Source organism: Halonotius sp. F2-221B (genome assembly GCF_046719765.1).
Classification (GTDB): domain Archaea; phylum Halobacteriota; class Halobacteria; order Halobacteriales; family Haloferacaceae; genus Halonotius.
The window spans coordinates 1-53,627 of record NZ_JABEBY010000015.1 but is presented as its reverse complement, the minus strand read 5'-3'; the positions used below and the strand labels follow the sequence as shown (position 1 = coordinate 53,627).

Annotated in this window: 64 protein-coding genes, 1 tRNA gene and 1 other RNA gene (1 of these 66 running past the window's edge); 31 read left to right on the top strand and 35 right to left on the bottom strand. The window is 62.3% G+C overall.

Features of this window, described 5'->3' with window-relative positions:
• A protein-coding gene (gene folP / locus HKK80_RS11745) for a dihydropteroate synthase (RefSeq protein WP_411799787.1) crosses the window boundary here: on the bottom strand, window positions 1–139 show its 5' end (the start). The gene continues 2,387 nt to the left of window position 1, outside the view; the window shows 139 of its 2,526 coding nt (coding positions 1–139); its start codon is at window positions 137–139; its stop codon lies beyond the left edge, outside the window.
• 147 nt (window positions 140–286) lie between these two features.
• Between folP and HKK80_RS11740 the strand changes: the two genes are divergently transcribed.
• Together HKK80_RS11740 and HKK80_RS11735 are read left to right on the top strand one after the other, a co-directional pair.
• A complete protein-coding gene (locus HKK80_RS11740; RefSeq protein ID WP_411799786.1) occupies window positions 287–658 on the top strand; it encodes an Hsp20/alpha crystallin family protein in 372 nt (123 codons plus the stop codon).
• Window positions 659–721: 63 nt separating this feature from the next.
• Window positions 722–1,591 carry an AAA family ATPase gene (locus HKK80_RS11735; protein WP_411799785.1) on the top strand — a complete coding sequence of 290 codons (870 nt, stop codon included), beginning with the start codon at window positions 722–724 and terminating at the stop codon, window positions 1,589–1,591.
• A 101-nt stretch (window positions 1,592–1,692) separates the two neighbouring features.
• Here HKK80_RS11735 and HKK80_RS11730 read toward each other — a convergent pair whose 3' ends face one another.
• The 6 genes from HKK80_RS11730 to HKK80_RS11705 all read right to left on the bottom strand — a co-directional run bounded on the left by HKK80_RS11730 (window position 1,693) and on the right by HKK80_RS11705 (window position 7,476).
• Window positions 1,693–4,398 (bottom strand): hypothetical protein, encoded by a 2,706-nt coding sequence (locus HKK80_RS11730; RefSeq protein ID WP_411799784.1) that lies wholly within the window; start codon window positions 4,396–4,398, stop codon window positions 1,693–1,695.
• A gap of 318 nt (window positions 4,399–4,716) precedes the next feature.
• Window positions 4,717–4,890 carry a hypothetical protein gene (locus HKK80_RS11725; protein WP_411799783.1) on the bottom strand — a complete coding sequence of 58 codons (174 nt, stop codon included), beginning with the start codon at window positions 4,888–4,890 and terminating at the stop codon, window positions 4,717–4,719.
• A 51-nt stretch (window positions 4,891–4,941) separates the two neighbouring features.
• Window positions 4,942–5,436 (bottom strand): dihydrofolate reductase, encoded by a 495-nt coding sequence (locus HKK80_RS11720; RefSeq protein WP_411799782.1) that lies wholly within the window; start codon window positions 5,434–5,436, stop codon window positions 4,942–4,944.
• Between the two features lie 44 nt (window positions 5,437–5,480).
• Complete coding sequence (locus tag HKK80_RS11715) at window positions 5,481–5,756, bottom strand: ArsR family transcriptional regulator (RefSeq protein ID WP_411799781.1); 276 nt, start codon at window positions 5,754–5,756, stop codon at window positions 5,481–5,483.
• A gap of 158 nt (window positions 5,757–5,914) precedes the next feature.
• Window positions 5,915–6,496: a 2Fe-2S iron-sulfur cluster-binding protein gene (locus tag HKK80_RS11710; protein ID WP_411799780.1), complete on the bottom strand. Its 582-nt coding sequence runs from the start codon at window positions 6,494–6,496 to the stop codon at window positions 5,915–5,917.
• A gap of 74 nt (window positions 6,497–6,570) precedes the next feature.
• On the bottom strand, window positions 6,571–7,476 hold the full coding sequence (locus HKK80_RS11705; protein WP_411799779.1) for a decarboxylating 6-phosphogluconate dehydrogenase: 906 nt from the start codon (window positions 7,474–7,476) through the stop codon (window positions 6,571–6,573).
• A 144-nt stretch (window positions 7,477–7,620) separates the two neighbouring features.
• Between HKK80_RS11705 and HKK80_RS11700 the strand changes: the two genes are divergently transcribed.
• From HKK80_RS11700 to bioB, 3 genes are all read left to right on the top strand, one after another.
• A complete protein-coding gene (locus tag HKK80_RS11700) occupies window positions 7,621–8,898 on the top strand; it encodes a DHH family phosphoesterase (protein ID WP_411799778.1) in 1,278 nt (425 codons plus the stop codon).
• A 97-nt stretch (window positions 8,899–8,995) separates the two neighbouring features.
• Window positions 8,996–9,382 (top strand): hypothetical protein, encoded by a 387-nt coding sequence (locus HKK80_RS11695; RefSeq protein WP_411799777.1) that lies wholly within the window; start codon window positions 8,996–8,998, stop codon window positions 9,380–9,382.
• 86 nt (window positions 9,383–9,468) lie between these two features.
• Entirely contained in the window at window positions 9,469–10,566 is a 1,098-nt protein-coding gene (gene bioB, locus HKK80_RS11690; protein ID WP_411799776.1) for a biotin synthase BioB, read from the top strand.
• 3 nt (window positions 10,567–10,569) lie between these two features.
• On the opposite strand, the gene HKK80_RS11685 is transcribed toward bioB, so the two are convergent.
• The 4 genes from HKK80_RS11685 to HKK80_RS11670 are packed head-to-tail and all read right to left on the bottom strand — an operon-like array spanning window position 10,570 to window position 12,937.
• Window positions 10,570–11,397, bottom strand: a complete 828-nt coding sequence (locus HKK80_RS11685) for an enoyl-CoA hydratase/isomerase family protein (protein WP_411799775.1) — start codon at window positions 11,395–11,397, stop codon at window positions 10,570–10,572.
• Between the two features lie 48 nt (window positions 11,398–11,445).
• Window positions 11,446–12,078, bottom strand: a complete 633-nt coding sequence (msrA, locus tag HKK80_RS11680) for a peptide-methionine (S)-S-oxide reductase MsrA (RefSeq protein ID WP_411799774.1) — start codon at window positions 12,076–12,078, stop codon at window positions 11,446–11,448.
• Window positions 12,079–12,489: a peptide-methionine (R)-S-oxide reductase MsrB gene (gene msrB / locus HKK80_RS11675; protein ID WP_411799773.1), complete on the bottom strand. Its 411-nt coding sequence runs from the start codon at window positions 12,487–12,489 to the stop codon at window positions 12,079–12,081. It abuts the gene before it with no gap.
• A 40-nt stretch (window positions 12,490–12,529) separates the two neighbouring features.
• Window positions 12,530–12,937 carry a hypothetical protein gene (locus HKK80_RS11670; RefSeq protein WP_411799772.1) on the bottom strand — a complete coding sequence of 136 codons (408 nt, stop codon included), beginning with the start codon at window positions 12,935–12,937 and terminating at the stop codon, window positions 12,530–12,532.
• A 130-nt stretch (window positions 12,938–13,067) separates the two neighbouring features.
• Between HKK80_RS11670 and HKK80_RS11665 the strand changes: the two genes are divergently transcribed.
• Both HKK80_RS11665 and HKK80_RS11660 read left to right on the top strand, forming a co-directional pair.
• Window positions 13,068–13,307, top strand: a complete 240-nt coding sequence (locus tag HKK80_RS11665; protein ID WP_411799771.1) for a hypothetical protein — start codon at window positions 13,068–13,070, stop codon at window positions 13,305–13,307.
• A gap of 403 nt (window positions 13,308–13,710) precedes the next feature.
• Window positions 13,711–14,328 (top strand): histidine phosphatase family protein, encoded by a 618-nt coding sequence (locus tag HKK80_RS11660; RefSeq protein ID WP_411799770.1) that lies wholly within the window; start codon window positions 13,711–13,713, stop codon window positions 14,326–14,328.
• A gap of 31 nt (window positions 14,329–14,359) precedes the next feature.
• Here the strand turns inward: HKK80_RS11660 and HKK80_RS11655 are convergent, their stop codons facing one another.
• Both HKK80_RS11655 and HKK80_RS11650 read right to left on the bottom strand, forming a co-directional pair.
• On the bottom strand, window positions 14,360–14,803 hold the full coding sequence (locus HKK80_RS11655) for a hypothetical protein (protein ID WP_411799769.1): 444 nt from the start codon (window positions 14,801–14,803) through the stop codon (window positions 14,360–14,362).
• An 11-nt stretch (window positions 14,804–14,814) separates the two neighbouring features.
• Window positions 14,815–14,964: a hypothetical protein gene (locus HKK80_RS11650; protein WP_411799768.1), complete on the bottom strand. Its 150-nt coding sequence runs from the start codon at window positions 14,962–14,964 to the stop codon at window positions 14,815–14,817.
• Between the two features lie 148 nt (window positions 14,965–15,112).
• Between HKK80_RS11650 and sdhC the strand changes: the two genes are divergently transcribed.
• From sdhC to HKK80_RS11620, 6 genes are all read left to right on the top strand, one after another.
• A complete protein-coding gene (sdhC, locus tag HKK80_RS11645) occupies window positions 15,113–15,505 on the top strand; it encodes a succinate dehydrogenase, cytochrome b556 subunit (RefSeq protein WP_142444015.1) in 393 nt (130 codons plus the stop codon).
• A 2-nt stretch (window positions 15,506–15,507) separates the two neighbouring features.
• The gene (locus HKK80_RS11640) at window positions 15,508–15,879 is read left to right on the top strand and encodes a succinate dehydrogenase (RefSeq protein WP_411799767.1); all 372 of its coding nucleotides are present in this window, start codon (window positions 15,508–15,510) and stop codon (window positions 15,877–15,879) included.
• A 1-nt stretch (window position 15,880) separates the two neighbouring features.
• The gene (locus HKK80_RS11635; protein WP_411799766.1) at window positions 15,881–16,771 is read left to right on the top strand and encodes a succinate dehydrogenase/fumarate reductase iron-sulfur subunit; all 891 of its coding nucleotides are present in this window, start codon (window positions 15,881–15,883) and stop codon (window positions 16,769–16,771) included.
• A 765-nt stretch (window positions 16,772–17,536) separates the two neighbouring features.
• Entirely contained in the window at window positions 17,537–19,378 is a 1,842-nt protein-coding gene (locus HKK80_RS11630; RefSeq protein ID WP_411799765.1) for an FAD-binding protein, read from the top strand.
• Between the two features lie 92 nt (window positions 19,379–19,470).
• Complete coding sequence (locus HKK80_RS11625; RefSeq protein WP_411799764.1) at window positions 19,471–20,319, top strand: translation initiation factor eIF-2B; 849 nt, start codon at window positions 19,471–19,473, stop codon at window positions 20,317–20,319.
• An 81-nt stretch (window positions 20,320–20,400) separates the two neighbouring features.
• Window positions 20,401–21,396: a PrsW family intramembrane metalloprotease gene (locus tag HKK80_RS11620; RefSeq protein WP_411799763.1), complete on the top strand. Its 996-nt coding sequence runs from the start codon at window positions 20,401–20,403 to the stop codon at window positions 21,394–21,396.
• 1 nt (window position 21,397) lies between these two features.
• Here HKK80_RS11620 and sepF read toward each other — a convergent pair whose 3' ends face one another.
• Window positions 21,398–21,748, bottom strand: coding sequence for a cell division protein SepF (gene sepF, locus HKK80_RS11615; RefSeq protein WP_411799762.1), 351 nt, complete (start codon window positions 21,746–21,748; stop codon window positions 21,398–21,400).
• Between the two features lie 110 nt (window positions 21,749–21,858).
• Here sepF and HKK80_RS11610 point away from each other — a divergent pair, with 110 nt between their 5' ends.
• On the top strand, window positions 21,859–22,581 hold the full coding sequence (locus tag HKK80_RS11610) for a DUF1028 domain-containing protein (protein ID WP_411799761.1): 723 nt from the start codon (window positions 21,859–21,861) through the stop codon (window positions 22,579–22,581).
• A gap of 33 nt (window positions 22,582–22,614) precedes the next feature.
• Here the strand turns inward: HKK80_RS11610 and HKK80_RS11605 are convergent, their stop codons facing one another.
• Together HKK80_RS11605 and HKK80_RS11600 are read right to left on the bottom strand one after the other, a co-directional pair.
• Window positions 22,615–23,094 carry an RNA-binding protein gene (locus tag HKK80_RS11605; protein WP_411799760.1) on the bottom strand — a complete coding sequence of 160 codons (480 nt, stop codon included), beginning with the start codon at window positions 23,092–23,094 and terminating at the stop codon, window positions 22,615–22,617.
• Between the two features lie 43 nt (window positions 23,095–23,137).
• Window positions 23,138–23,464 (bottom strand): nuclear transport factor 2 family protein, encoded by a 327-nt coding sequence (locus HKK80_RS11600; protein ID WP_411799759.1) that lies wholly within the window; start codon window positions 23,462–23,464, stop codon window positions 23,138–23,140.
• 95 nt (window positions 23,465–23,559) lie between these two features.
• Between HKK80_RS11600 and HKK80_RS11595 the strand changes: the two genes are divergently transcribed.
• Together HKK80_RS11595 and HKK80_RS11590 are read left to right on the top strand one after the other, a co-directional pair.
• Window positions 23,560–24,060, top strand: coding sequence for a DUF367 family protein (locus HKK80_RS11595; RefSeq protein WP_411799758.1), 501 nt, complete (start codon window positions 23,560–23,562; stop codon window positions 24,058–24,060).
• Between the two features lie 230 nt (window positions 24,061–24,290).
• On the top strand, window positions 24,291–25,274 hold the full coding sequence (locus HKK80_RS11590; RefSeq protein WP_411799757.1) for a hypothetical protein: 984 nt from the start codon (window positions 24,291–24,293) through the stop codon (window positions 25,272–25,274).
• Here HKK80_RS11590 and HKK80_RS11585 read toward each other — a convergent pair whose 3' ends face one another.
• Window positions 25,275–25,637 carry a DUF5518 domain-containing protein gene (locus HKK80_RS11585; RefSeq protein WP_411799756.1) on the bottom strand — a complete coding sequence of 121 codons (363 nt, stop codon included), beginning with the start codon at window positions 25,635–25,637 and terminating at the stop codon, window positions 25,275–25,277.
• Between the two features lie 164 nt (window positions 25,638–25,801).
• Between HKK80_RS11585 and HKK80_RS11580 the strand changes: the two genes are divergently transcribed.
• From HKK80_RS11580 to HKK80_RS11570, 3 genes are all read left to right on the top strand, one after another.
• Window positions 25,802–28,174, top strand: a complete 2,373-nt coding sequence (locus tag HKK80_RS11580) for a heavy metal translocating P-type ATPase (RefSeq protein ID WP_411799755.1) — start codon at window positions 25,802–25,804, stop codon at window positions 28,172–28,174.
• A 146-nt stretch (window positions 28,175–28,320) separates the two neighbouring features.
• The gene (locus tag HKK80_RS11575; protein WP_411799754.1) at window positions 28,321–28,809 is read left to right on the top strand and encodes an FKBP-type peptidyl-prolyl cis-trans isomerase; all 489 of its coding nucleotides are present in this window, start codon (window positions 28,321–28,323) and stop codon (window positions 28,807–28,809) included.
• A gap of 69 nt (window positions 28,810–28,878) precedes the next feature.
• The gene (locus HKK80_RS11570) at window positions 28,879–30,102 is read left to right on the top strand and encodes a HEAT repeat domain-containing protein (protein ID WP_411799753.1); all 1,224 of its coding nucleotides are present in this window, start codon (window positions 28,879–28,881) and stop codon (window positions 30,100–30,102) included.
• Between the two features lie 43 nt (window positions 30,103–30,145).
• Here HKK80_RS11570 and HKK80_RS11565 read toward each other — a convergent pair whose 3' ends face one another.
• The 3 genes from HKK80_RS11565 to HKK80_RS11555 all read right to left on the bottom strand — a co-directional run bounded on the left by HKK80_RS11565 (window position 30,146) and on the right by HKK80_RS11555 (window position 31,572).
• Window positions 30,146–30,385, bottom strand: a complete 240-nt coding sequence (locus HKK80_RS11565) for a hypothetical protein (RefSeq protein ID WP_411799752.1) — start codon at window positions 30,383–30,385, stop codon at window positions 30,146–30,148.
• Window positions 30,386–30,633: 248 nt separating this feature from the next.
• Entirely contained in the window at window positions 30,634–31,149 is a 516-nt protein-coding gene (locus HKK80_RS11560) for a hypothetical protein (protein ID WP_411799751.1), read from the bottom strand.
• 351 nt (window positions 31,150–31,500) lie between these two features.
• A tRNA-Ala gene (locus tag HKK80_RS11555) sits at window positions 31,501–31,572 on the bottom strand.
• A 251-nt stretch (window positions 31,573–31,823) separates the two neighbouring features.
• Between HKK80_RS11555 and HKK80_RS11550 the strand changes: the two genes are divergently transcribed.
• From HKK80_RS11550 to HKK80_RS11535, 4 genes are read left to right on the top strand one after another with little or no spacing between them, the layout of a single operon-like run.
• Window positions 31,824–32,288, top strand: coding sequence for a 30S ribosomal protein S15 (locus HKK80_RS11550; RefSeq protein ID WP_411799750.1), 465 nt, complete (start codon window positions 31,824–31,826; stop codon window positions 32,286–32,288).
• 6 nt (window positions 32,289–32,294) lie between these two features.
• Window positions 32,295–33,536, top strand: a complete 1,242-nt coding sequence (locus HKK80_RS11545; RefSeq protein ID WP_411799749.1) for an exonuclease RecJ — start codon at window positions 32,295–32,297, stop codon at window positions 33,534–33,536.
• The gene (locus tag HKK80_RS11540; RefSeq protein ID WP_411799748.1) at window positions 33,529–33,912 is read left to right on the top strand and encodes a KEOPS complex subunit Pcc1; all 384 of its coding nucleotides are present in this window, start codon (window positions 33,529–33,531) and stop codon (window positions 33,910–33,912) included. The genes HKK80_RS11545 and HKK80_RS11540 overlap by 8 nt, the downstream gene beginning before the upstream one ends.
• Window positions 33,909–34,559, top strand: a complete 651-nt coding sequence (locus HKK80_RS11535; protein WP_411799747.1) for a 30S ribosomal protein S3ae — start codon at window positions 33,909–33,911, stop codon at window positions 34,557–34,559. Before HKK80_RS11540 ends, HKK80_RS11535 begins: the two co-directional genes overlap by 4 nt.
• 45 nt (window positions 34,560–34,604) lie before the next feature.
• Here HKK80_RS11535 and HKK80_RS11530 read toward each other — a convergent pair whose 3' ends face one another.
• Entirely contained in the window at window positions 34,605–35,030 is a 426-nt protein-coding gene (locus tag HKK80_RS11530; RefSeq protein ID WP_411799746.1) for a plastocyanin/azurin family copper-binding protein, read from the bottom strand.
• Between the two features lie 120 nt (window positions 35,031–35,150).
• On the opposite strand from HKK80_RS11530, the gene HKK80_RS11525 reads away from it, so the two are divergent.
• Window positions 35,151–35,873 carry a protein sorting system archaetidylserine synthase gene (locus HKK80_RS11525; protein WP_411799745.1) on the top strand — a complete coding sequence of 241 codons (723 nt, stop codon included), beginning with the start codon at window positions 35,151–35,153 and terminating at the stop codon, window positions 35,871–35,873.
• A 15-nt stretch (window positions 35,874–35,888) separates the two neighbouring features.
• Here HKK80_RS11525 and HKK80_RS11520 read toward each other — a convergent pair whose 3' ends face one another.
• From HKK80_RS11520 to HKK80_RS11510, 3 genes are all read right to left on the bottom strand, one after another.
• Entirely contained in the window at window positions 35,889–36,212 is a 324-nt protein-coding gene (locus tag HKK80_RS11520) for a hypothetical protein (protein ID WP_411799744.1), read from the bottom strand.
• A gap of 71 nt (window positions 36,213–36,283) precedes the next feature.
• Window positions 36,284–36,595, bottom strand: an RNA gene (gene ffs / locus HKK80_RS11515) — signal recognition particle sRNA.
• Between the two features lie 85 nt (window positions 36,596–36,680).
• Window positions 36,681–37,244, bottom strand: coding sequence for a class I SAM-dependent methyltransferase (locus HKK80_RS11510; RefSeq protein ID WP_411799743.1), 564 nt, complete (start codon window positions 37,242–37,244; stop codon window positions 36,681–36,683).
• 140 nt (window positions 37,245–37,384) lie between these two features.
• Here HKK80_RS11510 and HKK80_RS11505 point away from each other — a divergent pair, with 140 nt between their 5' ends.
• Entirely contained in the window at window positions 37,385–37,819 is a 435-nt protein-coding gene (locus HKK80_RS11505) for a universal stress protein (protein WP_411799742.1), read from the top strand.
• Between the two features lie 17 nt (window positions 37,820–37,836).
• Here the strand turns inward: HKK80_RS11505 and HKK80_RS11500 are convergent, their stop codons facing one another.
• The 3 genes from HKK80_RS11500 to gatD form a co-directional block, all read right to left on the bottom strand.
• Window positions 37,837–38,721 carry a universal stress protein gene (locus HKK80_RS11500; RefSeq protein WP_411799741.1) on the bottom strand — a complete coding sequence of 295 codons (885 nt, stop codon included), beginning with the start codon at window positions 38,719–38,721 and terminating at the stop codon, window positions 37,837–37,839.
• A 112-nt stretch (window positions 38,722–38,833) separates the two neighbouring features.
• Window positions 38,834–39,133 (bottom strand): hypothetical protein, encoded by a 300-nt coding sequence (locus HKK80_RS11495; RefSeq protein WP_411799740.1) that lies wholly within the window; start codon window positions 39,131–39,133, stop codon window positions 38,834–38,836.
• Window positions 39,124–40,410, bottom strand: coding sequence for a Glu-tRNA(Gln) amidotransferase subunit GatD (gatD, locus tag HKK80_RS11490; protein ID WP_411799739.1), 1,287 nt, complete (start codon window positions 40,408–40,410; stop codon window positions 39,124–39,126). Before gatD ends, HKK80_RS11495 begins: the two co-directional genes overlap by 10 nt.
• A 150-nt stretch (window positions 40,411–40,560) precedes the next feature.
• Here gatD and HKK80_RS11485 point away from each other — a divergent pair, with 150 nt between their 5' ends.
• From HKK80_RS11485 to HKK80_RS11475, 3 genes are all read left to right on the top strand, one after another.
• The gene (locus tag HKK80_RS11485) at window positions 40,561–40,821 is read left to right on the top strand and encodes an antitoxin VapB family protein (RefSeq protein WP_411799738.1); all 261 of its coding nucleotides are present in this window, start codon (window positions 40,561–40,563) and stop codon (window positions 40,819–40,821) included.
• Entirely contained in the window at window positions 40,818–41,204 is a 387-nt protein-coding gene (locus HKK80_RS11480) for a PIN domain-containing protein (RefSeq protein ID WP_411799737.1), read from the top strand. Before HKK80_RS11485 ends, HKK80_RS11480 begins: the two co-directional genes overlap by 4 nt.
• A gap of 88 nt (window positions 41,205–41,292) precedes the next feature.
• On the top strand, window positions 41,293–41,757 hold the full coding sequence (locus tag HKK80_RS11475; RefSeq protein ID WP_411799736.1) for a hypothetical protein: 465 nt from the start codon (window positions 41,293–41,295) through the stop codon (window positions 41,755–41,757).
• Here HKK80_RS11475 and HKK80_RS11470 read toward each other — a convergent pair.
• Genes HKK80_RS11470 through HKK80_RS11455 form a run of 4 tightly spaced genes read right to left on the bottom strand, consistent with a single transcriptional unit; the run spans window position 41,754 to window position 45,693 of the window.
• Window positions 41,754–42,407, bottom strand: a complete 654-nt coding sequence (locus HKK80_RS11470; RefSeq protein WP_411799820.1) for a DUF1405 domain-containing protein — start codon at window positions 42,405–42,407, stop codon at window positions 41,754–41,756. The genes HKK80_RS11475 and HKK80_RS11470 overlap by 4 nt on opposite strands.
• Before the next feature lie 48 nt (window positions 42,408–42,455).
• Window positions 42,456–43,691 (bottom strand): MFS transporter, encoded by a 1,236-nt coding sequence (locus HKK80_RS11465; RefSeq protein ID WP_411799735.1) that lies wholly within the window; start codon window positions 43,689–43,691, stop codon window positions 42,456–42,458.
• 26 nt (window positions 43,692–43,717) lie between these two features.
• Window positions 43,718–44,953, bottom strand: a complete 1,236-nt coding sequence (locus HKK80_RS11460) for an ABC transporter permease (RefSeq protein WP_411799734.1) — start codon at window positions 44,951–44,953, stop codon at window positions 43,718–43,720.
• Window positions 44,953–45,693, bottom strand: a complete 741-nt coding sequence (locus HKK80_RS11455; RefSeq protein WP_411799733.1) for an ABC transporter ATP-binding protein — start codon at window positions 45,691–45,693, stop codon at window positions 44,953–44,955. The genes HKK80_RS11460 and HKK80_RS11455 overlap by 1 nt, the downstream gene beginning before the upstream one ends.
• Window positions 45,694–45,803: 110 nt before the next feature.
• Here HKK80_RS11455 and HKK80_RS11450 point away from each other — a divergent pair, with 110 nt between their 5' ends.
• From HKK80_RS11450 to HKK80_RS11440, 3 genes are all read left to right on the top strand, one after another.
• Complete coding sequence (locus HKK80_RS11450; protein ID WP_411799732.1) at window positions 45,804–46,880, top strand: LolA family protein; 1,077 nt, start codon at window positions 45,804–45,806, stop codon at window positions 46,878–46,880.
• A gap of 236 nt (window positions 46,881–47,116) precedes the next feature.
• The gene (locus HKK80_RS11445; protein ID WP_411799731.1) at window positions 47,117–48,826 is read left to right on the top strand and encodes a HEAT repeat domain-containing protein; all 1,710 of its coding nucleotides are present in this window, start codon (window positions 47,117–47,119) and stop codon (window positions 48,824–48,826) included.
• A gap of 47 nt (window positions 48,827–48,873) precedes the next feature.
• Entirely contained in the window at window positions 48,874–49,248 is a 375-nt protein-coding gene (locus HKK80_RS11440) for a hypothetical protein (protein WP_411799730.1), read from the top strand.
• A 152-nt stretch (window positions 49,249–49,400) separates the two neighbouring features.
• On the opposite strand, the gene HKK80_RS11435 is transcribed toward HKK80_RS11440, so the two are convergent.
• The 4 genes from HKK80_RS11435 to HKK80_RS11420 all read right to left on the bottom strand — a co-directional run.
• On the bottom strand, window positions 49,401–52,448 hold the full coding sequence (locus tag HKK80_RS11435) for a PAS domain S-box protein (RefSeq protein ID WP_411799729.1): 3,048 nt from the start codon (window positions 52,446–52,448) through the stop codon (window positions 49,401–49,403).
• Between the two features lie 170 nt (window positions 52,449–52,618).
• Window positions 52,619–52,846, bottom strand: a complete 228-nt coding sequence (locus HKK80_RS11430; RefSeq protein ID WP_411799728.1) for a hypothetical protein — start codon at window positions 52,844–52,846, stop codon at window positions 52,619–52,621.
• A gap of 25 nt (window positions 52,847–52,871) precedes the next feature.
• On the bottom strand, window positions 52,872–53,303 hold the full coding sequence (locus HKK80_RS11425; protein ID WP_411799727.1) for a TRAM domain-containing protein: 432 nt from the start codon (window positions 53,301–53,303) through the stop codon (window positions 52,872–52,874).
• Window positions 53,304–53,399: 96 nt separating this feature from the next.
• Window positions 53,400–53,627 (bottom strand): hypothetical protein (locus tag HKK80_RS11420; RefSeq protein ID WP_411799726.1); only part of this gene is annotated, 228 nt, incomplete at its 5' end.

Genomic DNA, 53,627 nt, shown 5'->3' with positions numbered 1-53,627 from the left:
AGCCGGCGACCTGCACGAACCGGATGTCGCTTCCAGGGTCGTCGAGCTCCGCCCGCAATGCGGCCGCAGATTCGATCCCCGGCCGCACCTGAAACCGGCGGAGGTCGAAGAGAAAATCCACCGCATCGTGATACTCCATACGGTTTGCACTCACCGCCGCCGCTTATGGGTAACGAAGGGGGGTCGGTCGAGTTCGTGGTGACCGATAGCACGTCACGGAATACCATGGATTTTAACATTTATTCCGAACCGCCAACAATCATCGACTGCACCGAGGTGAGACGCCATGGCACTGATCCGATCACCGACCAGTTCCTGGCGACAGGGCCTCGACCTCCCGAGTCAACTGTTCGAACGCAGTGGCAACGACTACGAACTGTACGAGGAGGACGGCGAGTTCGTCCTCAGCATCGAACTCCCCGGGTTCGATCCCGCGGAGATCACCGCCACGTGGGACAGCGGCGTGTTGAACATCGCCGCCGAACACGAGGACGAGAACCGCGGACAGCGACGAACCTACCACCGACGGTTCCGCTTCCCGAAGGATGTCGACGACGAGGCGATCACCGCCGAGTACAACAACGGCATCCTTGAGGTTCGGCTGCCGGTCGAGACGGATGCGGCCGTCTCCGGCACCGAGATCGAGGTGCAGGCGTAAGCGGCACCGTCGATCCGACAATTGACTCGGTAGTCCGTTTTTTCACCGCTGGAGGTGTCAGCCATGCAACTCAGTGTCAAACAACTCAAAAACCGCGACCCAGGCAGCGGCATGGCCGTCATCGACCGCGAGGCGGTTGGCGAACTTGGCGTTGCCAGCGGCGATTTCGTCGCGATCGAGGGCCGCGACGGCAGTCGCGCGGTCGCCCGCGTCTGGCCCAGCGACTCCGGCGACGCGGGTCGGGGGATTATCCGGATCGACGGCCAGCTCCGGGCTGCGGCCAACGTCAGCATCGACGAGCAGGTATCTGTCGAACCGACCGATGTGGCACCCGCCGAGCGCGTCCGCGTCGCCCTCCCCGACGCGGTGCGCGTTCGCGGCGACCTCAGCTCACATATCCGCGAGCAGCTGACCGATCACGCGGTCACAGCCGGCGACACCGTCGCCCTCCCACTGGGGTTCGGGCTACTCTCGGGACAGGGCAACCGCCGTGTCCCGCTGCGGATCGTTGACACCGATCCAGACGGAACGGTCGTCATCGGCACCGATACGGCCATCGCACTCGCCGACGCGAGCAGCGATGAGATCACCGTCGAAGGCGGAACGACCGACGACGAATCGACCGCCGCCCCCGCGGTCGCCTACGAGGATATCGGCGGCCTCGACGAGGAACTCGACATGGTGCGGGAGATGATCGAGTTGCCGATGCGGCACCCCGAGCTGTTTGGGACGCTTGGGATCGAGCCGCCGAAAGGCGTCCTCCTGCACGGCCCACCGGGCACCGGCAAGACCCTCATCGCGAAGGCGGTCGCCAACGAGATCGACGCTCACTTCCAGACGATCTCCGGCCCGGAAATAATGTCGAAATATTACCGGGCAGCAGCGAACCCATTTAGCGCGAGTCAGGCCGACTTGGCCAGCTTATTGTCCTGACAGATGTGACCGAACAGGAGCGAAACCGCCAACGCTTGAACGGATTACGCAGTGAACGGACTACCGCTCCATAGGCCGTTTATAAATATTCAGGAAGGATATTAAGATGAAAGAAGGTGGGTATAGATATCAAGAATATTGAGAGTTTCTACTTTGTTACCTGAAACTTCTCCATTTTCAAGGGCTGAGCTGTAAGCATCAAGAACATCAAGAGTGGTTAATTCTTCAAAGGTTGTAGCATCGTCTGTACTCTCGATAATTGCGTTAGCGGCCGATTTATCCACCTCGTCTGGAATTCCACTCATCTCTGATTCCTGCTCACTTTTGTCATCGGACTGCTGGGATAAAGTGGGGTAATCATCTGAACGGGTATCCCAAACATTATTGAAATCAAATGCAGTCATAGTGCTTTGAGCAGACATGCCAGTCATTTCTGAGGTCGACAGACCCACAGCGTTTCCTGCAGATGTTGATTGTCCAGTTGACTCAGTATCCCAATATGAATCAGTTACAGTGCTACTCTCAAAGTCATCACACTTTTGTTGACTTTGGAATGGGCAGTTTTCAAAGTTTTCACCTGTAATACCTCCTGTCTCAGATTGTCCATCTATTTTACCAGCAGCAAATACATTAGCTATACGACTATTATCGTAGTTTTCACCAGTGATTCCACCAGCTTTGCCCCCTTCAACAGCCCCTACAGTATATGATTGATTAATAACTGCGTCATTGAAGTTTCCGCCAACTAAGCCACCAGCTCTGGCAGAATTCTCAAATGTTATTTCTTCACCTGTTGCTGTTACTTTAGCCTTAGAATAGCTCTTTGTAACAATACCACCGACATTTTCACCGACAACGCCTCCAACTTCATCTGAGCCGGTCACCGATCCTGAGGAAAATGCCCCTTTGATAATACTGCTTCCAGCAACTGCTCCAGCAATACCAGCAACACTGTATCTGCCCGTTATTGATCCATTTGACGACACATCGCGCACAATACTTCCTTCTGCGTCAAGTGAACCCACAAGTGCACCGACACTATTATTCCCGTTAATTGTAGTGGATTCAACATTAACTGATTCGATAACTGCGCTCTCACCAACCCTTCCAAAGAGACCTATATTATCTGATGAGCTGCGGTTGATTGTAAGTCCAGAAATATTGTGCTGATTCCCATCAAACTCACCTGTAAAGCCAACCGAGTTATCCCCAACTGGTGCGAATCCTAACTCGCCGTTCCATTGTGCTGTCGTTGATGCATCAATATCATTCCCAAGCTTATAATGAGTATCTAGATCATCTTCCATTGCCTGCAACTCTGAAGCATTAGTAATAACATACGGATTAGCAGCAGTGCCACTTCCAGCAAGGTCAATAGTATCTACATCTACGAATCCATTAGCACCCTCTTTATCTTTCTTCGAGGACAACGTTGTAAGTGAAGAATCGGTATAGTATGGGGTAACAACGATATCTCCGATAACAGTACCGCCAGATCCACTGAAGTCGCCGCTTGGGCCGTCAGCCGCTCCCCAATAATTGTGAGAAGCGTTGACCGTTCGCTTTGCATCCCCTGCATCAAGCGTCCCTTCACTCCCACCAGTCAATATAGATTCATGAATTTGCCAACTCCCTTCAGAATCAATCACATCAATCGACTTATCTCCCATGGTGCTAAATTCTGAGTCATGAACAGTGCCGTTACCGGTTGCCTTTGAGGCATCTATTCCGTCACCATCAGTATCTTTCGCGGTGAAATTATTCACAACTAATTCTCCATCGGATTTTTGAGCGTTAATGCCATTCTCAGCTGTTTTTACACTCGTATCTCGAACTGTTGCTTTACCGGAAAACCCGTCATCAATTTCAACCGCATCATCGGACATATTCCGGAGAGCAACTGATTTTATTGTCCAATTCCCATTTGCTCCCGCGAGATTGATTCCCTTTTTTGCATTAATAACTGTTGTATTTTGTATGACTGCTCCGCCAGATGCTTTTCCGGCATTAATCCCATCCTCTCTATTTTCCAGCCCTGGATTCTCGATAATAGTGTCTTCTATTCTCCATTCACCAGTTGCTTCGTTGGCGTTAATACTTCCTTTGTTTAAATTAGATGACTTTATTGTCCAGTTGGCGGATGATCTAAAAAACCTGATTCCAGGACTTATGTTTGTAGTTTTCACCGATCTTATAAGTGGATTTCCACTGGTCTCACTAGCAATTATCCCTGCTCCGCTGTCGCCTGATAGTGCCTCTATTTGTGTATTAACAATGGTTGGGTTGCCAGCACTATCATACATATCGATACCGACATCGTTCGTCTTAATCGTTGTATTGGCTACACGCCAGTCTCCGGATGATCCATAGTTTAGAAGACCACGTTCGACATCTGTGATAGTCACATTACTAATTTGCAAATCATTGTCCGAAAACTCATTATCGATACCAAATTGCCAACCGGTGATATGAACTCCAACTATTTTCGGCTCCGCATCATTGGAAATCCTAATGGCTGTAGAGTCCGTTATATCTGATTTATTAGAAATATTGACACTATTATCTGTAAAAATTTTTATGTTTTTGTCGATGTTTAGAGACTCTTTATATGTCCCTGATTGGATTTTGATGTTATCAGAGTCACTTGCGTTGTCTATTGCATTTTGAATTGAACTATAATCACCAGTTTCATCAGTAGCAACAACAAGATCAGCTGACTGTGCTGCTACACTTCCAGTCAAAGCTGCTGATATCCCAATCAGAACAAACAGAACAGTAAGTATCCACGAATACTGACGGGTTTGCATATTACTTCTCACCATCGTCAAGTGAGGTCTTATCATTACACACGGTTCCATCACAAGCCGTAACACCGGTACGTTGGTGCCATCGTTTCCAACATAGCATACGTGACATTGTAACCGAATTATTAGGTTGTAAAAAAACTTTCTAATAATACTACATTGAAGTGTATATAGACCAATTTGACGGAGTACGCCCATTTTAATTTCTTTGAATCCGACAAATACGGTAAGATGCTCGTATTGCACGAGCAATCGGAGGCCTTCGAACGGGTTCGGGCATCGCTGACACTGTCGTCAGCACGAGCCGAGGCAGCCTAACCGTCAGCGCGCTGTGTTGCGGTTTTTATTCGACCCTATCGTCACCGAAGGAGAGCGTGAGCCCTCGCTTTCGTAGATGTTGATGAGTTCGGTGACGATCTCGTCGTAGGATTCGTTGTCGATGCGGAGCGCGTCAAGCCGTTCGATGGTCGCCTCGTAGAGTTCGACTGCCGGCATACCAGTGGAGAGTATGCTGTCAAGCGATTTGAGTGTAACGCCGGCCGCTGGCTACTCGCGTTCTGCGCCGGCACCGCGAACCCACTCCTCCAGCCGGAAGCGGTCGTACTCGGTTGTCGAATCAAGATGCCACTCTTCGTCGTCCCACTCGGGATAGAACGAATCACCTTCGTACGCGCCGGCGACCCGGCTCAACACCATCCGATCGATATATGGTTGAAACAGGTCGTAGATCACCGCGCCGCCGATCACGTAGGCGGTGTCGGCACCCAACGCCTCGGCGACAGCGACCGCGTCGTCGACACCGCCCGCGTGGTGAGCAGTCGACACATCAAACTCTTGGGTGCTTCGGCTGAGGACGATCTGGGCGGCGCCCGGCAGGTCGTCCAGCATCGACTCAAAGGTCACGCGACCCAGGATGACGGGATCGTCGGCGATCCGCTCGCGGTACTGCTGTTTGTCGGCCGGGATCGACGGCCACGGAAGCTCGCCGTCGTCGCCGATCACACGGTTGTCGGCGATGGCGGCGACTGACACCAGTTCCATAGCCAGCGTACGCGCGGTGGTGAGAAAACCGTTGGCGTGTCGGCTCAGCTCGGTTCGTTGATCGCAAGATCGGTCGTGGCGGCGGGCTCCTCGGTGGCCAGCGAGTAGAGCCGTTTGCGGGCATCCTGAATGTGGAGCCGCTCCTCGATGAGGTCGTCGTCGGCCAGCGTCGTCAACGCGTAGCGAACGGTGCGGGACGGAAGCAAGGATTCGGTTGCGAGATCTCCCTGCGTCAACGGCCCCTCGTATTCGAGCGTTTTGTACACTAACTTCGCGCTCGGCGGGAGTTCTTCGAGGGTCGATCGGGTGGCGTCGTCCATATGGAATAGCCGCTATGTCCGCAATTAAACACCACGGGGTTGTGCGTCGGTCGCGGTCGAGCGTATGTGTTGCTACCGCCGGTAAGCTGTGGCTGTCGGGCGTGAAATCAGCACCAAAACCGATCGTCGATCAGCATCCGCGCGGCGTCGCCCGGTCGCTACGGTGCTTCGCCGGTTTCAAGCGTGAAGTCCGCAATCGGGTAGGCCACACAGGTCAGCGTGTAGCCTTCCTCCATCTCTTCGTCAGTGAACGTCTCCTGCTCGTAGTGGATCACGTGATCCTCGGCGGGGCCGTCCTCGATGTGGCCCGCACAGGAGACACACTGGCCCTGTCGGCAGGCATACGGGAGATCGAACCCTTCGTCTTCGGCCGTATCAAGGATCGTCTCGTTGCTGGCGACCTCGATGGTTTCACCCTGTTTGGCGAGTTCGATCTCGTGGTATTCGACCTCGTCTTCGGGCATATCCGCCGGACTCTGTTCTTCGGGTTCTGCTTCTTCGAGCTCGCCGCCCTCGCCACCCTCGCCGCCGCCCTCGATGGCGACCGCGCCGCCACCGCCGCCGATCGATCGGTTCATCGGCTCGGGGAAGCTGGTCTCCGGCACCGCCGCTGCGCGCTTTTCAAGGATCTCCTGGGAGATATCCGGGTTGGACTCCCACTCGGTTCCGTTGGCAAAGTGCAGCACGACAAACATCCCCGTCAGGGCTGCAGCGATGCCGAACGCCACAAGATCAACCATATTGGGGCGTTAGGAATCGGGGGTTAATTACCTTACGAGGTTCCGCCTGCCTGGTTCGGTGTGCGATCCTGGGGCTACTTGTCGCGCGCGACGTGATGTCGCCCGAACCCGTACCGCAGCCGGTTGGCCAGCCGCCGGGAGAGCCGGCCCTCGTTGCGGCTGTCGAACCGCTCGGCGAGCGCCTGGTAGATCAGCGGCACCGGCACCTCCTGTTCGAGTGACTCCTTGACGGTCCACGTCCCCGTTGACCCGCCGGCGATGTGGTCGGCGACATCGCCAAGTGGATCGTCGGCGGTACCCTCCTCGCGGAAGGCCTCCTCACAGAGCTCCAACAGCCACGACCGGATGACTGCGCCGTTGTTCCACGTCCGGGCGATCGACTCCATATCGAGGTCGTAGCGGCCGTTGGCCAACAGTTCGAACCCCTCGCCGTAGGCCTGCATCAGCGCGTACTCGACACCGTTGTGTACCATCTTCACGTAGTGGCCCGCCCCCGACTCGCCCATGCGATCGTGGCCGTCCGGCCCGGTGGCGACGGCATCGAAGACGGGTGTCATCTCGTCGTAGGCCCATGCGGGGCCGCCGATCATGAGCGAAAATCCCAGCTCCGCGCCAGCGGGGCCGCCGGAGGTGCCACAGTCGAGGTAGGCTGCCGGGGTCGCTTCGGCGCGATCAACCGACGCCTGGAAGTTGGAGTTGCCGCCGTCGACGACGATATCCTCGTCGGTGAGGTGGGGATCGAGATCGTTGAGTGTCGCATCGACTGCCGTGCCGGCCGGCACCATCAGCCAGATCCGTTTGTTGTCGCCGAGCGTCTCAACGAAATCTTCGATCGAGTCGGCAGGCGTCGCCCCCGCGTCGGCCGCCGTTGCGACCGCGTCGTCGTCGAGATCGAAGGCAACCACGTCGTGGCCGCCGTCGAGTGTGCGATCAACAACGATCTGTCCCATCCGGCCAAGGCCGATCACACCGAGTTGCATGCGCGAGGGAAGGCGATGGGGGGTGGTAGTGGTTGTGATGTCGTCGCCACCACAGCGAGGTTGCGTTGGCATCGTCAACTCAGGGTGGGTGTGCTGGCATCCGCAACACGGGAGAGTTTTGGGCGTTGCCGACGACGGCGACCCATGGACGACGATCTCATCGACAGCAGCGAACTCCCCATCGACCGCCGGTCGCTCCTGCCAGGGACGGGCTTCTTTTATCCCGACTCACTCGACGAGGGCCGCAGCGAGGAGCGCGCCAAAGCCGCCCTTGAGGACGCGGAGGCGGTTGTCGTCACCGACTCCGACGCTGACGGGCTGGGCTGTGTCGCGCTGATCCGCGAGGCCTACGACGCAGCCTGCGATGTGGAGCCGTTTCTGGAGACGATCGAGAACAGATTGTCCGACGACAGCGACGATGGCGGCGTCATCGACAACGAGCCGGAGCTGCCGGAATCGACGGTCGGCCTCATCGCCGCCGGCCCACATTCGCTAACCAAATCGCTCGAATACGTCGCCGCCTACGGCGACAGCGGGATCGACGTCTTCGTCTGCGATATCTCGCCTGACGCCTACGAGTCGGTCGCCGATCCACTCGGGACAGTCGTCGAGCAGAGCGACCGCGTTTCGTGGTATGACCACCACCAGTGGCCGGCGGATGCGGCCGCCGGCGTCCGCGATGCGGGCGTCGATCTCGTCATCGGCGACTCCGACGAGGAGTGCAGCACGGACGTGACGCTGCGCTCGCTGGACTACGAGTTCGACGACCGGTTCACCGAGCTGGCGGACGTGACCCGCGATCACGATCTGTGGATCAACGACGATCCCCGAAGCAAGGATCTCGCCGACTACGCCTTCTGGACCGATCCCGCCGAGTACGCGGCTGTCGTCGGCGCCTACGGCGCGTCGCTGCCGGCGGTTGTCGAGGCCTACATCGCCGACCGCCGCGTCGAAAAGGAGCAGCTGATCGAGAAAGCCGTCGACCGTGCGGCCTACAAATCGATCGGCCCGTGGACGGTCGGCGTCACCTACGGCCGCTGCTCGCAAAATGAGGTCGCCGACGCGCTTCAGGCGGCAGGTGCTGATGCGGCGATCATCGTCAAACCCTCCGGCAGCGCGAGCATCCGCGGCGGCGAAAGCTTCGAGTCAGCCCACCTGGTCGCCCGCCAGGTCAATGGCGGCGGCCACCCGAAGGCCGCGGGCTGCAAACCCGACATCTACGACGATATGATGGATTACGCCTACCACTGGACGACCGAAGGTGAGGCCGCAAAACGGGTGATCCTCCAGGCGTTCCGCCGGGTCGCCGAGGAGCACGCTGCGGCGGACAGCGACGAGGAGACGACTGATAGCGATGGTGAGGCAGCCGACAGCGACAGCGAAACAGCCGACAGCGGCGTCGACGACGCGGCGACCGAGTAGCGATCAGATAGCGACCAACACGTGTCGATGAGACAGAAAAACGCCGGCAAGCGGCGGGCTTGTTAAGTGTCTTCCAGCCCTTTGATCTATTGCACTGATGGCATCTCAAATGCCCGATCCTGACGACTACGAGTGGGAGTTCGAAACGCGCGGTAGCGTAGGTATCTGGTTCATGAACGGGTGGCAGGGGTTCGCCGACGAGGATCTCGAAGCCGCCAGCAACCACTACCGCGAGCGTGGAACACAGGACGACATCGAGGCGACGATCGCTGTCTTCGGTGACGGCACCAATCTCGCCAAGGAAACCCAGGAGTACATGGGTGAGGAGTGGTCGGCCAACGGTGAGTACACCGGGGTTGACAAGGTCGGCTTTGTCTCCGACGGGATCGCCGCCATGGCGGTGAAATCCCACATGGATATTCCGGATGCTGAGGTCGAGAGCTTTGACCGTCTCGACACCGCCGTCGAGTGGGCACAGAGCTAACACCGACCCGACTGCGCCGCCGATCACGCGCGACCGGGCGGCTGCTCTCCCCGACACTTATTATCCCGTAAACGACACAGCCGAGTGTGGTTTACGAGACCGACAACCGGACGATCGCCGACGCCGTCGCCCGCGTTCTCGACGGCGACCAGATCGACCGCACGGACGCCATCGCGCTGTTAGCGCAGCCGGTCGAGGAGCTCGCGGCGGCGGCCGATACGGTACGGGCGACCCTCGGCGACGGCACCGTCGATGCCTGCAGCATCGTCAACGCCAAAGCCGGCAACTGCGCCGAGGACTGCGGCTTCTGTGCCCAGTCGGCGCACTTCGATACCGGCATCGAGACCCACGGCTTCCTCGATCCTGAGGAAATCCTGGCGGCCGCCAAACGCGCCGAAGCCGACGGCGCACAGCGGTTCGGCATCGTCGTCGCCGAGAAGGGTGTGAGCAAAGAAAAGCGACCTGAGGAGTGGGCGGACGTCCTTCGGGCGGTTCGGCTCGTCCGCGATGAGACGGCTGTCGAAATCGACGCCAGCCTCGGGTTACTCACCCAGGAAGAAGCCAACATTCTCGCCGACGAGGGGCTCAACCACTACAATCACAACATCGAGACCTCCCCACGGTATTTCGACAAAATTGTCTCGACACACTCCTTCGAGGATCGGCTGAAGACCTTGCGGCGCGCGAAGAACGCGGGGATGGATCTTTGTGCCGGCGTCATCCTCGGGATGGGCGAAACGCCGGCCGACCGTGTCGACGCCGCCCTCGAACTCCGGAAACTAGGCGTCTCGTCGCTGCCGGTCAACATCCTCAATCCGGTCGCGGGCACGCCGCTCGGCGACCGCGAGTCGGCGGCGATCTCGAAACCCGACCTCATCAAGACGATCGCCGTCTACCGGCTGCTCCATCCGACCGCCCGCGTTCGCTTGACGGGTGGCCGCGAGGTCAACCTCGCCGAGGACGAACAGCACTGGCCCTTCGAGGCCGGTGCGGACGGGCTGCTTACCGGCGATTATCTCACGACCGGTGGACAGGACGCCGCGACCGACATCGAGGTAATCGAGGATGCCGGCCTTGAGCCCAACACCGCGGTCAACGAGTTCGATCCCGAGCGCGTCAAACGAGCAGCGGGTTCCGACACCGACGCCGTGGGCGACGCGGTCGACTCGCGTGCCGACGACTGAACTTTACTCGCCGGTAAACTCCGGTTCCTCGTCGTTGCCGAACGCGTTGACGCCCTCGGTGAAATCCGCCGTATCGAGTAGCTGCCCGAAGGCGTGAGCCTCGATTTCGAGGCCGGCGTCGGTGTCGTTGCGGCCGGCTCGCATCGCGCGTTTCGTGTATTTTTGGGCGATCGGTGGGCCGGCCGCCAGCCCTTCGGCGAGCTCCATCGCCGCCGACTCGAACGCCTCGTCGTCGCCATCGACAACGCGGGCCAGAAACCCGTCGTCGGCCATCTCCGCTGCGCTGTAGTGGTCGCCGGTGAAGATGATCTCCTTGGCGCGACTCTCGCCGATCAGAGTCGGCAGTCGCTGGGTGCCGCCCCACCCCGGTAGCAGGCCGAGGTTGTGTTCGGGTTGGCCGAACGTCGAGTCGGCGGTGGCGATCCGGAGATCCGCCGCGGTCGCCAACTCCATGCCACCGCCGAGACAGACGCCGTCGATGGCGGCGATAACGGGCGTGTCGCAGGCCTCCAGTTTGCCGAATGTTTGCTGGCCGGTGCGGGCGAGCTCGACGCCGTCGGTGGCGGTCATCCCGTCGGCGGCCAACGCCGAGAGGTCGGCCCCGGCCGAGAACGCGCGGTCGCCCGCCCCGGAGAGAAGGAGACAGCGAACGTCGCTGTCGGCGTCGAGGGTGTCGATTGCGGTCGCCAACTCGTTGAGGAGTGCTGGCGTGATCGTGTTCAGCTCGTCCGGCCGGTCGAGGATAACCCGGGCGACGCCGTCGGTTCGCTCCGTTCGGAGCGTTTCGAACTCGGTGGTGGTCGTGTCGCTGTCGTCGCTGTTTGGTTCCATACTCGACTTACCGGCGGACGGCGATTCAACGTTCCGTCTCGGCGACGATCAGGTGCTGTGAACGCTCCGATTCGACCCGATGCCGAGGGCATCGGCGTCGCTCACCTCATGGCCGACAACATGGCCGTTGAGCGTTGCGGCCGCCGGCGACTCCCGGATCGCCTCATCGTCGTAGCCGGCGTCCTCAAAGGCACTCATGATCGACCGCTTGTTTCGGAGATTGTACTTCTGGTGGTAGTCCTCGGCCGGATAAAACCGCGGGCTCTGTTCGATCCGTGTTGCGATCCCATCGGCCGTGTAGCCGTTGGCGTCGAGATAGTCGGTCAGCGTCTCACGCTGGTCGGCGGTCGCAACGAACACGATGTTCTGGTACTGCGTTTTCCGTGTCTGTTCGTTCGGATCGTGGCTCCGAAAGACGAGATCGAGCAGCTCGGCGAACGATCGCGTTGCGGGATCGTAGTCGACCTGGAACGCTTCGGTGTGATCGCCGAGATCGTGGTATGTCGGGTCGGTTTTCGTGCCACCGGCGTAGCCGACGCGGGTGCGGACGACACCGTCAAGCGCGCCGAACTGCGCGTCTGGCCCCCAGAAACAGCCCAGCGCGAACGTCGCCGTCTCGGTCGCGTCGCTGTCGGGTGCGGCACGGTCGAAGGCCGTGATCTGCTCGGCTGTCGGTGCCATCTACTCCTCCGCGTCGAAATCGAGTGCGAGCCCGTTGATACAGTAGCGTTTCCCGGTCGGCTCCGGGCCGTCCTCGAAGACGTGGCCCAGGTGGCCCTCGCAGCTGCTACAGACGACTTCGGTGCGGGTGCGCCCGAGGCTGTGATCCGCGCGTGTTTCGACGGCATCACTGTCGGCTGGATCGTAGAAGCTTGGCCACCCGGTGCCGGACTCGAACTTTTCGTCGGTCGTAAACAGTTCCTGGCCACAACCGGCACACTGGAAGACGCCATCGTCGCTGATCTCCAACAGCGGTGATGAGCCGGGCGGTTCCGTGCCGGCCTCCCGGAGGATCTCGTACTCCTCGGCTGAGAGCTGTTGTCGCCACTCGTCGTCGGTGTCGGGGTGTTGGTGATCGGGCTGATTGCTCATACCCCATCAAGGTGTTACAGCGGTATAGTTCTCGCGGGGGTTAGACGGGCTCGTTTTCGGCTGTGGGCACGTCCGCCGGGGTAACCTCCTCGGCGTCGCGGTGGATCGACGCATACCGGTCGGTTGCCCATTCGACGGCCTCCCGCGTGTCGTTGACAACGATCCCATGGATACCGCGGTCGGCGTAGACGATCAGCCCCACGTGGTCGGGGTCGGTGCCGATCCAGAACCCGAACTCGGCGTCGACCGGCGCGCTGTAAACCGAAAACAGCTCCCGCTGGAGGCGGTCGGCGACGGTCTCCGGATCGATCGACGACAGCTGTGCGAAGACGGAGTCGGCGAGTGTCATCTCCAGGGTGGTGTCGTTGGTGGCTGCGGTTCGGAACACCCGATCCGTATACCCCGAGAGCGCGCGCGGCGACCCCCCGGATCCGGTCGGCGTCGGCAACCCGATCGAGAAACTCCGTCAGCACCGCGTCGGGCACCGACTCCTCGGTCGGATAGCTGTCAGCTCCCTCAAGCACCGCCGTCGGCAGCTCGTGATCGCCTGACAGCGGCGACAACACCTGGCCCGCGGCGTGGATCGACCGGATCGAGCCGACGCTGTCGGCGTACACCTCGGCGGTGGCCTCGCCGGCGACGGTCGGCTGCCAGACGCCGTTGTGATAGCTCACCAGATCCGCCCCTTCGAGCTCTCTGACGACCGTATCCAGCGTCGACCGCGGCATCGACAGCGTGTCGACGAGCTCGCGTTTCTCCTGGGGCTCCTCGACGATCGCCTGCAGGCAGTCCCACCGTCGGTTGACAGTGTAGAGTAGCTCGTGGGGGCTCTGATCCGACATCTGTTCGTTGCCTGCAACGATCTTGGTGGAGGGGAATATACTTTCGGTGGGGGTAGACGAGTTTGGGACACCTACAGACGCTTGGAACGAGGGACGGTAGATGGCATAATATGGGTGGCTTCCCAACCCGTGACTGTCCACCACTGACCCCTCGGCCCTCTCCACCTGTCCGTTCCACCGTGATCTGTCTCGCCCACGCCTCGGCCCTCCACTGACGGCTCCCAGTCGTCTCTCCGAGCGGGTTGTGTGGTGGAAGGAACCGCAATCGTTTCAACCGCTGGTGTGCTGTTTCTCGACTGTCGATACCGCCGGGTCGACAGCTGTCCAGTCGGACGGCGCGGCCACCACAGCTATAGGCCGCTGTCCCGAGACCCCAGTCATGACCGATACGGTATGGGTTGTTCGGCACGGGCAACGGCAGGATACGGTCGATCCGGACTGGGAGCTGACCGCCGCCCGCGTTCACGATCCGGGGCTGACCGAGCTTGGTCGCTGGCAGGCGTGGCGATGTGGCCGATTTTTCGCCGACACCGGCATCGATTTCGAGGCGATCTACTGTTCGCCGTTTCTCCGGGCCGTCCAGACGACCGCTGAGATCTGTGGGGAGATCGGTGGGACAGGCTGGCTGGAACCTGGCCTCGGCGAACACCGCAACAGTGAGTGGTTCGACAGCGAGCCAGACACGCTCTCGTTCGAAACGCTGGCGGACTACTTCGATCCGATCCGCGATGACCACGAACCCTTTGTTGTCCCCGAATTCCCCGAAACCCACGACGAGGCCGAAGCGCGCGCCGGCGAGACCGCCCGCCGAATCGCCGACGCCCACGAGGGTCGGGTGCTCATGATCGGCCACGGGCTCACCATCGGCGGCGTCGTCCGCGGTCTCGTCGGCTCGACCGAGGGTGTCGACGCGCCACTCTGTGGGCTCACCCGGATCGACCGCGTTGCTGACGGCTGGGAGCTCGGATTTTCGGGCAAGACTGACCATCTCGACTAACAGCAGCAGTTTGTACTCGGCGACACCGATCTCAGTCGAGCAGGTCACGCAGATCGGCCGCATCTACTGCATTCATCCTGTTGAGATACGCTTCCACGTCATGAACTGTTTCCAGCGATGTTGCCTCCTGTAGTTTTGCCTCAGCTGCTGGACTGTATGTGGCGAGATCAGTTTGATTATAGTCGTGATCGTCATCGATATAGAACAGGTAGATGAGATGGTACTCGGCGTCACCACGCGGTATTTCGTCGACAACTTTGGTGTAGAGTCTGATCTGGTCACCGACTGCGTAGATGTCAAGCAGTCCGATCCGCTCGTAGCGTAGCGAGCTTGGTTTTGCGTCGCTTTCGAGAATAGAACACAATCGCTTGATTATCTGTTCTTGCTCACTTTGCTCAAGCGAACGCAGATTCGACGCCGCTTCTCCCGCAAAAATGGCCCGAGTCTCCTCGTCGGTTAGTGGAATTTCGCTCACGGGAACCGCAGTTAGGACTCTAGAATCGATTCGAGATCAGCTTTGCTCGCGGTGTTCTCATCGGAAATATCCTCAATACCACGGAGCACACCCGCCGGGATGACGGGGTCATCTTCTTCTGATCCCGTTTCAGTGTCGTCATCGGCAGGTTGCAGACTCATTGCTCAGTTTTAGCCCAGCCAGCAGTATAAAACTTCGTTCACCAACAGATCGCCGGGTAGCGCTTCACCGGTGTAACTGATATGATCTGTGCTCCGAACAGTCGACGACGTAACTTCTATACCAGCGCGGGACGCACCCACACACGATATGAGTCAGTCGTACAATCGCGGCACAATCGAGAGCTTCGGCCGGTGGCGGGAGTTCTCCGCCGGGATGTGGGCATGGATCTTCCACAAGTTCACCGGCTGGGTGCTCGTGGGGTATCTCTTCACCCACATCGCCGTCCTCAGCACCGCCATGGAGGGCGCGGAGATGTACACAAATACGATCGTCACGCTCGAAGGGTTGTTGCTCGTTCGCATCCTTGAGGTCGGGCTGCTGGCGGTCGCCGTCTTCCACATCCTCAACGGCCTGCGGCTGCTGTTGGTCGATCTTGGGGTCGGACTCGAATCACAGGACAAGAGCTTCTATGCGTCGGTGATCCTGACGGGCGCGATCACGGTCGCTTCGGTGCCGACGTTCATCGCGGGGGCGTTCTAACGATGGCCGAACACTACTCCTCGTTCACTGAGGGCGGGCGACTCTGGCTCTGGCAGCGCATTACGGCAGCGTTTCTCGTCGTGGTGCTTGCCTTCCATTTCTTCCTGCTGCATTTCGTCTACCACGCCGACGAGGTGACGTTCGCGCTGAGCCAATCGCGGATGGAGACCTGGACGTACTACTCGCTGATGGTGTTGTTCCTGATCACGGCGACGTTCCACGGCGTCAACGGGGTTTACAACGCTCTCATCAACCAAGGGTTGACAGGGACGAAACGCCAAGTGGTCAAATGGACACTCGTCGTTGCCAGCGGGATCCTCCTCGTTCAGGGGATTCGCACCGCAAACGCCTGGGCAGGCATCGGGGTCTTCTAACATGAGCACACACCCACCACAACAGCAATCCGAGGAATCGGCCGCCGAACAGTCGACGGAGCCGGCCGAAACCGAGTCGGAGCACGACCACGACCACGCTGCTGGGCCGCGCCGAGATGTCGGCACCCAGACCACCGAGACCGAACACGAACCCGACGGTGCCGACGACACACGGGAGATCAGGGTCTTCCGCTACGATCCCGAGGTCGAGGAGAAACAGGAGCCGCGGTTCGACACGTTCCACGTCCCCTTCACGAAGGGGATGACCGTCCTCGATGCCGTGATCTACGCCCGCGATCAGTTCGATCCCTCACTCACCTTCCGGCACTCCTGTCGGCAGGCGGTCTGTGGCTCGGATGCTTTCTTCATCAACGGCCAGCAGCGACTCGGCTGCAAGACCCAGATCTCGGAGCTAGAGGAGCCGATCCGGATCGAACCCCTGCCGCATCAGGATGTTGTCAAGGATCTCGTCGTCGACATGGATCACTTCTACGAGGAGATGGAGGCGGTCGATCCCTACTTCGATCCCGACGAGACACCGGACGGCGAGCTTGAGGAACAGCGACAGTCACGCGAAAACCGCGAGAAGGTCAAGATGTCGACGCGGTGTATCTGGTGTGGGGCGTGTTTCTCCTCGTGTAACATCGCCGCCGGTGACAACGAGTATCTCGGCCCGGCCGCGCTCAACAAGGCCTACCGGTTTGCGATGGACGACCGCGAGGGCGACCAGAAGACGCAGGATCGCCTCGAAACGATCGAACAGGAACACGGCGTCTGGCGGTGTCAGACCCAGTTCTCCTGTACGAACGTCTGCCCGAAGGATATCCCGCTGACCGAGCACATCCAGGAGCTGAAACGCGAAGCCGTCAAGAAGAATCTGAAGTTCTGGTAGACACTGGCGACCGTTTTACACCATCTATGCGCACTGCTGGTGGTCTGTGAGCCGAACGACGGCGGCACCGCCGGGGATTGCCGGCTGAACCGCCGCCGAGTGGTACAATGAATCCTGTCGGCCGGCCGCTGCGAATGCAAGCGACCGCTTGTTCAACTGTCCGCGATGGGCTAAACGTTGTCGCAACCCGGTTCGTAAACTGGTTGCTGGTGGCACCTCATGGACATTGAGTAGTGACTGACCGGCGACCGATCATCTCACGGTGAGCGGCAGAACGCCTTACCATCGGACTGCTGCTTCGAAAGGCGGGACGGCGGTGGATGTGGGTCGACCCGCCAAGGGGAGTCGGTACAATGAACGGTCTCGGGCGTGGCCGTGGCGGGTGGCACACGACCAGTTGGTTAACGCGTCGAAAGCTACTAAAAGATTCTGCAACGTATTAGTCAAATAGTGTAATAGCAGCAATAGTTATCGCTTCTGTGTAAAATATTTATTCTTTCGCAGTGTATTCTACCATGATGTAGGTGGTCTCTTCGCTGCCCTTGGATGGCTCCGCCAGCGCGCTCAGCAGTCGGGGTTAGCGCGGCGGTGGCCCGTCGAATCCGAATGTTTTACTCCGTGCCTCCCGTTGGCATAGCTATGGTTGGGAGCACCATCGCTCGGCCGCCGACAGTCGGGGCTGGCTCGACGAGACGGCCGCAGCCGAGCCCGTGCTCCCGAGACTGCTGGTAACGCTCACGAGCACAAACCCAACACTACTCAACTATGTACGAACACGATGTCGTCGTCGTCGGCGCGGGCGGGGCCGGACTCCGGGCTGCAATCGCCGCCGACGAGGCCGGTGCGGATGTCGCTATCGTCTCGAAACTCCACCCGGTGCGGAGCCACACGGGCGCGGCCGAAGGCGGAATCAACGCCGCCCTCCGGGATGCCGACTCCTGGGAGGATCACGCCTACGACACGATGAAGGGCTCCGATTATCTGGGCGACGCCCCCGCGATCGAGACGCTCTGTCAGAACAGCCCCTACGAGGTCATTCAGCTCGAACACTGGGGGATGGCCTTCTCCCGTGAGGACGATGGCCGCGTCTCCCAGCGACCCTTCGGTGGGCTGTCGTTCCCCCGGACAACCTACGCCGGTGCCGAAACCGGCCACCACCTGCTGCATACGATGTACGAGCAGGTCGTCAAGCGGGGCATCGAGGTCTACGACGAGTGGCACGTTCTCGACCTCGCGGTCACCGACGAGGAACGCCCGGAGGATCGCCACTGCCACGGTGTCGTCGGCTACGACGTGGCGACCGGCGAAGTCTCGGGCTTCAAGGCCCGCGATGGCGTCATCCTTGCGACCGGCGGCCCGGGCCAAGCGTTCGACCACACGACCAACGCGGTTTCCTGTACCGGCGACGGCCAAGCGATGGCCTACCGCGCCGGCGTCCCGCTGGAGGACATGGAGTTCATCCAGTTCCACCCCACCACTCTCCCGTCGACTGGCGTCCTCATCTCCGAGGGCGTTCGTGGCGAAGGCGGAATACTGTATAACAACGAGGGCGAGCGGTTCATGTTCGAACACGGCTACGCCAACAACGACGGCGAACTCGCCTCCCGTGACGTGGTTTCCCGCGCTGAACTCACCGAGGTCAACGAGGGCCGCGGCATCGAAGACGAGTACGTCCACCTCGACATGCGCCATCTCGGCGAGGAGCGCATCCTCGACCGCCTCGAAAACATCCTCCATCTCGCGGAGGACTTCGAGGGCGCGGATGGCCTCGAAGAGCCGATGCCGGTCAAACCCGGCCAACATTACGCCATGGGCGGCATCGAGACCGACGAGAACGGCGAGACCTGCGTCGGCGGCCTCTACGCCGCCGGCGAATGTGCCTGCGCCTCCGTTCACGGCGCGAACCGCCTCGGCGGCAACGCCCTCCCCGAGCTCATCGTCTTCGGCAAGCGCGCGGGCTACCACGCTGCCGGCAAGGAGATGGAGCCCGCTGAAATCGAGACCGGCCAACGCGGTGAGTTCGAGCGCGCGACCGTCGACAGCCCAGTCAAGCTCGGCGAGCCCGGCTCACTCGGCGACGCCGTTGCCGACGGCGGAGCTGTCGCCGCAGGCGGTTCGGCTGACGCCGACTCCGTCCTTGACACTACCGTCGAACAGGCGCGCCAGCGAATCGATGAGCTGCTGAACAGCGACGGGATCCACCACTCGGAGGTGCGGGCCGACGTTCAAGAGACGATGACCGCGAAGGTCAACGTCTTCCGCGAGGAAGATGGGCTGAAAGAGGCACTCCGAGAGATCCGCCAGGCACGAGAGGAGTACGAGAACGTGGCTGTCTCCGATCCCTCCCAGACGTTCAACACCGATCTGTTGCAGACGATCGAGACCCGAAACCTGTTGGATCTTGCCGAGGCGATCACCGTCGGCGCGCTCGCCCGCGATGAGTTCCGCGGGGCTCACTGGCGGGCCGAACACCAGGAGCGCAAGGACGACGAGTGGCTGAAACACACGCTGCTGTCGTGGAACGATGGCTCCCCGGAGCTGTGGTACCGGCCGGTCATCCTTGAGGGCGAAGAGAAGACCTACGAGCCGAAAACCCGGAGCTACTGAGCGTCGACGCCGATCGCGCCGCTGTGTGGCATCGTCTCCGGTGGTCGACCCGCGCCCGCAACACATTTTGCCCGAGGGAAATACGTTGAGGTATGATTAATGAGACCGTCGAGGAGATTCAGGGGATGCACTCCCACAGCTCCTCGACAATCGCCATCAAGGCGACCGAAGCGCTGTCGGAGCTGCTCGACCGCGAGTACGCCTCCGTCGACGAGTTCGAACTCGACCTCCAGCGCAACGCCGGCGCGCTCCGGCGGGCCAACCCCTCGCATGCCTCCCTCCACAACGCGGTGCGGGCGGTCGAACGCTCGGTTGTCGATGTCACCGACACCGTCGCCGACGCCAAGGAGCTCACCCGCGAGACGATCGACCGCGTCGTCGACGACATCGAAACCGGCAAACGCCGGGCCGCCGAGCATGCCGCCGACACCTTCGAAGACGGTGAGACGTTCATGACACACGATTTCTCCTCGACCGCGCTGGCTGCGGTCGAAACCGCCGCCCAGGAGGGCCACTATCTCGATGCCTACGTGATGGAGGCCCGGCCCCGATATATCGGCCGTGGCACCGCGCGGATGCTGTCGGCGATCGATCGGGTTGAGCCACACCTGATCGTCGACAACGCGATGGGCCACTATCTCGCGGAGTGTGACCGCGTCATCATCGGGTTGGACTGCATTGTCGACGACACGCTGTACAACCGGGTTGGCACCTTCCCGCTGGCGGCGACAGCGAACCAACTGGATGTGCCGGTCGTCGCCGTCGGCTCCGGCGCGAAGGTGATCGAGGAGGGGTTCGTGTTTGAAAATCAGTACCGGGATCCCTCGGAGGTGATGCTTGAACCCGTCGAGGGGATCACCATCGAGAACCCGGCCTATGATGCGACACCGGTCGAACTCATCGATACGCTGATCACCGATACCGGGGTTCACGACATCTGACCTGCCGGCGTTCCACCACCGACTGCCAGCAAGCACTGTGCCAACCGAGGCATCCTTACGACCACACCACCCATACACCGTATGGACGACACAGAAGAGCCCGTGGCGGCCGCCGCCGAGGAGTCACGGGATCTCTATGAGATCGCCTCCTGGGAGGAGCGCACCTCGATCGACGGGGCGGCGGTCGCCCTCTACTGGCTGCTGACGCGGGCGGCAAAATGGATCGTCGTCCTCCTTGCGCTCGGCATCCTCGCCGGGATCGGTGGGCTGGCCGCGCTTAGCGATCCCGCCGTCGGCATGTTGACGCTGCTGTCGGTGGTGCCGGCCGCCGGGTTGACCCTCTATGTGTACCGATCGGACGTGACCGACGCCGAGCCGCTATCGTTGCTGGTGACGACGTTTCTGCTCTCGATTCTGTTTGCGACGTTTGCGGCCGTGTTCAACTCGACGGCCCGACGGTTCTTCGAGCCGCTTGGGGTGTTAGGGATGCCACTGTTTTTCTTCCTGATTGTTGGCCCCGGCGAGGAAACGGTCAAGCTGCTTGCGGTGCGGCTGTACGCCTACACCGACCGTCGGTTCGACGCCGTCATCGACGGGGCGGTGTACGGCGCGGTCGCCGGCCTCGGCTTTGCGACGATCGAAAACGCGCTGTACATCCTCCGGCAGCTCTCCGAAACCGGCGAGTTGGCCGAACTGACGATCGGATTGAGCGCGGTCGCCGCCGGCGGTGATATCACCGCGGTGCGCGCGCTCGCGGGGCCGGGCCACGTGATCTACTCCTCGATCGCGGGCTACTATCTCGGATTAGCAAAATTCAATCCCGCAAACAAGGGGCCGATCGTCGTCAAGGGGCTGCTGCTTGCGGCCGTGATTCACGCGACCTACAACTCGACGGTAAGCATCGGCTCCTACGTCGTTACCTCGATCACCGGCCTCCCGGGGCTCGGTGGGTTTCTGGTCTACGTCATCATCTTCGACAGCATCTTCGGGCTGTTCCTGCTGCGGAAGCTATGGCGATACCGGCGGCACTACCGGGAGACAAACGGCGCGGAGGCTGCCACGGCGGTCGAACAGTAACCTACAGCTTTTCGCGGTCGATCCCGATCCCGGTCGGCGTGACGATCAGCTGGTCGTCACCCTTCTGGACGATGTCGCCGTCAACCTCGCGGGTGACCTGTCGGAGCTCGTCGATGATGTGTTCGATCGTCCGGTCACTCGTGCTGTGGCGGGTGATATCCGCAAGCACGAGGTCGCCGTCGTAGATGGCGTCTTTGATATCGATCACGTCGTGTTTGTCGCTGATCTCGGCGATCCGAACGGACATCCCCGCGCTCTCGGCAGCCCCTGAGACATCGCTCATATCGAGTTCGACGTACTCCGACGCCGACTGCCCGTTGTCGCTACCGAGGATCTTACTCATGATACCCATAGGGTACCGGAGCCGGCGTTCAACAATAGTTCTTACGTCAGACAGGCCCCTGACAGCTCACGAAAATCCCCGATCTGTGGGGTTTTGTCGCTGTAGCCCGAGCCACCGGTATGACCGTTAGTCTCTGCGTGCGGGAGCCCTACCAAGTCGATGGCAACCGCCACCTCCGGTTTGGCGTCGCCGCCGCGGCCGCGGTGCCGGGGATCGGCGCGCTCGCGCCGGTCGTCTCCGCCGACGGTGCGGCCGCGGTGGGCGGCCACATCGACGACACCCTCGGCGACCGCCTGACTCGCTATCTTGCTGACGGCGTTGCGATCGACGACGCGGTCGAGGTGCTGCTCGGTGCTGCGGACGTGTCGGTGCGGCGCGGCCGACAGCTCCACGGTGTCGGCCGGTCGTCGAGTGTGACCGCCACCGGCCGCGACTGCGTGGCGGCCGCCGACCGCGATGGTGATCACTACACTGTCGCCGGCACGCACCTGCCGAGCGAGGCGGCTCTTGATGCGATCGCCGATCGATACACCGGGGCTGCCTTCGGCGACGACCCGCTGGCCGAGCGGTTGATCGACGCGCTGACGGCGGCAAGCGGGGTCGGCATCGACAGCCGCCGCGGTGGCGACGCTGACAGCGATGGGCCGCTCACGGTCGGTAGCGCGGCGGTTCGGGTTGTGACGACCGAAGCAACCGACGACCGCCGGTTCTACAACGATCTCCGGATCGACGCCAGCGAGTCGCCGATCGCCGATCTCGAAACGACGTACAACGCCGCGCTGTTGGGGTATGAACAAACAGTCGACGCCTACGCTGATCCGGATGGGTCTCCCTCTTCCTAACAGCAAGAACTGAACTCTGGTGGCTGCCCGGCGTTAGACCGAAAACTCATAGAGGTCGTCGCCGACGTGGTGGATCGAGCTGACGACCTTCCCGGACTCGCCGACCATGTCGTCGCTGTCGGTCTGTGCGCGGCCGATGGCGAGCACCTTGTCGTGTGTTTCCTCGGCGATAGCGACCAGATCGCCGTCGGTGATCCCGTCGTCGACCTCGACGATCCCCGGCCGCATCACGTCCGCGCCGTTGGAGACGAACTCGATCGCGCCGGCATCGACAGTTACGAGCCCGCGCTGTGGGGGGTATTCGTTGGCCCCCTCGACTGTGAGAAACGGCTCGTCGTCGACGTAGGCGACCAACTTCTCGCCGTCGACGAGAACGATATCGAACGCGGTGCCGTCGAGTTCGACGAGTTCGAAGGTGTCGCCTTCGATGTCGACCCCGAGGGAGTCCGCCAGCGACGCGGTGAGGTCGTCGATCGCATCACTGCGGAGGTGGTGTCTGGAGCGAACTTGCATGCGCGGCTGGAGGGGGTCGGGGCGAATAAATCGCCCGTTTCGGTTAGACGTAGGTTGTCAGGTGAGTAATCCGGCCGTCGGCACCGAATCTGAACACGTCGATGAACGCAAACAGTTCGTTGCCGTCTGCATCCAGCAGGTGTCCGCTGGCCGCCCGCCCACCCCTGGAGGCACAGACGGTCGTGAGCCTGTGGCTGGTGTCAGTTTTCGGTCGCTCCGAGCGCATGAACTGTAGGAACGACGCCCGGTCATCGAAGGTGCGGTCAGGCCGTCGCTGGACGAACTCGGGATGCAGCAGCGATTCCAGCCCGGCGTACTCACCGTCGTCGAGCCGCCGGTAGTAGGCTCGCACGCGACTGTCTCGATCCATACCCGCTATTGGCGCGGCCACCTCACAGGTGTACCGGTTCAGGCTCACCCCGAACGCGCCGCTTTTGATGATCGCTCACGAACCCACAGCCAGCCGTGGAGCTACACATCCGGTATGCGGGCGACGACGACCCCGAGAAGTGTACCGCCCGCAAGCTGGCAAAATTCGATCTGGCAACCCTCCACCGGAGCCACGAGGCCACCCCGTACGGCGTCGTGCTGAACCCCCACGCCGAGCAGGCGCTCTCGCCGGCTGACCGCCCGACAGCTGACGACGGCGCGCTTGTCGCCCTCGATTGCTCGTGGGAATCAGCCGGCGAGGCACGCTTCTCGCTGGCCGGCGAACATCGCGCCCTCCCCTACCTGGTCGCCGCCAACCCCGTCAACTTCGGCCGGCCGATGGAACTGACGACGGTCGAAGCACTCGCGGCTGCACTCCACATCTTCGGTGAACCCGAGCAAGCCGCGGACATCTTGGGCAAGTTCACGTGGGGTGAGACGTTTCTCGAACTTAACGCCGAACCACTCCAACGGTACGCCGACTGCGATGATTCCGGTGAGGTTGTTGCCATCCAGCAGGAATACCTCGACCGCTGAATCACGCCCTATACATATTGACCGTCGACCGGAACGAACAAGCTATCACTCGCAGTGGAAAGAAGCAGCCAATGGACAGGGTGGTCTCGGAGCGAACGCTGGCCGATCACCAGCGCGTATTCGACCGAATCTGGCGACAGTATCCCGACCGACAGAATCGAAGTTCCTCGTCGTGGTGGTGGTTCATACTCTTCCCCGGAGGTGCGGATGGATACGGGCCACAACAACTGATGTTTTCGATTGCCGCCCGTGCGGGCGACCGACTCCGGGTCAACGGGATCCCGATGTCCGGGTTCGATCTCGATCGCGATACCTCCGCTGGTGTCGACTCGTTTACTGCGATCTCGGTCGGCTGGTACGGCGACGACGAAACCGTCCACGAGGGACTGGTCAACCAGCCGGCGACGGCGACACTCTCCCGCGATGGCTCCATCGAGGCGTGGACAGCGACCGACGACGGGCGACGGGGCAGCGAGATCAGGGCTGCGACAGATCGCCCGCTCGGGCTGGACGCCACGTTCGTCGGTGACAACGGTCGGGCTGACTTCGAGGCGTGGGGCGATCTAACGAACAGTGTCGACTCGCCAGTCCAGGCGATTGATGACCGGTCGACCGATCTCGTTGCGTGGCGACGCATGGGGTTCGAGGGTGAGTTCGACCTCCCCACCGGAACCGAGCGGCTCTCGGGGCTGTGTTACTTCCAGCGCGTCTGTCTCAACGTGCCGCTGTTTCCGTGGAAATGGATCTGGGCATTCTTCCCCGATGGCACCGCGTTTTCGGCGTTCGTCCCCTTCGTCGGCCCGCAGCTGTTCCGCCGTGGCTATCGGTTTTTCGACTCACCGCGGCTCGAACGGGCGACCGTGCCGATCCGGCAGTCCGGCCTGTGGGATTCGGCGACCGGCGACCGGCTCGTCGAGTTCGATTCGGCCACCATCGAGCCGGTGTTCAGCGGTGGGGCGCATCCTGACTTCGCGGTCAGCGTCAGCGATGGTGCGGGGAATCGTGTGGCGTTTGACGCCGCCTGCTACGGCCATGCGCGAAACTACATTGATCGACCACTGCTCGGCGGGGCCGTCGACAGCCACTGGAGCTACAACGAGTATCTGTTTCGGACGACGAATCTCCGCGGACGGATCGACGGCGACCCGATCACGGCGGAAACGACCGGACAGGGGTTCGGAACCTTGGAGTACGCCTGTGGCCTCGGGCTGTGACTACGCGACGAGCGCGCCGATCGCACCGGCGATCGCGCTGTCGATTGCGAGCAACAGGGCGATGGCGACGCCAGCGACGAAGACGCCGCCGAACCCGAGCAGCCCCCCGAACGGGCCGCCGACAGCGATGCCGAGCACGCCAACGACGAGCGCGAAGACACCGGCGACGGCGACGCCGCCGATTGCCCCCGCAAGCAACCCGTGCCACGCGCCGCTGGCGATCCCGCCGCCGGCGACGTAGCCCGCGGCGAACCCGCCAATGAGGCCCGCACCGATGTGGCCGACGATCGGGACGCCCGTCGCCAGCGCGCCGGCGACGAACAACACGACGAAGCCGATACCGACCGCACGCCAGTGTGTCATAGCGACCGGAGACGGTCGGGCCGCAAAAGCCCGCGGTTCCGCCGTGCTGGTCTCGATTGCTTCAGTTGATTGCTAACGCTGTCACCCTGACAACCAATGTTTCTAGTAACAACCGGGCCATTTAGCAGTTGAGTTAATAACCGTCGAGCGTGTAGCCCCGCCTAATGAGCGATCACACGTCGGACGCCGCGCAGTCTGCTCCGCCGGATTCGGCGACCGCCGCCGATAGCGACCACGATACCCTTTCGCTGTCGGTGCCATCGATGGACTGTCCATCCTGTGCCGGCAAAGTCGAATCCAGCGTGAGCGACCTGGGTGGGATCACCGATATCGATCCCCGAACGGCCTCGGGGACGCTCGTCGTCGGCTACGATCCCGACCGGACGACGCCGGCGGCGATCCGCGGCCGCGTCGAGGCTGCTGGCTACGAGATCGAAGATAGCGACGAACCCTATGACCCGATGGCAATCTGGACGAGCAGCCGGTCGATCCGCACGGCGGTTGGGGGGGTGTTGTTGCTGGTCGGGATCGCCTTTGAGTGGGTCGTCCCGGCGGCGAATCCGACGCTGGCGACTGTGTTGGGTGCCGAGATCGGCCTCGACTGGATCGCCTACGTCGTCGCGGCCGCGGTGCCGGGGACGACGATCCTGCGGAACGGCTACTACTCCGCCCGCAATCTGAGTCTCGATATCGACCTGCTGATGACCGGCGGCATCCTCGGCGCGATCGCCGTGAACCTCCCGTTCGAGGCGGCGACGCTGGCCGTCCTGTTCAGCATCGCCGAACTGCTGGAGGCGTACTCGATGGATCGGGCTCGGGGCTCGCTGCGGGAGTTGCTGGCACTTTCACCCGAAACGGCGACTGTCCGGCGGGACGGCGAGGAGGAAGTCGTCGCCGCCGAGGCCGTCGAGATCGGCGACCGGGTGATCGTCCGTCCCGGCGAGAAGATCCCCGTCGATGGCGTGATCCGCGAGGGCACCAGCGCGATCGATGAGTCGCCGATCACCGGCGAGAGCGTCCCCGCCGACAAAGGGCCGGACGACGAGGTGTATGCAGGCAGTCTGACCGAGGCCGGCTACATCGAGATCGAGGCGACAGCGGCGGCCAGCGATTCGACGATCGCTCGTGTGATCGACCTCGTCGAAGCCGCCGAGGGCGAGGAAACTGACACCGAACAGTTCGTCGACCGCTTTGCGGCGGTGTACACGCCCATCGTCGTCGCCGCCGCGTTGTTGACGATGACTGTTCCGCCGTTGGTTGTGGGCGGCCCCTTCACCGAGTGGTTCGTTCGCGGGCTGACCTTGCTCGTGATCGCCTGTCCCTGTGCCTTTGTCATCTCGACGCCCGTCTCGGTCGTCTCCGGGCTGACGAGCGCGGCGCGCAACGGCGTTCTCATCAAGGGTGGCTCCCACCTCGAAGCGATGGGTGATGTCGAAGCGGTTGCTCTCGATAAGACGGGAACGCTGACGACCGGTGATCTCGGCGTCACCGACGTGCTCCCGCTCAATGGCAACACCGAAGCCGACGTGTTGGCCTGTGCCGCGGCGGTCGAAGGTCGCAGCGAACACCCGATCGCTGACGCCATCGTTGACCGCGCCGCGGACACAACCGACGGCACCGACGACCGGGCTGTCGAGGGGTTCGAGGCCCTGACCGGTGAGGGTGTCCGCGCCGAGATCGACGGCGTCACCCACTACGCCGGCAAGCCGGCACTGTTCGCGGATCTCGGCTTTGCTCTCGATCACGCGCATCTGGAAACCGACGGTGGCGTGACAGCCGAGGGGGTCGATGCTGCCGACGACAGCGACGAGACGACCGCGGCCATCGCTGCCGACGAGATCGCCGACTGCGAGCATGGCCAGTATCTCGATCTGCTCAGCGAGACGATCCCGCGGCTCCAACAGGCGGGCAAAACCGTCATCCTCGTCGGCACCGACGAGGAGTTAGAGGGGCTGATCGCCATCGCCGACACCGTTCGCCCGGAAGCTGCGTGGGCCGTCGATCGGCTCAGAGCCAACGGGATCGAGCGGATCGTCATGCTCACCGGCGACAACGAGCGCACCGCCCGAGCGATCGGCGAAACCGTCGGCGTCGACGCGGTACAGGCCAGCCTCATGCCCGAAGAGAAGGTTGAGGCGGTTCGCGAACTCCGGGAATCACACCCGGGTGGCGTGGCGATGGTTGGCGACGGGATCAACGATGCCCCCGCGTTGGCGACGGCGACCACCGGGGTCGCCATGGGTGCGGCCGGCACCGACACCGCACTGGAGACCGCCGACATCGCGCTGATGGCTGACGACCTGACGCGGCTGCCGTACCTACACACGCTCGCGGAGACGGCCGACGGGGTGATCCGCCAGAACATCTGGTCGAGTCTCGGCGTCAAGCTGCTGTTGGCGGTCGCCGCGCCGTTTGGCTACGTTTCGGTGCTTGGCGCGATCGTCATCGGCGATATGGGAATGAGTCTCGGGGTGACCGGCAACGCGATGCGGCTGGCCGGGTTACAGCCCGAAGAGCCCCCGACGACCGCCGACTAATCCCAGTCCCGTCGGCGTGAGACATCTCAGCACCAGTCTCCCGCCAGCTCATCGCCAGCCTGCCACCAACCCACAGACAGCCAGGCGCGTCCCATCCAAGTGGAACCAACCGCAAGTGCTATTCCGGTCGGTGATGTATCTGTTGTATGACAATCGAAGCCGGCGACGAGGTCGTCATCAAGTATGTCGGTCGTACCGACGAGGGAACTGTCTTTGATACCTCACGCGAGGCTGTCGCCGCCGAATCCGGGCTCGCTGAGGCCCAGCCCGACCGTGAGTTCACCCCGCTGACGGTCGCTGTCGGCGCCGGCGAGGTGATCACCGGCATCGAGGAGGCACTGCCAGGATTGGCCGAGGGCGACACCGAATCGATCGACGTCCCACCGGAGCGAGGGTACGGAGAGTGGTCGGAGGAGCATGTCCAGGAGTACGCAACCGACGAACTCACAGCCACCCTCGGCGGCCAACGCCCGGAGGTCGGTCAGTACGTCGAAACCGAACAGGGTGCGGCCGCGGAGATCACCGCTGTCGACGATGATATCTCAACGGTGGATTTCAATCCGCCGCTGGCCGGCGAGACACTCCACTTCGAGATCGAGGTGCTTACTGTCACCGAACAGTCAACAACTGAGTGACACCTTCTACGTCGCTAATCAGTTATTGTGCCACTATATTTTTGATTCTGCTCCGCGTAGCGTGTGGTAATGGTAGACGAACCCCCCTCAGAGCTGTTCGATCATCTGTACTCGCTTTCGAGCCGGGGGGCCTACGATGAACTCATCCGCTATCTCCGAACCCACGAGGAGGAGGATGTTCGGTACGGCGCGGCCGGTGTGCTCGCCGAATCGGTCGGGGGGTTCAACGAACAGATAACCCCCGCCAGACGCAAAGCACTCGTTGACGCCGTGCGCACCGATCCCAGCGACGCGGTGCGGGCGAACGTCGTCAAAACCCTTCTCGCTATCGATGAGTCGATCGCCGACAATATTATCACCCGACTGGAGATGGCACCCGAATCGACGCCGACGGAGACGCCGTACCCGCTAATCTTGACCAAATGGCACGAGCGACAGTGGCCCGAACTCCGCTATCTCGCTGTCGTCGGCTTTGAACGCGTTGGCAGCCCCACCACGACCGAAAAGCTCCGGACGACGATCCAACGGGAGACGGATCTGCGTGTGCTCCGCCGCGCAATCGAGGCCAGCGGGGCGGTCGGCGATGAGACGTTTGTCACGCCGATCAAGAGCTATCTGCGGATCGACGACGACACCAGGTATCAGTCCGCCGACGACGAACAGATCCGCCGCACCAAACAGGCCGCGGTCGAAGCGTTGGTCGCTATCGGCACCGATGGTGCCTACGAGGCGTTGCTCACGGCCTCGCGGGGGACGGATCCCGAACTCAAAGCCTGCGCGATCAGCGAGATCGGCCGGCTTGCGCCGGATGAGGCGGTCGATCTGATCGTCGACGAACTGGACGACGACGCCGACGAGGCGGTGCGTCAGGAGGCCGCCGAGGGGTTGATCACCACCTTCACCGAATCCGATTTCGAGGAGGGCCACACGGTTCGCCAGCAGGCCCTTGCTGAGATGGGCGAGGATGTCGACGCTGCCGTGTCGGATGCGTTTGCATCGATCGTCGATGACTCCCCACACAAACCGGAACAGCGCAACGCGGCCTGGCTGTTGGGCCAACTCGAAACCGCGACCGAGGACACCGTCGATAGCTTGCTGTCGGCGTTAACCCACGAGGATGACTATCTCAGAATCATCGCGGCAGCGGGGTTAACGACGCTTGATCCCGCGCTCGTCGATCAGAAGCTCACCGCCTTCCTTGACTCTGTTGAGGAAGACTCCGCGGCCCACGAGCTTGCCTCGATGATCCAGTCACGGCTGGATAACGGTTCGGAGAAGGCTATCTGGGGGTAAAACGCTCGTTTCAAACGCACTGTGCTCCTCCTCGCGGTGCAGCTCAGGGGGCGATCTCCTCGTCGGTCAGCATGTAGTAGGTCGTGCCGCTATCAAAGCCGAACGACTCCAACACACCCCAGTCGGCCATCGTGTCTATCGCGTCGGTGATCGTTGCTTCTGGCGGCGCGTCATCGCCGAACAGTTCCTCACAGACACGGCTCACCTCCTCGACTGAGAAGCCAGCCTGCTCGTTTGACACCTGGAGGACGCCCGCCCACACCCGGTCACGATCTGTGCCCACACGGTATAGCTACAAACTGTGATGATGAAAATACTATGGGTTCCTCTCAGTGATCAAATAGGTACTGCGACTGCCGGTGTTCACAGTGCCCGCCCTGCTTGCTCGGTTGAATTGCTCTCAGAGTGAGACGTTCGACCGATAACCCGCTGGCTCCCGCTGCGGTCGGTATCCACGCCGGAACGAACGATCGTGGATGTCGCTACCGGGATCAGTTCGACGGCTGTTTGTGGCTTGGTAGTTCGTACGGATTACTCAATCCGATCGGCCTTGTAATCGCTGAGGTATTGGCGAACCGTCGGCTCGGCTTTTTGCAGTTGGTCGGCTATCTGTTCGGTGTCCATCCGATGGAGGCCAAAGAGATAGGCAGCGATGGCTTTCTGGCCGTCAGTCGCCACCTCAAGCGGGACAGTTGTCGGATCGGTGCGATCTGACTCGGCCCACCAGAAGCCGGTTCGCTCGTTGAGCCGACCGATTATCATCGCCCGACGGCGGCGTTCGTCTCGGTGGTAGCTCCCGCGAACGTTATACCAGAGTTCGTGTGTCGGCTCTGGGCTGTCGTCGCCGTTTGGTGGCACGTAGTACAGCCCGCCAGTGAGCGGGGCGAACTTCTCGCCGGCGCAGTTGAACGAGACGATCATCCCGCCGTCCGCAAACTCCTCTTCGACCCTGGCTGTCCGGTACCCCCAGTCGGCAGCCTCGATCCCATCGGCTGTTGTCGGGAACGGGTCGGGGATGATACATGCTTTGTCTGCCGTCGAACCCATATGTGCTGTATCCACCGACACGATACTAAATGTCGGTGTTTCGCATATGTGCGGCAGTACAGCCGGGCAAGGACAGCGAGGTTCCGACGTGTCATCAACGGCAATGAGCGATCATTCGCCGCTGTCATCGCCCGACTGCTGGTGGGGTTCGTGTGGGACTCCTGTGAGCGACCAGCGTGATCGACTCGGCGGGACTCCCGCAAACAAACAGCCTGACAGACTCGGCGGGATTTGAACCAGACCCAGACGTGCTCGCTCACTCCGTTCGCTGCGCGCGACTGAGAGGGTTGCAAATCCACGCGCTCGCTACGCTCGCGCTCGACTCGTCCATTTCTTCACTTCGTTCAGAAATGGACTCGGCGGGATTTGAACCCGCGGCCTTCCCCGTGCCAGGGGGATGATCTACCGCTGATCTACGAGCCCGCAACGCAATCTGTCGTTCCCCGGTTTTGGTATTAAGGCCTTCGACTCGGGGTAATGAGCCTGTCGGCGAATAGAAAGCCATTAACGCCCACAGCAGCGACCAATCGCTGGGAACAGCACAGTCGTAACTCTGACTCGCCCGTTTGGGCTTGGGATTGCGACAGTGCGCCACCAGCCCGCGGCGACCAGTCTGTCGTCTCGGGGCTGTGTGGACACGTCGTTTCTGCGGCCTGTGCCGTTCCAACCTAACAATGGCACGAATGCATACCCGTCGCCGTGGCTCATCCGGATCGGATCGCCCGGCGGCAGACGAACCAGCCGAATGGAGCGATGTCGACGCCGACGCCATCGAGGATCGCGTCGTTGAACTCGCCGAACAGGGACATGACCCCAGCGTCATCGGGATGAAACTCCGCGATGAGGGCGTCAAAGGGACGCCGATCCCGAACGTCAAACTCGCCACCGGCAAGAAGGTCGGCGAGATCCTCGAGGAACACGACGCCGCGCCGGAACTCCCTGAAGACCTTCGGCGGCTCATGGAGCGCGCAATCACGCTCACTGAGCACCTCGATGAGAACGGCCAAGACCACCAGAACAAACGCGCACTCCAGAACACGGAGTCGAAGATCCGTCGCCTCGCCAACTACTACCGCGGCGACGAGATCGACGCGGACTTCAACTACAGCTACGAGCAAGCGACAGAACTCCTCGAATAAGCGATCATGTCGGACTCCCGGACTGACGCCGCAGCCGCAGCCGATCCCGACGCCGCCAGCACGGTGGCCTCGGCGGTAGCGGCCGCGCCGTTCGTCCGCCTCTTCGGCCACGCCGACGGCGACGCACTCGCCGCCTGTGGCCTGCTGGCGGTCGCACTCCGCGACCGGGAGATCCCGTTCCGCGTCCACGTCTCGGCGGATCCGTCCGGCGACATTATCGACGGCGAGGAGAGCGACGGCGAGCCTGACGACAGCCAAACCATCGTGGTCAGTCGCGGCCAGCGCGGCCCGGCTGAACTCGCGGTGCCAGCCCGCGATGACCGCCAGCCGGCGAGCGTTGCGGCCGCGGCGATCAGCCGCGAACTCGGTGTCGATCCCGACCCGGTGCTCGCCTTAGCGGGCGTCATCGCCGCCGGCGAGACACCCGGCGGAGCCGGAGGTGACGACCTCCTCGCGGCGGCTGAGTCGGCCGCCCTCGTTGAGCGTCGACCCGGTGTTGCGGTGCCGACCGCCGACCTTGCCACCGATCTCGCCCACTCGACGCGGCTCGACGCGCCCTTCTCGGGTGCTGTCGACGCCGCTGGCGAACTCCTCGCTGATCTTGGCATCCCGACCGATTCGGACACCGAGATCGACGCGGAAACACGGACACAGCTCGCCTCCGCTGTCGCCGTCGAGGCGGCAACCGCCGACCCGGCTGCCCCACAGGCTGCCGATTCGGTCGAGGCCGCACTCCGGCCGTATGCGACGCCGACCACACCCTTCGCCACGCTTGGCGGCTACGCTGACGTGCTGTCAGCACTCGCCCGCGAGGCACCGGGGGTAGCGGTATCACTCGCGTTCGGCGCGCCCGAAGCCGTCAGCGAGGCGGTTGAGACCTGGCGCGATCACGCCGCCGCGGCGCATGCCGCACTCGACGCGCCGACAACGGGTCGCTACGATGGCGTCTACGTCCTCCGTGTCGAGACGGATCGCCTGTCGGTGTTGCCGACGGTCGCCCGCCTCGCACGGGAGTTCCGCTCGCCGGAGCCCGTCGCACTCGTCGTCAGCGAGCCGATCGACGGCCGCCGCCGGGCCGCCCTCGCGGCAACCGGGCCACGTGGGCTCGACGACGCAACGGCGACTGTCGCCCGCGAGTTCGATGGCGACGCCGGCGGAACGCCGACGAACGCAACACTCGCTGTCGACGACAGCGTCGCCGACGGTGAGTTAATTGCCGCGGTCAGGGAGGCACTCGCCGATGACTGACGCCACTACCCACTGCGCGGTCGCCTGTAATGCGACCGTGACAACGTCGTACGCGACACCGACGCGCGCAGAGCGCGTCGCCCGCGCGGTCGTCCCCGACAACACCGCGTCGATGACGACGCGGGTCGAGGCGACGACCGTCACGACCGAGATCGACCGTGATACGACCGGGGGGCTGCAGTCGACCGTCGATGACTACGTTGTCAACCTTGGTGTCGCCGAGGCGGTACTCGATGCCGTCGACACGGCAGCCGACGCTGGTGACGACGCGACCGACACCGACGCTGGCGACGACGCCGACGCGGATTCCGACATCGCCCCGACCGAGGACAGCACAGCAGCCGAACCTACGACAGACAACACAACCCAATCATGAGCGAACGATCAGTTTCACAGCAACAGGACGGAAAACGATGGTACACCGTACAGGCCCCCGAGCAGTTCGACCGGGCCGAACTCGGTGAGACCATCGCCGAAGAGCCACAGCAGGTCGTCGGCCGCACCATCGAGACGACCCTCGGCGACATCACGGATGACGCCGGATCAGACAACACCAAACTCACGTTCAAGATCGACGACGTGGGCTCGGATACGGCCTACACCGAGTTCATCAAACACGAGCTGACGCGGGATTACCTGCGCAGCCTCGTCCGCCGCGGGGCCTCGAAAACCGAGGCCAACATCACGGTCGTCACGACCGACGACTACCGCGTGAAGATCCAGCCCGTCGCCTTCACGACGAAGAAGGCCGACAACAGCCAAGAGCACGCCATCCGGCGTGTCATGATCGACCTCGTCGAGGAGGCCGCCGCAGAGCGCACCTTCGAGGAGCTGGCCGACAGCGTTATCGAAGGCCGGCTCTCGTCGGCGATCTACGGCGAAGCCAAACAGATCTACCCGCTGCGGCGCGTCGAAGTGACAAAGCTCGAACTCGAAGCCCGCCCCGAAGAGCTGGCCGAAGAGGAAGCCACCGCCGTCGATGTCGACGAAGACGACATCGCCGAAGACGTGGCCGACGACTAAACCGGCGACCACATTTTCGCATTTTCACCGCACCCAGCGACGCGATTACTCTTCGACAACGACGGTACCAACCATGTTGCTGGTCTCATGGGGGATACAGACGTAGTTGTACTCGCCGGGGATCTCGAAGGTGTGGCTGAACGTTTCGCTGGTTTCGATGCGGCCGCCGCTGTCGTTGTGCCAGGCTTCTCGGGCTTCGTCGGTTGAGTTGTAGCCGCCGCTGGCGAAGAAGGCTGCTCCCTCCGGGAGGCTGCTCTCGTAGGCGGTGACGGTGTGGCCGCGGGCGCTCGTGTTTCGCCAGACAACGGTTGTTCCGGCGTCGACGGTGATCTCTTCGGGGGCGAAGGCTGTCGCTCGCATCCCGATGTCGTACTCGGGGCGATCGAAGGTGCTGAGACAGCCCGCGAGGCCGCCCACCCCGGCGGTACCGAGGGTGGCCAGTATCCGCCGTCGCGTCCGCAACTCGACCATACATCGGCTAGGGATGGGAGCCATATAGGCCGCGTGGTTCGACCGGCTGTCAGCCACTGCTGTTGAGGCCTCGGCCACGAAGATAACAACACATAACCTCCCACTGGCCAACGAGCAGATATGCAACCGCGGTTCGTCGGGCGACTCGGGGCTGCCGACGCGGTCACCGTCGCCAACGCCGCCCTCGGCTTTCTGGCGACCGCCGCCGCCCTCATCGATGTGACCCTGGCCGCCCGGCTCATCCTCGTCGGCGCGATCACCGACGCCCTCGATGGGATCGTCGCCCGGCGCCGGGGGAGTACGCCCGCTGGCGTCTATCTCGACTCCCTGGCCGATGTCGCCTCCTTCGGTGTCGCTCCCGCTGTTCTCGTTGTCGCCGTCGTCTTCGAGCAGTGGATGCCGAACGGCGAGCCCGCGGTCGTCGGTGTCGGCGTCTGCCTGCCCGCGCTGTTCGTAGCGATGGCGGTCACCCGATTGGGGATGTACACCGCCTACGACTACGACAGCGCGGAAACCCAGGGCGTCCAGACGACGCTGGCGGCGACGATCCTGGCGGCGGCTGTCCTGGCCGGCTTCACCGCGGTCTGGCAGCTCATCGGGCTTGTTGGCGTGCTCGCGGTGCTGATGGTGACACAGATCACCTATCCGGATCTCCACCCACAGGACGCGCTGATCATGGGGGTTGTCCAGGGGTTGGCGATCCTCACGTCGGGCTACTACGGTCGTGTTTTTGCCTTCGCGCTGCTGTTTTTGGCAGTGGCGTACCTCGTCTTTGCGCCGCGATTTTACTGGCGGGATCACCTCGACAGCGACTTTCTGCAGTCGTCGTTTGGCGAGGAGTAGTGCGGCTTCGACCCGCTACATCCCCATGTCGGCAGCGGCGTCCGGCACCGGGAGCGCGTTGGGGGTGACACCGAGTAGTTCCGCGGCGTGATCGAGTGCCATATCGAACCCGTAGTAGCGTTCGAGTTCGTCGCCGTCGGCTGTCTGTCGCACCCGCAACATCGCATATCCCTCGCTGTTTTGGGCGACGACCGCGGTTTGGCCCTCGCGGTCGAAGACGAGGCGGCGTTCGCCCGCTGTTTCGGTGTAGCTAGCATGGATGTCGCCGGCGGTGGCGGTCGTCTCGGCGTCGGTTTCGGGTGCGGTGTCGTCGCTGTCAGTCGTCGCGTTGTCGGCCATGCAAACCCAAGGTACTGCTGATAGTCGAAGCTGTCGGTGGGCTGGTCGGTGGATCGAAAACCGCGTATGAATGGCGGACAGGCCGACTTGCCGGCCGTTCCAAACACAGGGATTCTCGGTTGCCTCCTCCACCCCGCGATCCGGCGAGCGACGGGCGTCCGGCGATGGGCTGCTCGCTTCCGCGCCTGACCCACTGTCGCCGACAACCCGGCGTGGAACACCCCTGCGGGTGTACACACCGAGCCGCTGTCCCCGACGGACGAGGTTTCTACGTTGGCTCCCGAGGCCTGTGTCGGTTCAACCGACGCCCCGGCTGTTCGGCCCCCGCTAAAGACTGTCTCACGGGCGAGGAGCAGGGCCTACCTGCCCGGCCTAGTCCACTCCGGGATACAGCCGAGGGCGTTAAGTCCCTTTCGGCTCGCCGTCCAGCCATGTCGACGCCATCGGGGGGTTGCAACGCTGTCGCCGTCAGTCGCGTGTCGCCGCGATCAGCAGCGTTTCGCCGCGTTCCTCCGCGCGATCGACGCTGAAACCAACCTCGGTCAACGACTCTCGAAGATCGGCTGCACTGAGGCGTTCGCTTCGCGGCGGCCCGGCCTCACCCCGCCCCTCGGCTGACCAGTCAACGATCACGAACCGACCGCCGGCACTGAGCACCCGGCGTAGCTCCGCCAGCGTCGCCGCAAGCGGCAGCTCGTGGGCCGTCATCGTCGACAGCACCGCGTCAACCGAGCCATCATCGAGCGGGAGGCTATCGGTCGAACTCTCGACCAGCGAGACGTTTGCCGGCACCCCGTTTTTCCGGAAGTAGTCGTGCATTTCTGACTGGATATCGACCGCCGAAACCTGCCCAAAGAAGGGCGCAAGCGCGGTCGTATAGAAGCCGGTTCCGCTGCCGAGATCAACAAGGTGGTCGTCGGCCCCGCCGCCGGCCGCAAACGCGCCGAGCAGCTCCTCCCGCGAGCAGAACTGATAGCGGCTTTCGTCGTCTAACTTGGCCGCCTTCGCCGGATCAAACGTGTGAAATCCCATTGGTCGATTGTGGGCACCAAGCCCAATAGAGCCTCGGATTTGGCTTCTGGGGCGAGGATCTATGTGGACGGCGGCGAAAGCGACGCTATGCTCGGCTCCTTGCTGTCACCATCCAGATCTGTCCTGTCAGGTGGGTTCCGATGACCGATCGGTCGGGCCTGCTCACGCGGCCGGTCGTCCCGGTGTCGGACGCTGACGACGCTGTCGAGACCTACGACGCGCTTCGCCCCGAGATCGACCCGGACTGCTGTCAGCCGCTGGTGGTCAGCGTTGTTGCGGCCAGCGGTGCTGACGACACCCCCCAGCGTGCAGCGACCAACCGCGCTACCGACGCCGTCGATCGGTTTGCGTCGCTTGCGGCTGCTGATGGGATCGCTGTCGACACCGACGTGCTGACCGGCGACGACATCGCCGCATCGATTATCGACGCCGCCACCGCGGCCGGCGCCTCGGCGATCGCCTTTCACTCACGCGGTGGCAGCGATTGGCTGGATGTTGTCGCTGGCGGTGTGCGGACGGCCCTCATCGTCAAAAGTGACTGTCCGGTCGTGGTGCTGCCGGCCGATGAGCGGTAGTCTTTGCCCGTGTCGTGTTACTCCTCGGGGGCGTGATCCGCCGGCGGAACGACCAACACCGGTACCGGCGCGGTTCGGATCAGCGTCTCCGTGACGCTGCCGAGTAGATACCGGTCGAGCCCGGTTCGGCCGTGGGTGCCGACGACGATGCAGTCGCTGTCGGCGTCGGCGGCGTACGATCGAATCCCCTCGGCCACCGAGTTGTCGTCCTTGACGGCGGTATCGACAGCCCCAACGCCGGCATCGGTCGCACGATCGCGGGCCTCGTCGATGACCTGCTTGGCGGCCGCGGTCAGACTCTCCGTGAACTGGTCGGCCCGGAGATCCCCCCCAAACAGCCCGGTGTCGATAACCGACAACAGGTGAAGCCTGCTGCCGTCGGCGACCGCGAGGTCGATCCCAACATCGAGGGCGGCCGTCGCGGTATCGCTGCCGTCGGTCGGGACGAGCAGCCGCTCGAACGGCGTCGTCAGCGGCGTTGCGTCGGGCCGAAGTGTAAGCAACGGCACCGGCGTCTCACGGCTGACGCGTTCGGTCGTGCTTCCCAGCAGGTGCTCCTCGATGCCGGTTCGCCCCTGCGTCGGCATCACGATGAGATCGATGTCGGCGGTGGTTGCGTACGTGGTGATCGTCGCGGCGACACCACCCTGTATCACCGCTGTCTTCGTCGGGATGCCGCGTTCGGCCGCCTTCGAGGCGGTCTCGTCCACAAGCTGTTGGCCCGCCTGTTCGAGGGCGTCGACGACCTCGTCGCCGATCCGGGTGACGCTGTCGTGGGCGGTGTCGGCGACGTTCAGCACGTGGAGGGTCGCGTCGTGGGCCGCCGCGAGCGCGTAGACGCTGTCGCGGATCGCAGCAACACCGTCGCTGTCGTCGATCGGAAACAGGATGCGGTCGAACATACCCGTCGATTCGGGCGGCGACCTAATAACAACCCCTGCCGATGTCGTTGCTGACAGCCCTCCTGTCTCGGTGTGTTGCTCGGGGCGGTGTCATCGCCGGCACCGCACCCGTTCAGGTGTCGTTTTCGGCCGATGGCTCCGGGGTTGGTGATGTCTCCTGCATTCGTCCATAGAGATATCCGAAGTGGACGATCCCCGGGAGGACGAAGCCGCCGATCGCCCACCCGGCCGCCACGGGGATCGATCGCTGTCGCCGACGCGCATCCCGAAACAGCCACACCGAGACGGCGAGTGTCACCCCATAGATGACGACCATGATGGGGCGATCGATGATAGCGGCGACGAGCAGCGGCGAGCCGGCCGCGATCTGAAACGGTGCCCCGGCGGCCGCCAGCGACGCCGCTACTGCCACGGCTGTGATTCCTCGGTGAGCTCGCCCGCCAGCGACCGCCCCATCGCCTCGGTTGGGTTGCCGACGTTCGCTAAGGCCCACATCAGCTTCACCTTCGCGGTGCCAGGGAGCGTATCGCCGGCTTCGACGATGCCGGCAGCCAGCAGATCCCGGCCCGTGTCGTAGACACGGTCACAGACCCGGCCTTCCAAACACTGACTCGTCATCGCAACCACGGTTCCGTCGTCGACGAGTTCCTCGACCCGCGGGATCAGATCAGTGTGGATGTGCCCGAGGCCGGTGCCCTCGATGATCACGCCGTCGGCGTCGTCGAGGTAGTCCCACGCCGCGGGATCCATGCCGGGCGTGAATTTGACGAGTTCGACCGCGGGATTGAGATCGTCGTTGCGTGCGAGATCGGCCTCGCCGCGCGCGGCGTACTCGCGGTTGAACGCGAAAGCGTCGTCGGCAACCGCACCGTCGCCGCCGTTGTCTCTGGCGGTCGCATACTCGATCGTCGCCAGCGGCTTGTTGCCGACGGTCTCGAAGGCGTCTCGCCGGGAGGTGTGGTTTTTCCGGACGCGCGTGCCGCGATGGAGCGCGCAGCGGTCGTCGCTGGCCGACGCGTGCATACAGAGCAGCACCTCCGCGCAGTCGGCTTTCGCGGCTTCGACCGCTGACACCGCGTTCATCACGTTGTCCGAGGAGGGCCGGTCGGCCGATCGCTGGCTGCCGGTGAAGACGATCGGCACCGGCGTATCGAGCATGAACGACAGTGCAGCCGCCGAATACTGCATCGTGTCGGTGCCGTGCATGACGACGACGCCGTCGGCTCCTGCCTCGATTTCCTCGTACACTGCGGTGGCCAACTCCTGCCAGATCGAGGGATCCATATTCTCCGAGAGGATGTTGGCGACGACGCGGCCCCGGTAGTTGGCGCGCCCGGCGAGTTCAGGGACAGCCCGGAGTACGTCCTCGGCGGTGAACTGCGCGGTCACCGCGCCGGTGCGGTAGTCGACCGTCGAGGCGATCGTGCCGCCCGTTGAGATGAGCGAGATCGTCGGCCGGTCGTCGCCGAACTCGATCTCGGAGACTGCTCCATCGTCGGGCTCACCCTCGTCGTCGATGTCGTGAACGCCGGTTTCCAGCACGTCGACGCTGGCTGCCTCGCGGTCGATGCCGATGTTGTAGCCGCCGTCGAGCTTGAGGACGATGTGGTCGCTCGTCGAGGAGGGCAACACCACGCCTTCGTTGGTGGTACCGCCGCGCTCGACGCGGACGCGGTCGCCTGGATGCATACGCCCGCCTTGCCCGGGGGTCGACTTGAAACCACGCTTTCGCGGTTGTGATAGTGGGAATTCCACCGGAACCTTTCGACGCCACTTGTTTTGAAACAGGGTAACCGGGAACAACCTTGATGTGTACCCAAACCCATACACAAAACACGGATGGCCTCGAAAAACATCGGCATCAAAGAAGATGTCTACGAGCGGCTGAAAGCGCACAAACGCGGTGACGAAAGCTTCAGCGAGACGCTCGACCGACTCATCCACGAACGTGAGTCCGATTGGCGGACGAACGCCGGATTTCTCTCTCAGCAAGCGGCTGACGACCTCGAAGCAGCGGTTGAGCAGGGCTTTGAGGATCTCGATGCTGCGTTCGATGAAGATGGCAACCGAATCGACGAGCGGCTGTCAGAGGAATCGTGAAGCTCGTCGACGCGTCGTTTCTTATCGATTATGCCCGCGGTGACGACGCCGCAATCGAATATTTAGCCGCCCACGACAGCGAAGAGATCGGTGCACCGACCATCGTCCTCTCGGAGCTGTATCGCGGGTTGATGATCACCCAGGAGATGACACAAGCGGAGGCGATGTCGAAATACGAGTGGGTGCAGCCGGTGCCGTTCACGAACGAAACGGCTGCGGAAGCCGCCGAAATCTACGCCAGCCTCCGTGCCGACGGCGAACTGATCAACAAGAGTGACATCTACATCGCCGGAACTGCTCGCTCGCTCGGTGTGCCACTCGTCGTGGACGACACCCATTTTGCTGCTATCGAGGATCTGAAAATCGAGAGGTATCGAGAATAGTTCGTAGCTGTTGTGCGACAGACGGCAAGCCGCACAGTATCGTCGCTGTCGGCACAACAGCCAAACCGCTGGGTCGCCACGGTTGGGTATGCAGCAGTCCGACGAGCTAACCGAGACGGTCGACGGGGTCGACACTGAGATCCCATCGGGTGCCGATGATGACGGCGGCTCGGGCCGCCTCGGTGGCCGCTTCTCGGTGAAAGCCCTCCTGATCTCGCTGGTCGCTGTCGCCATCGGTGTCGCCGGCGGCGGCGCGATCCCGGTTATCGGCAGCATCGGCTCGCTCGCCGGTGTGTTCGCGGCGACGTTCATCCTCGGCATCCTCGCCGGCGACGCTCGCTATCTCGAAACCGGCCTCGCCGGCGGGATCGTTGTCGGTGTCAACTTCGCGTTGAGCCTGCTCACCTCTGCCGTGCTCCCCATTGGAATCGACTTCTTCCAGCAGTACGGCCTCGCCTTCGGCGGGCTCGGGGTCGTTCTTGGTGCGGGCCTCGCGCTCGTCGGCCACTACTTCGGCCGGGATCTACGCGACGGGCTGACACGAGAGATTTAGGCCGCCGATCCGCCGTCGAGTCGATCGAACTGCCAGGCCGCCAGCGCGACGACGACGAACGACAGCGCGACCGTCAGCGTCGGCACCACGACCGCGGGCTCGTAGCGCAACGGCGGGTGGTAGCCGAAGCCGTAGTCGACGATGTCGTTGACGAGCAGCAACACCAGCGAGAGCCCGAGTGCGCCGCGGGTCGTCCGGCCGTAGTGGAGGATGGCGAACGCCAGCGCGACAAACAGCAGGTGGGTGCCGATGATCCCCCAGTACGCGTAGAGCGCGTCGGCGTCGAACCCGATATACAGCCCAACGCGGCGGTTGAGCGCGATGACGACCCAGAGGCCGTATTTGATGAGCCAGACGTACGCGAGCGTGTGGAGATACGCCAGTGGCCGGTTCGTGGGGGTCGCCGCCAGCGGGCGGTCGAGCGTCGGCAGCAACGTCGCCAGCGACAGCGTCGCCAGCGCGATCGCGGTCGGCGAATCCGCATACAGCGGCCACAGCAGCGTCGACACCGCAGGCATCGTGTCGACGTAAAACCGCACCCCGACGAGAAAGGCGACCGCGCTGGTGACAAGCAGCATGACCAGACTCGGGCCGTGGGAGAGATACGACTCGGCGACCGCCCGCGGTACCGGTCGCCGGCGCGTCGGCATCGTCTCCCAATCGGCTCGCTGCGACATGGCTGGTCTCTGTGTAGCCAGCTACAGGTGTCTGTCGGTCGATCGAGAGGTGGCGATCACGACGACAACGCCGACGGCGGCGACAGCCGCGCCGACAGCGAAGACGCCGGCAACGCCGAGGCCGGGCACCAACGGCCCGAACACCACCGGCGCGAGGAACTGGCCGGTGTAGCCAACTGAGGCAAGATAGGCACTGAACTGGCCCTGCTTGGCGGCTGGCGCGAACCGCTCGACCCACGCGAACGCTGACGGAAAGACCAGCCCGATGCCGGCCCCGAATAGGACGACCGGGAGCAACGCGCTCATGGCGGTTGTGATGAGGCTCACACTCGCAAACCCGATCGTCCACAGCCCGACGGCGATGCCGACGAGCGTGAGCCGACTGACGCGGCTTCGCAGTCGATCGTAGGCGACGGCGGTGACGCCGCCGGCCGCGCCGTTGGCGGCCAGATAGAGGCTGATCGCCGCCGAGGAGTCGACACCAACCCCCTGGAGAAACTGCGGGTAGAAGACGACCACGACGTACAGCAGCGTGTTCGCGGTGAAATAGAGCAGATAGACCGCGAGCAGCTGCGGGCGACGACCGAAGATCGTGGCTGTCGCCGTGAGCCGCTCCCGAAGCGTCGTGGTGGCCTCGGTGGTGGTTTGGGAGTCGTCGCTTGCGGTGATTTCGTCGTCGTCGCCTGTTGTTGTTGCTGGCTCCGGAACCGTCAGCAACGCGACCAGCCCAAGCGGAAGCGCGACCAGATAGACGGCAAACGGCAGGTTCCAGCTTACCGTTCCGGCCGCACCGCCGATCAGCGGCCACACCGCCGCGCCCGCGCTGTTGGCACTGCTCCGGTAGCCGAGGGCGCGCTCCATCGCCTGGCCCTCGTAGAGCTGGTAGAGCAACACCGTGATCGACGTGTAGACCGCGGCGGTGCCGACCCCGAGCACGACCCGGGAGGCCAACAGCGGCAGGTAGCTGTCGACGACGAGGCCGGCCCCACCGCCGAGGCCGTAGATCACCAGCCCGGCGATAAATGGTCGCCGCGGGCCGATCCGATCGATCAGCGCGCCGACAGCCGGGCTGGCAAGGACGATCACGCCGCCGTGGGTCGTGATGATCAGCCCGGCGGCGGTATCAGAGACGCCAAGGGCCGACTGAATCTGTGGAACCACCGGCCCGAGGATCGCGCCGGCCATCACCGTCAGCGTCGCGGCGGCGACGATCACCCACAGCGCGGTTCCCGCTGTCGACTGCTCGGCGTCGGCCATCTATCGTGGTGGTTGTGTGTCCCCACTCATTCGTGTCGGAGCGCGTCGATCGGATCGATCCGGGCGGCCCGCCAGGCCGGATACAGCCCGGCGACGATCCCGACCACGACGCCGACACCGACGGCGAGCGCGATCCAATCCGGGGCCAACGCGAAGGTCACGTCGGCGTAGGCGGCCGCCCCCCGACCGACAAGGAGGCCGAGCGGGACGCCGAGCAGCGAGCCGAGTGTCCCCAACAGCGTGGCCTCGATGACGAAGACGCTCATCACGTCGCGGTTGCGCGCGCCGACGGCTTTCATGATCCCGATCTCCCGGGTGCGCTCGGTGACGCTGACCAACATCACGTTGGCGATACCGATCGCGCCGACGACCAGCGAGATGACGCCGATCCCGGTGACAAACCGGGTGATGCGCTCGATCACATCGCTGATCTCATCGATGAAATCACTCCCCGAGCGGGCGACCAACTCGGTGTCGCTCGCCGACAACTGGCGGGCATCGGCGTCGCCCGCGAGATAGGCCTCGATCGCTTCGCGCGTCTCTGCCGTTTGTCGTGGATCGGTGACGACGGTCACCTGTGGGTAGGCCCGTTGCCGCACCCCAGCCGAGGGGCTTTCGACGACCGCCGCATAGAAGGGATCGACCGGCGCGAAGAGCCGCGGCTGGCGAGCAAAGTTGCTCACCGGCAGCTCACCCCGCGTGCCGTTGACGACGCCCGTCACCGTCACCGGTCGCTCCTCGCCGTCGGAAAAGGTGAGCGTCAGCGTCGACCCGGCTGTCAGATTCTCGCTGAAGCCGGTCGCCAGTCGCTCGTTGACGACGACCTCGCGCTCGCCGCTGGTGAACGCTTGTCCGCTGACCGTCGACGCCGGCGTGATGCTCTCGGGTGTCGTTGCGGTCACCTGCGATCTGGCGAGCGTCTGGTTGCCGGCGCGTATCGACGACACCTGAACTGAGCCGCGCGGCAACACCGCGGTGACACCCTCGATCTCACCGATCGCCGCAAGATCCGATTCGGTAAACACCGGCTGCAACACCCGGTCGAACCCCTCGTCGTCGCTGGGGGTGCCGAAGACGTAGATGTTGCCCGCGTTGCTGTCGCCGATATCGCCGATGATCTCGGCTTGGACGCTGGCTCCGAACGTTGCAAACGTGATCACCGAGGCGATGCCGATGACGATACCGACGACGGTCAACGCCGAGCGAAGCTTGTGGGCTCGTATCGACCGCACAGCGATCCGGAGGCCTTCGCGGCTGTCCATCAGGCCTCACCCGTGGCTTCGATCGAGCCGATCTTGCCATCCGTGATGTGGACGATCCGGTCGGCGCGCTCGGCGACATGGCGTTCGTGGGTCACCAGCAGGATGGTGTTGCCCGCGGCGTGGAGGTCATCAAAGATATCGAGGACGGTCGCGCCGGTGTCGGTGTCGACATTGCCGGTTGGTTCGTCGGCGAGGATGAGTGCCGGATCAGGTGCGAGCGCGCGGGCGATGGCGACCCGCTGGCGTTGGCCGCCGCTGAGCTCGCTGGGAACGTGGTCGGTGCGGTCGCCCAGCCCAACCGCCTCCAGGCGGTCGACCGCGCGGTCGATCCGGTCGGCCCGCGACCAGCCATCGAACACCAACGGGAGGGCGACGTTTTCGACGGCGGTCAGCCGCGGCATGAGGTTGAACGTCTGGAAGACAAAGCCGATGTCGGTGCCGCGGATCGCGGCGCGCTCGTCTTCGCTCGCTGTCGAGACCGGCTTGCCGTCGACGGCAACATGGCCCGACGAGGGGGTATCGAGCCCGCCGATCAGGTTCAACAGGCTGCTTTTCCCGGAGCCACTCGGCCCCATGATCGCGGTGTACGACCCCCGTGGAAGCGTGAGGCTCACCTCGTCAAGTGCGGTTACCTGCCCCCCGACAGTGTAGTATTTCGACACCTCGTCGACGACGACCGTGGGCTCGGTCTCGCCGGTCTCGGTTACGGCTGTTGTTGCGGTCGCGGCTGTCTCGCTCACACACAGCTGTTGGCTGTCTGCGCGTATCAACGTTGGCCACCGGCTGGTCTGCACCGGCCACCTCCCTCCTCGGAGCAATGTACTTACGTCACAAGCACGTACAACAGGTGATGACTACTGCTCCATTCAGTCGTCGCCTCGGTGTGCTAGCCGCTCTCCTTGCGATCGGCCTGCTGGCCGCCGGCGCGGCGACCGGCCTCCCCGGCATGGCCGTCGACGACCAGCCATCCGGCGACGAGATCCTTGATCGCGTCGAGACCCGATACGATTCCGCCGACACACTCAGCGGGACGGCGACCGTGACAGTCGAAAACGAGACCGAAACGTCGACCGCGACCGTCGAGTACGCCGCCAAACAGCCCGACAAGGTCGCTTACACCGTCAACAAGGCAGGCGAGACCTACGAGGCCGGCTCGAACGGCAGCGTTGTGTGGGCTGTCGGTGCTGATCGCTCGTTCGCCCGCGAGGTGCCGACCGAGGCTGAACTCGAAGAGTACGAGGCCGGCGTCGACAACGGCGAGCTTCCGGCCGCCTCCGACGACTACGGCTCGATGACCGACCCGGTCGAAGCGTCGAACGTGACCGCAACCCGCGTTGACACGACCGAGATCGACGGCCAGTCCGCCTACGTTGTCGATGTCGAACCGACCGACGAGTCGGCCGCGTCGACGAGCGGAACCCTCTGGGTTGCCACCGACGACAGCCGACTCCTCCGGATGACGGCGACCGATGGCACCAACGAGACAACCGTTCGCGTCACCGAGACACAGTTCAACGTAAGCATCCACGACAGCACGTTTGAGCCGCCGGCCGACCGGGTGTCGGTGACAACGTCTGACTCATACGACAGCTTCGAGGCCGTCCAGTCGGCGACCGAGCTCTCGGTGCCCACATCCGACACCGGCGAGTTCACCACCGCAACGGTTGTCAGCCGCGCTGACGGCACCGCCGTCATCCAGCAGTACGCGGCCGATGACGACACCGTGTCGGTGATCACCGCAACCGGTGGGTCGACACCGGTGGATCGGCTTGAGGGAGAGACCACGGTGACGGTCAACGAGCGATCGGCGTCGGCGGTTGAACAGGACGGTCGCGCGGTCGTCTTCTGGACCGACGATGGGGTCACAACCGCCGTCGCTGTCGAGGGGACGATCGACGACGCGACCGCGGCCGCAGCCGGCCTGTAACCCGCCGTCGACGACCGCTGATTTTCCCGGTCGCCTCAACAAATTATCTCCGGTGATAACTACGGGCGAACGCTTTTTGAGTGGTACGGTGACCATCCGATACCACTCAGATGGCGTTCCAGTCACCTCACCATGTTCCACACTGCTGCTGTTGCGGTCGCCCGATCTCGTGGCTGAGCGACGGGTCGGGATCGGATCGGCCCACAGAGCAGGCTGTCGGCCCGGGGTCGCCCGCCATGCTCGACAGCCAGCCGACGATCGGGGTCGATCCAGCGACGAGCGACGCAACCCCCGAACCTGACGGTGGGACGCGGCTGCTTGCCCCGATCCCGAACCCGGTCTGTGAGGCGTGTGCGGCGGCCGCGATGACCGCCGACGGTGCGTCGATCGACCCGCCGTCGGCAACCGACCAACCGTCGACAGCCGACTCACCTGCCGAGCCCCCGGCGACCACACCCGCCAGCGGCCCCAATCCGGTCGTTGTCGATGGGGTCACCTGTTGGCGGATCGGCACCGACGAGACGTGGCAGCTGGCCCGCGACGCGCTCGGCTGTGAGTCGGCCGCCGAGTTCCTGCGACGACACACCGACGACGATGGTCGGCCGTTGCGATGGTTCGGGATCGACCATCAGGGCTCGCCACGACAGGTGCGAATCGAGCCCGACGCAGTTAGCGACATCACCGCGTTCTGTGCGTCCCTCGCAGACGGCACCGCCGTCCGGATCGAGACGGCGGCTGGGGCGCGATCGATCGATGTCCCGGTCGTTGACGTTCGTCATATCTCGCCGGCTGATCGATCCGCTCACGACCCCCCGCAGGTGTCGGCGTTGACAGCCGAGGCAACCCCTCGGCGGGTCACCGTCTCGCTGCCGGCGATCGAGACCCTCTTCGTGCCGCCGCAGCCAACGGTGTCGGCTCCTGGCCCGGAGCCCTCCTCACAACAGCTTGATCGCTACGGCCGGTTGGCGGCTGCTGCCCCCGGCGTGGTTGATACCGCCGGACTGGCGAAGATCGCTCAGACGGCCGACACCCAGACCCAAACGACCGCGGTACGGATCGTTGCATCCGTGCTTTCGGCGACTGCGACCCCCGGGTTGACCGCGATCCCGTCGCTCGTGGCGTGTCTTGACGGTGGCCGACTCAGCAGACTGTATGCCCTGCGATCGCTGGCCCATATCGCGGCGGTACAGCCGGCTGCCGTCGCCGACGCGGTCGATGCCGTTATCGACACGCTGCCCGCCGACAGCCGGCTGGTGGCGACGGCGGCGACACGGCTGTTGGCTCAGGTGGCCGACCACGACCCCGGTGTTGTCGTGGATGCGATGTCGGCGTTCGACTCGGTGTTGGAACCGACACCGACCCGGGCGCGCCGGCAGGCACTGGCGACCGTCGGGCTCGTCGCCAAGGCGGAGCCGGACGCCGTTCGACCGCTCGTGCCACAGCTGTGTTCGCTGCTGGAAACCGACGACACCGCCTATCTGATCAGTACCACCGCCGCCCTCGGCCGGGTGACGGCTGCCTACCCGGCTGCGGCGACGCCGGCGGTGCCAACGCTGCTCGCACAGCTTCCCGCCGACAGTCCGGAGCTTCGCGCCAACACGGTCGGGATTCTCGGCGATATCGCGGCCGAGTATCCGACCGACATCGCCCCCTACACCGACGAGCTTGCCGAGCTGTTGACCGACGACGATCCCACGGTGCGGTCGAATACAGCCGGTACGTTTGCCCGCATCGCCGCGGTGCGACCGCGACATGTCACACCGTTTGTCGACGCCTTGATCGAGCTGTTAGACGACAGTTGGACGCGCAGCCGTGTCCACGCCTGTTGGGCGTTGGGCCGGTGTAACGCCGCCGCGGCAGCCGATGCGTTGGCCGAGCGTCGCCACACCGATCCGAAGGAATCAGTGCGGCAGCGGGCGGCGTGGGCACTCAACCGGATCACGTGACGGCGGCCCGCGAAGGCCTCAATAGCGGCCCCACCCAAGTGTTGGTAATGAGTTACACCGTTACCTACCACTGTCCACACTGTGAGGCGATCGTCGAACTCGAACGTGCAGGGTATCTCGACGACAAGGCGGTGACGCCGTACCCCTTCGAGGGCTGGTCGTACGTCGCTCCCGACGAGTCATTTGAGGACGAAGATGATGTCGACGGCGTCGAATTCACCTGCGGTGGGGATGGGACGCTTCGGGATGGCGAAACCGGCTGCGGGGAGTCCTTCTATCTCAGCTTCATCAAGTTCGAAGACGGCCAAGAGATCGATCCACGACAGCCGAGCGAACGCGTCGAACTCGCCGATGAGTCGCCCACCGCACCCAGCGGCCCGCGTGGCCCATCGGGGCCGGGATCGGGCGGCTTCTGGTCATAAGTGGGTTGTGCTGGCTGTCCCAGCAGCCCGATGGTTCCCGGACGATATCTGCGTGGTCGATAATCGACTCGGGCTCTTGGATGATTCGATGAAACAGACTCTAAACTGTGATATACGACCGTACGGAGTGACGTATTGAGGACAACGATGTGTTACTCACGCTGTACCGTCGGCAACTCAACAACAAATACTGCCCCCTCAGATGGAGCAGCTGTGGGTGTTTCAGCGTCCACAATCCCGCCTTCGTTGCGATCTTCGATCCAGACATCACCACCGTAGCTGTCTACCAACGACTTGACGAGGTAGAGGCCGATTCCGGTGCCCTCACTGTCGAGTCCTTTCTCACCCTTCCCGAAGATGTCCTCCTTTGCGGCGTCAGAAATGCCGGGACCGTTGTCCGCAACTCGGATTCTGATACTTCCATCCGCTGTGTCCGATGACACGGCAACGGTCGGAACTGGTTTGTCGTTGTGCTGGACTGCATTCTTCAACAGGTTGCGAAACACGGAACCTAACATCTTGTTAGCTCGCACCGATACCTGCTGAATCTCCGACGCAGAGATGATGTTGGCGTCTGGATATGCTTCCCTGATCTGTTCAATCTCAGATCGTACTACCGAACGGATACTGATCGGTTCAAGTTCTTGCTCCGCCGAAAGCATGACAGCCGCCATCTCTCGGGCTACCGTTGTGAGATCAACGGCATGCTCTGCGTTTTCATAGACGGTCTGCAAATGCGTTTCTGCCTCCTCATGATCTATCGCGTCCGCAACCATCTCCGTATACGCAAGGATCAATTGGAGGTCGTTCCGGATATCGTGGCGCAGCACCTGATTGAGAATATCCAGATTGTCACGCTGTTCCTCTAACTGGCGTTCATAACTTTTCCGTTGGGTGATATCGTTCGCCACTGCGACGAATTTCTCCGGGGTGCCCTCCTCATCGGTAAGCGGTGAAACCGTCTGATTGAGTACGACTTCCTCGCCGTTTGCCCGTTCATCAATCACCTCGGCTTCCCACTGGTCACCGGCGAGGATCGTCTCCCAAAGCTCGTCGTAGTAGTCGTCGCTGTGCTCGCCTGATTTGAGGATACTCGGCTTGCGACCGATTGCCTCAGCTTTGTTGTACCCGGTGATCGACTCAAACGCCGGATTGATGTATTCGATGTTTCCGTCTGTCTCGGTCATATACACTGCGTGACCGGTCTGTTCGACGGCTTTCTGAAATTGTTTGAGTTGCTGTTCTCGCTCTTTTCGCGCAGAAATATCTCGGACAATCGCATGGACTGCTGGCTCGCCCTGATGTTCGAACCGGCTGAGCTTTACCTCAGCAGCAAACTCCGTGCCATCACCGCGCTGGTGGATCCACTCAAAGAATGCCGTCCCTTCGTTGAACGCTTTTTCAATGTGTTCTAATGCTATCGCCTTCGAGTCTCTGCCATCTGGTTGGGACTGCGGCGCGAGTTCCCACGGGGTGTACTCGGTGAACGCCTCGACAGACTCGATGTCGAACAGTTCCAGTGCCTGTTCGTTGCAATCAAAGAATCCGTCCCGGTCAAGCAGCATGAGGGCGTCGCGGCTATCCTCAAACAGGCTTCGATACTTCGCCTCGCTGATTTCGAGTGATCGTGCCCGTTGTTTTCGCTCGGTGATATCTCTGACGAGGGCATGCACAGCCGATCTGTCGTTATACTCGAATCGGGTGAGCTTCACCTCTGCCGGGAATTCTGTCCCATCGGCGCGCTGGTGTACCCACTCGAAGACTGCTTCACCCGACTCAAAGGCTGTATCAATCCAGTCACTCGCGGCCTCCTGTGAGGGTCGCCCGTCGGGCTGTGTCGTGGGTGACAGCTCCCCTGGGGCATGCGTGACGAACTCCTCGACAGAGTCGATTCCAAACAGTTCGAGTGTTTGTTCGTTACAGTCGAGATACCCCTCACGATCCATGAGCATGAGCGCGTCACGATTGTGCTCAAACAGATTGCGGTACTTCTGCTCGCGTGCTTCAAGCTCTCGTTGGTTTTCTTTTTGCTCTGTTATGTCGATGAGATAGCCGACGAGTGAGGTGTCTTCGGGGTTGTCCGGAGCTGTGTTTGTGTATTCCTTTACCCAGCGGGTGTTCCCGTCAGCATCGCGTATCCGATAGGGATCCAGCGTGACCAATTCCTGATCGGTTTTTCTCTCTCTACTAAACGCCTCTCTGACCTGTTGTACATCCTCGTCGTGAACGAGTGAGACAAACGCAGTTGACTGGAGTTCAGCCGGCGTATAGCCGAACGTGTCCTTGACGTTCTCTGAGACATATTTGATGGGCCAGCCAGCGTCATCGTCCCACCGGAAGACAACTGCCGGCCCTTGTTTGAACATCTCTCGCTCAGCTTCGAGTCCCTGTTGGGCGGTCTTTTGCTGGTCGATATCGATATGAATCCCAACCGCACGGATCGGATCATCATCGGCATCTCGTTCGACAATGGTTCCGATATCGCGGATCCACTTCCAGTCGCCGCTTGCGGTTTTCATCCGGTGTTCTGTATCGTAGTATTCAGTTGCTTGCTGCTCGTGGTTTTCTAATGCAGTTTTGATTCGCTCAGCATCATCCGGGTGGGTTCGGCTCTCCCAGGCACTGAGATGTGGCTCGATATCATCGAGTGTGTAGCCGAGCATCGAGGCCCACTGTTCGTTGTACTCGACCTGATCGGTCGTCATATCCCAATCCCAGACGCCGATCCCCGCGCCCTCGACGGCGAGTTTGAGCCGTTCTGTGAGCTGTGTCACTTCCTGATTCGGCTGCTGACTATCAGGGGATGGAGAGTTCGGGACTTCCTGAGAGGTCGCCACAATCCTTTCGACGGTTCCATCCTGGACAACAGGTGTGTACGTTGTCTCCCACGACACTGTCGCCGCCGGCCAACTGATGGTTTCGGTTCGTTCAACCGGCTCGGCATGATCGAGACAGTCTTCCAGTGGGTGACGAAGCGCGGCTGCAGCGTCAGCATCTAACAAATCGTCCAAGGGCTGACCACTGCCGTTGGCTATATCGACCCCTGTTTGTTTGCTGTGGATAGTATTGTTATTTTTAACCACGAATGTGTGGGCAGTGTCACTTCGTTTGACAGCAAACACACAGACAGGCTCAGAGATACTACTACAGATCGCGTTACAAACGCCTGAATACTCGGTTTCTGTGCCGTTCGATATCATCGACTTACATTTTCTCTTCAGCGATTTGTTTCATATGTAATTCACTCTGAGTTAGTGTTGTGAAATACACACTATAAATCAATGGGATAGGTCTGTATTTATCGACATACAGCTCAAAGGGCCGAACAACGAGTCAGTTGCTGCTGCGTTGGCAAAACTATAGAGTTATGTCATTGGATTAGTGGACGGATGGCGTGGGCTGGGAGCTCAAGTTCTTCGCTGTCTGGCAGTCGTATCCGATAGCGTGGTTCCTCTATTTGCTCGCCGGTAATTGTCGTTAGCTCGCCTTTGACGACATCAATAATGCGGCCGTGGTCGCCGTGATACTGGTCATGATCAGGGTCTGTCTCGTCAGGGATATCGATGCGAACTGGGTCTCCAGTGCTGAACTCGGTCATACTCGCAGGGATGGTAGTGTGTCTCTTAGTCGTGTTGTGGCCTGTGATGTCGTTCAACAACCTCTGCAAAGGCAACATTCTCTTTTGCAGTTTCAATCCGAACGGTTGCTCTGTCGCCAACCTCTGTGTCCGGAACGATGACAACGTAGCCTCGATCAATCCGGGCAATCCCGTCGCCTTGGTCACCGATGCTGTCAATCTCAACGTCACGTGTTTCGCCGACATCAACAGGTGGCTGTTGCTCGTCTTCCTGTTCAGGTGCTGGCTCGGCTGGTTGATCAGCTGAGGAGTCAGATGCAGTGTCTGCATCTACCGGCAGCAGTGCCACGCGGTATGTTCCACTCGTGTCTATCGCGCCGTTCTCTATCTCTCGATCCGGAATCTCAATATGATATGAATCGTCTTCAACACTCACTTGCGTAGTGAAGAGGCAAAGCAAGTCATCAGAAATTTCCATACCACAAGCACGCTACCGAGGGTAAAAAGTGAATTCAATTTGGTAGTGTGAAGAGAAGCGATCACCACGAAGTAAGCGTATGAGGGTAGTAGTTGGTCACCGTTCAATCGTAACGATATTTTCGAGTGGCTCTCGATACTCACCTTCGCCGACAACCGTACCATCTGCGGTGATCCGGTACTCTTCGTCGTACTGGGTGAGGTGTAGTTCGGCCGTTTTGTGAGTGACATCCCACCCAGCGTCGGTGAACCGCTCAGCAAGACTATCAAGCCATTCTGCGTCTAACTCGCCAGGTTCGATCTGTTCCAAGCGACCTGCTGGAAA

What these genes read in the sequence shown, in the direction of transcription:
- HKK80_RS11740 (WP_411799786.1), top strand. Translation starts at nt 287, where the DNA reads ATGGCACTGATCCGATCACCGACCAGTTCCTGGCGACAGGGCCTCGAC.
- HKK80_RS11735 (WP_411799785.1), top strand. Translation starts at nt 722, where the DNA reads ATGCAACTCAGTGTCAAACAACTCAAAAACCGCGACCCAGGCAGCGGC.
- HKK80_RS11730 (WP_411799784.1), bottom strand. Translation starts at nt 4,398, where the DNA reads ATGCAAACCCGTCAGTATTCGTGGATACTTACTGTTCTGTTTGTTCTG.
- HKK80_RS11725 (WP_411799783.1), bottom strand. Translation starts at nt 4,890, where the DNA reads ATGCCGGCAGTCGAACTCTACGAGGCGACCATCGAACGGCTTGACGCG.
- HKK80_RS11720 (WP_411799782.1), bottom strand. Translation starts at nt 5,436, where the DNA reads ATGGAACTGGTGTCAGTCGCCGCCATCGCCGACAACCGTGTGATCGGC.
- HKK80_RS11715 (WP_411799781.1), bottom strand. Translation starts at nt 5,756, where the DNA reads ATGGACGACGCCACCCGATCGACCCTCGAAGAACTCCCGCCGAGCGCG.
- HKK80_RS11710 (WP_411799780.1), bottom strand. Translation starts at nt 6,496, where the DNA reads ATGGTTGATCTTGTGGCGTTCGGCATCGCTGCAGCCCTGACGGGGATG.
- HKK80_RS11705 (WP_411799779.1), bottom strand. Translation starts at nt 7,476, where the DNA reads ATGCAACTCGGTGTGATCGGCCTTGGCCGGATGGGACAGATCGTTGTT.
- HKK80_RS11700 (WP_411799778.1), top strand. Translation starts at nt 7,621, where the DNA reads ATGGACGACGATCTCATCGACAGCAGCGAACTCCCCATCGACCGCCGG.
- HKK80_RS11695 (WP_411799777.1), top strand. Translation starts at nt 8,996, where the DNA reads ATGGCATCTCAAATGCCCGATCCTGACGACTACGAGTGGGAGTTCGAA.
- HKK80_RS11685 (WP_411799775.1), bottom strand. Translation starts at nt 11,397, where the DNA reads ATGGAACCAAACAGCGACGACAGCGACACGACCACCACCGAGTTCGAA.
- msrA (WP_411799774.1), bottom strand. Translation starts at nt 12,078, where the DNA reads ATGGCACCGACAGCCGAGCAGATCACGGCCTTCGACCGTGCCGCACCC.
- msrB (WP_411799773.1), bottom strand. Translation starts at nt 12,489, where the DNA reads ATGAGCAATCAGCCCGATCACCAACACCCCGACACCGACGACGAGTGG.
- HKK80_RS11660 (WP_411799770.1), top strand. Translation starts at nt 13,711, where the DNA reads ATGACCGATACGGTATGGGTTGTTCGGCACGGGCAACGGCAGGATACG.
- HKK80_RS11650 (WP_411799768.1), bottom strand. Translation starts at nt 14,964, where the DNA reads ATGAGTCTGCAACCTGCCGATGACGACACTGAAACGGGATCAGAAGAA.
- sdhC (WP_142444015.1), top strand. Translation starts at nt 15,113, where the DNA reads ATGAGTCAGTCGTACAATCGCGGCACAATCGAGAGCTTCGGCCGGTGG.
- HKK80_RS11640 (WP_411799767.1), top strand. Translation starts at nt 15,508, where the DNA reads ATGGCCGAACACTACTCCTCGTTCACTGAGGGCGGGCGACTCTGGCTC.
- HKK80_RS11635 (WP_411799766.1), top strand. Translation starts at nt 15,881, where the DNA reads ATGAGCACACACCCACCACAACAGCAATCCGAGGAATCGGCCGCCGAA.
- HKK80_RS11630 (WP_411799765.1), top strand. Translation starts at nt 17,537, where the DNA reads ATGTACGAACACGATGTCGTCGTCGTCGGCGCGGGCGGGGCCGGACTC.
- HKK80_RS11625 (WP_411799764.1), top strand. Translation starts at nt 19,471, where the DNA reads ATGATTAATGAGACCGTCGAGGAGATTCAGGGGATGCACTCCCACAGC.
- HKK80_RS11620 (WP_411799763.1), top strand. Translation starts at nt 20,401, where the DNA reads ATGGACGACACAGAAGAGCCCGTGGCGGCCGCCGCCGAGGAGTCACGG.
- sepF (WP_411799762.1), bottom strand. Translation starts at nt 21,748, where the DNA reads ATGGGTATCATGAGTAAGATCCTCGGTAGCGACAACGGGCAGTCGGCG.
- HKK80_RS11610 (WP_411799761.1), top strand. Translation starts at nt 21,859, where the DNA reads ATGACCGTTAGTCTCTGCGTGCGGGAGCCCTACCAAGTCGATGGCAAC.
- HKK80_RS11605 (WP_411799760.1), bottom strand. Translation starts at nt 23,094, where the DNA reads ATGCAAGTTCGCTCCAGACACCACCTCCGCAGTGATGCGATCGACGAC.
- HKK80_RS11600 (WP_411799759.1), bottom strand. Translation starts at nt 23,464, where the DNA reads ATGGATCGAGACAGTCGCGTGCGAGCCTACTACCGGCGGCTCGACGAC.
- HKK80_RS11590 (WP_411799757.1), top strand. Translation starts at nt 24,291, where the DNA reads ATGTTTTCGATTGCCGCCCGTGCGGGCGACCGACTCCGGGTCAACGGG.
- HKK80_RS11585 (WP_411799756.1), bottom strand. Translation starts at nt 25,637, where the DNA reads ATGACACACTGGCGTGCGGTCGGTATCGGCTTCGTCGTGTTGTTCGTC.
- HKK80_RS11580 (WP_411799755.1), top strand. Translation starts at nt 25,802, where the DNA reads ATGAGCGATCACACGTCGGACGCCGCGCAGTCTGCTCCGCCGGATTCG.
- HKK80_RS11575 (WP_411799754.1), top strand. Translation starts at nt 28,321, where the DNA reads ATGACAATCGAAGCCGGCGACGAGGTCGTCATCAAGTATGTCGGTCGT.
- HKK80_RS11570 (WP_411799753.1), top strand. Translation starts at nt 28,879, where the DNA reads ATGGTAGACGAACCCCCCTCAGAGCTGTTCGATCATCTGTACTCGCTT.
- HKK80_RS11560 (WP_411799751.1), bottom strand. Translation starts at nt 31,149, where the DNA reads ATGGGTTCGACGGCAGACAAAGCATGTATCATCCCCGACCCGTTCCCG.
- HKK80_RS11550 (WP_411799750.1), top strand. Translation starts at nt 31,824, where the DNA reads ATGGCACGAATGCATACCCGTCGCCGTGGCTCATCCGGATCGGATCGC.
- HKK80_RS11545 (WP_411799749.1), top strand. Translation starts at nt 32,295, where the DNA reads ATGTCGGACTCCCGGACTGACGCCGCAGCCGCAGCCGATCCCGACGCC.
- HKK80_RS11540 (WP_411799748.1), top strand. Translation starts at nt 33,529, where the DNA reads ATGACTGACGCCACTACCCACTGCGCGGTCGCCTGTAATGCGACCGTG.
- HKK80_RS11535 (WP_411799747.1), top strand. Translation starts at nt 33,909, where the DNA reads ATGAGCGAACGATCAGTTTCACAGCAACAGGACGGAAAACGATGGTAC.
- HKK80_RS11530 (WP_411799746.1), bottom strand. Translation starts at nt 35,030, where the DNA reads ATGGTCGAGTTGCGGACGCGACGGCGGATACTGGCCACCCTCGGTACC.
- HKK80_RS11525 (WP_411799745.1), top strand. Translation starts at nt 35,151, where the DNA reads ATGCAACCGCGGTTCGTCGGGCGACTCGGGGCTGCCGACGCGGTCACC.
- HKK80_RS11520 (WP_411799744.1), bottom strand. Translation starts at nt 36,212, where the DNA reads ATGGCCGACAACGCGACGACTGACAGCGACGACACCGCACCCGAAACC.
- HKK80_RS11510 (WP_411799743.1), bottom strand. Translation starts at nt 37,244, where the DNA reads ATGGGATTTCACACGTTTGATCCGGCGAAGGCGGCCAAGTTAGACGAC.
- HKK80_RS11505 (WP_411799742.1), top strand. Translation starts at nt 37,385, where the DNA reads ATGACCGATCGGTCGGGCCTGCTCACGCGGCCGGTCGTCCCGGTGTCG.
- HKK80_RS11500 (WP_411799741.1), bottom strand. Translation starts at nt 38,721, where the DNA reads ATGTTCGACCGCATCCTGTTTCCGATCGACGACAGCGACGGTGTTGCT.
- gatD (WP_411799739.1), bottom strand. Translation starts at nt 40,410, where the DNA reads ATGCATCCAGGCGACCGCGTCCGCGTCGAGCGCGGCGGTACCACCAAC.
- HKK80_RS11485 (WP_411799738.1), top strand. Translation starts at nt 40,561, where the DNA reads ATGGCCTCGAAAAACATCGGCATCAAAGAAGATGTCTACGAGCGGCTG.
- HKK80_RS11475 (WP_411799736.1), top strand. Translation starts at nt 41,293, where the DNA reads ATGCAGCAGTCCGACGAGCTAACCGAGACGGTCGACGGGGTCGACACT.
- HKK80_RS11470 (WP_411799820.1), bottom strand. Translation starts at nt 42,407, where the DNA reads ATGCCGACGCGCCGGCGACCGGTACCGCGGGCGGTCGCCGAGTCGTAT.
- HKK80_RS11465 (WP_411799735.1), bottom strand. Translation starts at nt 43,691, where the DNA reads ATGGCCGACGCCGAGCAGTCGACAGCGGGAACCGCGCTGTGGGTGATC.
- HKK80_RS11460 (WP_411799734.1), bottom strand. Translation starts at nt 44,953, where the DNA reads ATGGACAGCCGCGAAGGCCTCCGGATCGCTGTGCGGTCGATACGAGCC.
- HKK80_RS11450 (WP_411799732.1), top strand. Translation starts at nt 45,804, where the DNA reads ATGACTACTGCTCCATTCAGTCGTCGCCTCGGTGTGCTAGCCGCTCTC.
- HKK80_RS11445 (WP_411799731.1), top strand. Translation starts at nt 47,117, where the DNA reads ATGCTCGACAGCCAGCCGACGATCGGGGTCGATCCAGCGACGAGCGAC.
- HKK80_RS11440 (WP_411799730.1), top strand. Translation starts at nt 48,874, where the DNA reads ATGAGTTACACCGTTACCTACCACTGTCCACACTGTGAGGCGATCGTC.
- HKK80_RS11435 (WP_411799729.1), bottom strand. Translation starts at nt 52,448, where the DNA reads ATGATATCGAACGGCACAGAAACCGAGTATTCAGGCGTTTGTAACGCG.
- HKK80_RS11430 (WP_411799728.1), bottom strand. Translation starts at nt 52,846, where the DNA reads ATGACCGAGTTCAGCACTGGAGACCCAGTTCGCATCGATATCCCTGAC.
- HKK80_RS11425 (WP_411799727.1), bottom strand. Translation starts at nt 53,303, where the DNA reads ATGGAAATTTCTGATGACTTGCTTTGCCTCTTCACTACGCAAGTGAGT.